Source organism: Bifidobacterium samirii, from assembly GCF_003952945.1.
In the GTDB taxonomy this organism is placed as follows: Bacteria; Actinomycetota; Actinomycetes; order Actinomycetales; family Bifidobacteriaceae; genus Bifidobacterium; species Bifidobacterium samirii.
Genome location: NZ_QXGK01000003.1, coordinates 115,343 through 173,013 on the forward strand (window position 1 = coordinate 115,343; position 57,671 = coordinate 173,013).

The window sequence follows — 57,671 nt, forward strand, 5'->3', positions numbered from 1 at the left end:
GGATTGCGGAGGCGACGCTCGACGAATGGGAACGTTCGGTCGGATGACGATGGGATCCGCGGGCACGGATGCCGGCGCTCGCGTCGCGTGCGGCCGGCGTCCTCTACACTGGTACGCATGACTTACGATGATGCGGCCTACCTTGGGGAGTACGACATCGCCGCCTACGATGATGCAGCCTACGATGCGTCGTACGACGCGGCCTACGATGACGCCTACGACGCGGCGTATGCCGTCGCGCCCGATCCGGCGACATACGGCCCGTTCGATCCGGCGCCGTCCGGCCCGTCCGGTCCGTCGATGACCGGTTCCTCGCCCGACGCCGCGTACGCGGAACCGTACGATGCCGCCTTCTCCGCACCATATGATGCGCCGTACGATGCGGCGCACGATGCGCCGCATGCCGAACCCCGTGCCGCCGCTCCGGCCGCATCCCGCCAACCCGCGCCGCACGTCCCGCCGGTCGGCGCCGACGAGCAGGCGGCGCTCGCCTCGCTCAAACGCTATTTCGGCTACGACGGGTTCCGTCCCGGCCAGTGGGGGCTGGTCGAGGCGATCATGGACGGCCGGGACGTGCTGGGCGTGATGCCCACCGGCGCCGGCAAATCCGTGTGCTACCAGATCCCCGCCACGCTGATGCCCGGCGTGACCGTGGTCGTCTCCCCGCTGATCTCGCTGATGCGCGACCAGGTGGACGCGCTCAACGACGCCGGCATCCCCGCCGCGTTCGTCAACACCACGCAGACGCCCGACGAGCAGGCGATGGTGTTCGCCCAGGCCGCCGACGGCGCGGTGAGGATGCTGTACGTGGCGCCCGAACGTCTGGAGACGGACCGGTTCCACTCGTTCGCCGCGCGCGTGCCGATCTCGCTGGTCGCCGTCGACGAGGCGCACTGCGTGTCCCAGTGGGGCCAGGACTTCCGTTCCTCGTATCTGGGCATCGGCGAGTTCATCGCGTCCCTGCCGGCGCGCCCGGTCGTCGCCGCGTTCACCGCGACCGCGACCGAACGCGTACGCCGCGACATCATCGGCCTGCTGGGATTGCACGACCCGCAGGTCACCGTCACCGGATTCGACCGCGAGAACCTGTATTTCGACGTGATCCGCATGGAGACGAAACGCAAGGCAGCATGGGTGGCCGACTACGTCGCGTCGCACCCGGACGAGTCGGGCATCGTGTACTGCGCGACCCGCAGGGAGACGGAGGCGCTGGCCGCGTCCATCAACCAGGCCGTGCCCGCGCGCCGGATGGCCGCCGGTGCGGCCGGCGGCTCGGACGCGCCGCTCGGACCGGTCGCCGTCGCCTATCACGGCGGCATGGCGGCCGACGTGCGCGAGCGCGCGCAGCGCGACTTCGTGACCGACCGCGTGCCGGTCGTCGTCGCCACCAACGCGTTCGGCATGGGCATCGACAAGTCGAACGTGCGCTACGTGATCCACCACAACATGCCCGAGTCGATCGAGGCGTACTATCAGGAGGCCGGGCGCGCGGGCCGCGACGGCGAGCCGAGCCGGTGCACGCTGCTGTGGAACGAGTCGGACATCGTCACGCGACGCCGCCTGCTCGACTCCGATTACGAGAACGAGCGGCTCACCGCCGAGGAGCAGGAGATCGTGCGCGCCGCCAAACGCCGTCTGCTCGACGCGATGGCCGGCTACTGCCGCACCGCCGACTGTCTGCACACGTACATCACCCGCTACTTCGGCGAGACCGCCGCCGAACCGTCCGCCGCGTCCGGCGCCGCGGATAAGTCCGGCGAGTCCGCCAAGCCCGGATCGCACGGCATGTGCAAGGGCGGCTGCACGAACTGCGGCGGCACGTTCGAGACGATCGACGTGACCGACATCGCCCGCGCGATCAGCCGCTGCGTGCACGACGTCATGTACGACCATGACGAGCAGGGCCGCCCGCTCACCGTCGCCCCCGTGCGCGGTGGCTTCGGCTCCGGCAAGATCGTGAAGATCCTGCGCGGCTCGCAGGCGCAGGACATCGCCTGGCTCAACCCGACGACGATGCCCAGCTTCGGTCTGCTGCGCGACGTGCCCGAGGCGCGCGTGCGCGACGTGCTCTCCCAGATGGCGACCGACGGCTACCTGTCGATCAGCGAAGGACGGATGCCGATCGTCGGCTTCGGCCCGCGCGCCGCGCTCACCGTCGCACCCGACTTCCGCTACGAGATCAAACGCATCGACCGCAGGTCGTCGCGCTCCGGTGCGGCTGGGGGTGCTGGCGACGGCATCCCGTCGTCCACCGTGTACGGGTCGGCCGGCACGCGCGGCGGAGCCGGCGGGACCGGCACCGGGTACGCCGGCGAGCCGTCCGACGCCGACGAGGCGCTGTTCCAGCGGCTGCGCGAACTGCGCCGCACGATCGCCCAGGAGATCGGCAAGCCGCCGTACATCGTGTTCTCCGACCGTACGCTGCGCGACATGGCGCGCGTGCGTCCCACCGACGACGAATCGTTCCTGTCGGTCAACGGCGTGGGCGACAGCAAGCTGCGCCTGTACGGCGAACGCTTCATGCAGGCGATCGCTGACTTCGACGCCGCGTAGGACGCGTGAGAGCCGGCCGTCCGGCTATGATGGTGGCGTCCCGCCGCCGTCATACGCCGGCGCGGCCGACCACCGCAGATACGAGCGAGGAAACGAGGAACCATGGCCGAACAGTCCGACAAGCCCGTCGTCGAAAGCTTCCAGCTGGACCACACCAAGGTGAAGGCGCCGTACGTGCGCTTCATCGACACCGAGACCGGACCGCACGGCGACGTGATCTCCAACTACGACCTGCGGCTCGTCCAGCCCAACGAGGGCGCCATCCCCACCGGCGGCCTGCACACGATCGAGCACACGATCGCCGTGCTGCTGCGCGAACGCATCCCCGGCTACATCGACTGCTCGCCGTTCGGCTGCCGCACCGGCTTCCACCTGCTGACCTGGGGCGAGCACTCCACCGAGGACGTGGCCCGCGCGCTCAAGGAGTCGCTCGAATTCATCGCGAACGAGGCCACGTGGGACGACGTGCCCGCCACCACCGTCGAAAGCTGCGGCAACTACCGCGACCACAGCCTGTTCACCGCACGCGAATGGTGCCGCGACATCCTCGCCAAGGGCATCAGCTCCGACGCGTTCGAACGCAAGGTCGTCTGACCCTCTTCCACGGCGTCGTCCGGCGGCCATTGCGCGCCCGTGTCCGCGATGCCGTCATGACGCGCCGCGGTGCCGCCGGGCCGTGCTATGGTATCGCCTCAGTCCATCGTTGAGAGATTCCCGCATGTACATCAGAGGTGACCGGTGACTTCAGAAGCATCCTCCCGGCGTTTCCGCCATGCCGTGATGTCCGATTTCCCGCGGATGCAGCAGATCTACGCGCACGCGCGCGAGATGATGGCCCGCAACGGCAACCCGACCCAGTGGGGGTCGACGTTCCCGCGCGAGGAGGTCGTCCTCGACGACATCGCATGCGGCCGCACGATGCTGCTGGTCGACGATGAGGGCGGCGAGCACGGCGGCGAGGAGCGCATCCTCGCCCAGTTCGCCCTGTGCACCGGCGCCGACCCGACGTACGCGACGATCGACGGCGCATGGCTCGACGACAGTCCGTACGTGACGATCCACCGCATCGCCGCATCCGGCGTGGCCCGTCACGCGGCGCGCGACTGCATCCGCTGGGCGCTCGAACAGTACGGCAACGTGCGCGCCGACACGCATCCGAACAACAAGGCGATGCAGCACGTCCTCGAAACGAGCGGTTTCGCCCGCTGCGGCCTCATCCAGCTCATCGACCGCCCCACCGACACCACCCGCATCGCCTACCAGCGTCACGAATGGTGACCTGCGGCCGCTCCGACGGCCCGTTTTCGCGTCGCAATTCGTAAGTAGTCGTTCGCCGATGAGCGGATTGCGACGCTGACGCTCCGTCTTGCGTCGCAATCTGTATATGATGAGACCTCTTTGAACGGATTGCGACGCTGGTGACCCGGCTTGCGTCGTGATTCGTACAAAAAGATTGGTTGATGAACGAGTTGCGACGCGGTCCCGTTTTGCGTCGCAATCTGCAAGATTCGGGCTTCCTGTACGAGTTCCGACTCCGATCGGTCCTTCTGCGTCGTAATTCGTATAGGGATGACAGTTGATGGGCAGATTGCGACGCTGGAGACCTGTTTCGTGTCGTGACTTGTATATGACCGACGTTCCCTGAACGGATTACGACCCTGCAGTCCCGTTTTGCGTCGCAAACTGTAAGTAGTCGTTCGCCGATGAACGGATTGCGACCCTGCAGTCCCGTTTCGCGTCGTGATCCGTATGATCCGGCCTCCGAATATGCGAATCCCGTCGCATCATGGCTTGATGCGACGGGATTCGCATGATCGGCGGCGGGGATGGGGCGACGGATGCCGCCCCATCCGTCAGGCGGCGGCGTTGAGCTTGGAACGCTTGCGGCTGTACGCGAAGTAGACGACCAGGCCGAGCGCGAACCAGATGGCGAAGCGCAGCCAGGTCTCCCAGTTCAGGCCGGCGATGAGGATCAGGCAGAACACGATCGCACAGATCGGGGTGAACGGCACGAGCGGCGCCTTGAATCCGCGGTGCGCGTCCGGCTGCGTCCTGCGCATCCACAGCACGCCGGCCGACACGATGATGAACGCGGACAGCGTGCCGATGTTCACCAGCTCGAACAGCACGTTGATGTTGATGAAGCCGCCGGCGAACGCGGTGAGCAGGCCGAAGAACCAGGTGCCCTTGAACGGGGTGCTGTACTTGGGGTGCACTTCGCCGAAGAACTTCGGGAACAGGCCGTCGCGGCTCATCGCATAGCACACGCGGCTCTGGCCGTACAGCTGTACGAGCATCACCGTGGTCATGCCCACGAGCGCGCCGAGGTTGACGATGAACGACAGCCAGTTCATGCCGGTCGCCAGGATCACGCCGGCCACCGGGGCGTCGATGAAGTTCGCGAACTCCTGATAGGGGACCACGCCGGTCATGATCAGCGTCATGATGATGTACAGCACGGTCGACACGGCCAGCGACAGCAGGATGCCGCGCGGCAGCGTCTTGTTCGGCTCGACGGTCTCCTCTGCGGACGAGGACACGGCGTCGAAGCCGATGAAGCTGAAGAACACGATCGACGCGGCCGGCACGATGCCGTACGGCTGGGTGGAGCCGGGCTGGAACGTGTAGATGCCGTACGGGGAGAACGGCTTCCAGTTGGACGGATCGACGTACCACACGGCGCAGATGATGAACAGCACGATGATGGCGAGCTTGATCATGACCATGATGTCGTTGGTCTTCTTCGTCTGGTTGATGCCGATCGACAGCACCCAGGTGATGAGCAGCACGATGAGGAAGCCTGGCAGGTTGAAGTACGTGGTGACGCCCGGCGTGGTGCCGTACGCGGCGGTCAGCTCGACCGGCAGATGCAGGCCGAATCCCGCGAGCAGCTTGTTGAAGTAGCCGGACCATCCGGCGGACACGGTGGCGGCCTGCAGCGCGTATTCGAGGATCAGGTCCCAGCCGATCACGAAGGCGATGACCTCGCCGAACGCCAGGTACGCGTAGGAGTAGGCGGAGCCGGAGACCGGGGCCATCGCGGCGAACTCCGCGTAGCACAGGCCGGCGAAGCCGCAGCAGACCGCGGCCAGGAGGAAGGAGACGGACAGTGCGGGACCGGCGGTCAGAGCCCCCTTGCCGGTCAGCACGAAGATGCCGGTGCCGATGATGGCGCCGATTCCCAGCATCGTCAGATCGAACGTGCGCATGGTGCGCTTGAGCGGGGTGGATTCAGCGACCAGCTGATCCACCGACTTCTTGCGAAAAAGATCCATGAGTCTTCTCTCGGATTCGGAATGGAATGGGCTGGACCGGACGGTTTTCCGGGACCCCGGCACGCCTCAACGCCGGGAATCAGAATGCGCGCCGCGCCGGAATGCCGGCGAAAGGGCGAACATGGTGAGTCAGTGTATGGCCGTGGCGTGACAAGCGGCGGCGTCCGCGGGTGAAGTGTCCTCATCGTGGACATCGGGGCGGAACGATGCGGAACGGTTGTGCAATGGATGTGGAGGTTCGGCCCATCGCGGCCCGTGGCGGCCGTTCCGGCGCGGCGTGTCGTCACCACGGCGCGCCACAATGGGGGCCATGACTTTGAGCGCAGTACCAGCATGGCAGTTCTCGTCCCCGCAGGGCGAGGAGCATTACCGGGCCGCACGCCGTCGTTACCCGGCGCAGGCGATCGTCGACCTCAAGGCGTTGCGCGACAACATGCGCCATCTGGTGAACGTGTGCGGCGGACCTGATTCGGGCACCGCGGTGATGGGCGTGGTCAAGGCCGACGCGTACGGCCACGGCCTGCTGCCGACCGCGCTGGCCGCGTTGGCCGGCGGCGCGACGTGGCTGGGCACCGCGCAGTCGCATGAGGCGCTGCTGCTGCGCCGCCTCGGCATCGGCCCCGACCGCTGCCATATCCTCACCTGGGTCTACAACGGCGCCGAAGTGCCGTTCGACGAGCTGATCGACAACGACATCGACGTGTCCGTCGGCTCGCTGCCCGGCATCGACGCGGTGGCCGCCGCCGCACGCCGGCTGGGCAAGACCGCGCGCGTGCACGTGAAGGTCGACTCCGGCTTCGGACGCAACGGATTCACCGAGGAGTCGTTCGACGAGGCGCTGGCGCGTCTGGCGCCGCTGGCGAGGGAGGGCGTGCTGCACATCGTGGGCCAGTGGAGCCATCTGGCCGTGGCCGACTCGCCCGACGTACCCGAGTTCGTCGCCTCCACCGACCGTCAGATCGAGAACTTCAAGGCGTTCACCGCGCGCATGGAGAAGGCCGGCATCGCCCCCGAGATCCGCCATCTGGCGAACACGGCGGCCACGCTCAACCGTCCCGAGATCCACTTCGAGCTCACCCGCCCCGGCATCGGCCTGTACGGCTACGAGCCGGATCCGGCGATGGGCACGCCGCGCGACTGGCATCTCAAATCCGCGATGACGCTGCAGGCGCAGCTGGGCACCGTCAAGGACGTGGCGGCCGGCCACGGCATCTCGTATGGCCGCACCTACCTGACGCCCGACGACACGTCGACCGCGATCGTGCCGCTCGGCTATGCGGACGGCATCCACCGTTCCGCGTCCGGATTCGACATGCAGGGCGCCAAGCATCTGGAGAAGCTCGGCGGCCCGGTGCGCGTGATGACCACGGAGGGCCCGCGCCTGTACCGCGTGTCGGGCCGCGTGTGCATGGACCAGTTCATGATCGACCTGCACGGTTCGGCCGAGCGTCTCGGCGTGCATGAGGGCGACACGGTCGAACTGTTCGGCCCCGGCCGCGGCGAGCTGTTCAGCGAGCCGACCGCCGACGACTGGGCGCGCGCCGCCGACACGATCAGCTACGAGGTGTTCACCTGCCTGCGCAACCGCATTCCGCGCCTCTACCTGAACGCCTCCGACGTGCTCGACTCCGCCGACCTCGCCATGCTCGACCCGGACACGATTCTCTAGCGGGCATCGCGACGCACGGACCGAAACCGCCATCCAGGCCGAATCGTACGCACCCAACGAGGGCTGCGGCGGCGCATGCGATGCGCGACCGTAGGCTTGGCCGAGCGGCCTGGAGCGTGTCGCGCGTCGCATGCGCCGCCGCAACCCGGTCACGGCAACCCCGATCCGGACTGCCCTGCCCCGGCCCGACGCGCGCGCCGCGCATTCCGCGTATGCCGGTACCCTAGAGGACTATGGTCGGGATGATTCTGAAGGAAGACGTGGAGCAGGTGCGCGCACGCGCGGACCTGTACGACATCGTATCCGCGAGCGTGTCGCTGCGCCCCTCCGGCGCCGGCACGTACGTGGGCCTGTGCCCGTTCCACGACGAGAAGACCGGCAGCTTCAACGTGAGGCCGGCGCTGGGCGTCTGGCACTGCTTCGGCTGCGGTCTGGGCGGCGACGTGTTCGCGTTCGTCGAACAGCAGGAGAACATCGACTTCCGCGAGGCGGTCGAACTGCTGGCCGACCGCTACCACATCGAACTGCACTACGAGGCCGGGTCGCGCAAGAGCGAGCACGCCGGATCGAAGCGCGCGCGCCTGATCGAGGCGAACGAGGCCGCGCAGCGCTTCTTCGTCTCCCAGATCATGACCTCCGAGGCGCTGCCCGCCCGCAAGCTCCTGGGCGGGCGCAACTTCAGCCAGGCCGACTGCGAACGCTTCGGCTGCGGCTACGCGCCGCAGGGCTGGGACAATCTGGTGCGCCACCTGGCCGGCAAGGGCTTCACCCAGCAGGAGATGCTCGACGCGGGTCTGGCGCGTCAGGGCCAGCGCGGCGTCTACGACTACTTCCGCGGCCGCGTCACCTGGCCGATCCGCGATTCGACGGGCCGGACGCTCGGATTCGGCGCGCGCAAGCTGTATGAGGACGATGCGATCGCGGCGAAGTACATCAACACGCCCGACACGCAGCTGTACCGCAAGAACCAGGTGCTGTACGGCATCGACCTGGCCAAGCCGTCGATCGTGAAGAAACGTCAGGTGGTGATCGTCGAGGGCTATACGGATGTGATGGCGATGCATCTGGCCGGCATCGACACGGCGGTGGCGACGTGCGGCACCGCGTTCGGCGCGGAGCATGCGAAGATCGTGCGCCGTCTGATCGCCGACGATTCGCTGGGCGCGGTGCAGCTGGTGGGGCCGCTCAAGGTCGAGGGGCAGGCGCTCAGCTCGCGCATCGTGTTCACGTTCGACGGCGATGCGGCCGGCCAGAAGGCGGCATTGCACGCGTTCGGCCTGGACGCGGCGTTCCTGTCGCAGACGTTCGTGGCGGTCGCCGACGACAATCTCGACCCGTGCGACCTGCGCATCGAACGCGGCAACGAGGCGGTGCGCTCGCTCATCGACCATGCGCGCCCGCTGTACGATTTCGTGATCGACGCGGCGATCAACCGTTTCGACACGTCGTACACGACGGGCCAGATCGGCGCGGTGAAGGCGGTGGCGCCGTTGATCGCGCAGATCCGCGACCGTTCGCAGCGCGACGTGTACGCGAGGAAGGCGATCCGTCGCATCGGCATCGATCTGGATGTGATGCAGCGCGAGGTGCGTGACGCGCATCGCCGGCTGGGCGTGCGCGACGAGGACGCGTATGCGCCGCGTCGCCGCTTCGGTACGGCCGACGGCGCCGATGCGGGAGCGGCGCCCGGCGCGGCCGCGGGAGCCGGCGCGGGTGCGGCGTCGCGCGGGGCGAACCCGTATGCGAATCCGGCGGAGCGCAAGGCGCTGGAGCGCCGGGGCGTGGCCGAGCAGACGTACTATCAGGTGGACGATGCGGTGTTCATCTGCGAGCAGCAGTTCATGGCGATGCTCATCCAGGTGCCGCGTTCGGTCGATCCGGGCATGTTCGCGTCGCTGTCGCTGTCGAATTTCATGACGCCGGTGTTCCGTTCGCTGTTCCAGGCGATTGCGGCGGCCGGTGGCCTGCCGTCGAACGACGTGCCCCAGGGCCTGTGGATGCACTCGCTGACGAAGGCGGGCGGTCCGATGCTCGAACCGGTGATCAACGAGCTGGCGGTGATGCCGCTGCCGCTGCCGCCCAGCGAGCAGGACGTGCGCGGGGCGGGGGAGTCGGCGCAGCTGCGCGAGGCGACGCCGGCAGAGAGCCGGTATGCGGCGGAGCTGCTGGCGAAGCTGCTCGACATCGGCCTGATGCGCCGCATCGGCTCGGCGAAGCGGCAGATGGCCGCGCTGCCGGACGGCGCGGAGAAGATCGCGATCCTGGGGCAGGTCACGCAGATGGAGGCCGCCCGCAAGGACCTGCAGGCGCAGATCTTCGGCAACACCATCGGCTGACAATCTGTTTATCGTTTGTCATAAAAAGTTTATTGACAAACGATAAATCCGGGTTGATAATGAGGGTATCGGCATGGGATGCCGGTCGACGCCGCGGCGGGAACGCAGCTGCGGCGCGCGGCGTCCCGCGATGACAAGGAGGTCATCATGGCGTACGCAACGATATTCGATCGATGGCATGCGGCGAAGCGGTCGGAGCGGCCCCCGTCCGCTGCCGCTCCCGCAACGCTCGCGCGGTATGCGCGCGTCGGCCGCGGCGTCGGCACGGTCCTGCTGGTCGTCGGATGGGTCGGCGTGGCGGCGGCCGCGCTGACCGCGGTACTGGTCTCGGCCGGACTGGCCGGTCTGCCGGTGCCGCTGACGTCGCTCGGCGACGATGCGGCCGTAACGTACGGTGTGTCGCTGGGAGGCCTCATCGTCGGCATCGGCCCCGACATGCACGGGTTCCGGTTCCTGTTCCACGACGCGCCCTCGCCGACGGTCGGACTGGCCCTGTTCGCGTTGGCGCAGACCGTCACCGCATGGTTGACGGTCGAAGCGATCGGCGGCGCGCGCGACCTGTGCGCGTCGATCGGCGCATGGGCGGCCAACCCCGACGGCGCGACGCCGTTCCGGTCCGGCGCGCAGGCCGCGCTGTCGCGCATCGGACGCAGCCTCGTGGCGATTCCCATTGTGGGTGCCGTGACGGCGATGGCGATGCTGCCGCTCGTCGCCGCAGGCGAGAGCGTGGCCGTCTCGTCGGATCCCGCGGCCCCGCTGATGCATCTGATGGCGGGCGCGCTGGCGTTGCTGCTGTCCCGCGTGTTCGGCTACGGCGCCTCGCTGCAGGGCGAGGTCGACGGGCTGCTATGACCGCATCGATGGAAAGGAGCGCATGATGGGCGGACGGATCGTGCTCCGGCTCGACCGGATGATGGCCGAGCGCGGCCGTTCGCTCAACTGGCTGGCCGACCGGGTGGGCATCACGAACGTGAACCTGTCGAAGATCAAGAACAACCGCGTCTCGGCGATCCGCTTCTCGACGCTCGCCGCGATCTGCGACGCGCTCGACTGCGTCCCCGGCGACATCCTCGACTACGAGGACGACGACGGGGACGCCGAGGATGCCGGATGACGGCGGAGCGGCCACGCTCGGTCAGAATTGACCCCGATCGGCCGACGGTCGGAAAACCAGCCCAAACGCCAGTAGGCGTGAGGGCCGGTTTTCGTTGCAAACGGTCGGAAAACGGCACTCCGAGAGCGCGTGCAACGCCATGATGTCGGTTAGGATGTCAGGTGATGTTTACCGAATATTCACGGAGGATTCGATGCGTGGCTTGGTGATCAAGCTCCTGAAAAACGAGACGATCCTCATCGTCGCTTCCATCCTTGCCCTGATCTCGTGCTTCATCGTCCCGCCGGACGCCGAGTACAAGGAATACGTCCACATGAGCACGATCTCGCAGCTCGTGTGCCTGATGCTCGTCGTCTGCGGCTTCCAGCGCATCGGCGTCTTCCGCATCATCGGCTCGCGACTGCTGCACCACGTGAGCACCGCCCGCGGACTGGTGATCACGCTGATCTCGCTCACCTTCTTCTCCGCGATGCTCATCACCAACGACGTGGCGCTCGTCACGTTCATCCCGTTCGCGATCTCCGTGCTCATCATGGCCGACATGGAGGAGCACGCCGTGCTCGTCGGCACGCTCATGACCCTCGGCGCGAACATGGGCAGCATGCTCACGCCGATCGGCAACGCGCACAACCTGTACCTGAAGGCCCTCACCGGCATGCCGACCACGGAGATGATCGGCATCATGGCCCCCTACTCGTTCACCGCCGCCGTGATGCTCGTCATCATCAGCTGCGTCGTGTTCGGCAAGAAGCCGGTGTCCGAATTCCACGCGCTCGACGGCGCCGGCATCGAACGCGGCGTCCTCGCCCCGTCCAGCAGCAAGCACCAGCCCGACGAGATCCGCATCACCGGCTACGGCGCCAGCTACGGCGGATGGCGCACGGTCGTCTACACGATCCTGTTCGTGGTCTGTCTGCTGGCCGTCAGCGACTTCCTGCCCCTGTGGGCGATGTGCGTGATCGTGTTCGCCACGTTCCTCGTGTGCGACCGCCGCGTGTTCCGCAACGTCGACTGGGGTCTGCCGCTCACGTTCACGATGTTCTTCATCTTCATCGGCAACATGAAGCGCGTCCCCGAGTTCTACGAGCTGGCCGCCTCCCTCGTCAACGCGCACCCGCTGGAGGTGTCGGTCGTCACCAGCCAGTTCATCAGCAACGTGCCGTCCACGCTGCTCCTGTCCGGCTTCTGCGACCAGTGGCGTCCGCTCATCATCGGCACCAACCTCGGCGGCATGGGCACGCTGATCGCGTCGATGGCGTCGCTGATCGGCTACAAGAACGTCGTACGCAAGTACCCGCATCAGAAGGGCCGCTATCTGGCCGTCTACTCGGCCGTCAACGTGCTGTTCCTCATCGTGCTCGTCGGCCTCAGCTGGATCATCGAACCCTGACGGCGCGACGGCGGACGTCCCCTTCCGGACCGTCCGCCCCGTCCGAACTGCGACCGCCGACCATACGGTCGACGACCCGCGATGCTACCGTATGACGCGGAATGCATCGCGGAGCATCCGAGCCCCGGTCCCCACGGATCGTGGCTCGTGCCGTGATGGCGCTCGCCGGACCATCATCGATGGACGACGAACGGAACGAGTGGTGACACCGGGTTCGGCGAGACGATCAGACAGCGTCCCCGTACGGATATGCCGGTGGCCAGATCGAACGCAACGAATCGAACGCACATCGATCGCAAGGGGAACATTATGCGTTATACGGTAATCGGCGCCGGTGCCATGGGCCTGCGCTACGGCATCCTCCTTCAGGAGCATACGGACGCGCACGTCGACTTCATCGACGCGTGGGCGCCGCACATCGACAAGATCCGCGAACAGGGCGGCGTGTACGTCAGCCGCGACCATGAGAACCGCCGACTGATCCCGATCAACCTGTACACGCCGGAGGAGTACGACGGCGATCCGGACGTGTGGATCGTCTTCATGAAGCAGATGCAGCTCGAGGACATGCTGGGGCGCTGCGCCCACCTGTTCAAGGACCATCAGGTCGTGTTCAGCGCGATGAACGGCTGGGGCCACTTCGAGAAGATCGCCCGGTACTTCCCCGAGGACCGCATCTACGGCGGCACCGCGCTCGTCGCCACCGTGCTCAACGGCCCGGGCGACGTGGACTTCATCGGCAAGTCCGGCGCCGGCACGATGCACATGTGCGCGATGACCAACGAGGTCACCGACATCGAGAAGGCCATCTTCGCCGACTTCCAGAAGGCCAACCTCAACCCGGAGATCTCCGACGACTTCAAGGGCATGTGCATGGCCAAGATCGTGTTCAACTCCGTCGTCAACACGCTGTGCACGATGTACCAGATCACGATGGGCCAGTTCATCAGCTACCCGGGAGCCCGCGACATGGCCATGCAGCTCATCAACGAGGCGTACGACGCGTGCGAGCGCGCCGGCATCAAGCTCATCAACACGCGCGACGAGGAGCTCGAGTCCGTGGACTACGTGAGCCGCACCGGCAACCCGCTGCACTACCCGTCGATGTATCAGGACATGAGCCGCGGCCGCAAGACCGAGGTCGACTACATCAACGGCTACATCGCCAGGCTCGGCCGCGAACACGACTACGTGTGCCGCACGCACGAGTTCCTCACCCACGGCGTGCATCTGGCCGAGCTCGCGTTCCAGTACCATCATCAGGACGAGGCGGCCAAGTAGGTCTGTCGTGGCGTAGCGTGGCGAGGTGACGGCACGCAGCGCCGCGCCGATCATGAATTGAGATGGCGGCATGACGAAAGCCCCCGCGGAGAGCATCCGCGGGGGCTTTCGTCATATCATCCGGACGTCTGGCCACTGTCCGGCGTCAGAGTTCGAGCGGTTTGCCGTCGGCGCCGATTGACGGCTTGACGGACGCGTTGCCGACCTTGGACGCGTCGATGCCGAGCGCCTTGAGGAAGCCGTCGGCGAACGACATACCGGCCTTGGACGGGGTGCCGGTCGCCCAGTACGTGCCATTGATCGTCAGCGTGGGGGAGGAGAAGCCGCTGCTGCCCGGCGCGTACAGTTCGGTGCGGCGGATCGTGTAGCTGTCGGCGGCCTTGAGCCACGTCTTGTACGGGGTGGTGCCGTCGAACGCCTTGCCGGCGACCTCCTCGCTCACGTCGGCGGCGATGGCCTGCTCGCGCAGCTGGTCGTCGCTGACCGACACGTAGTCGTCCAGCTCGCCCGGCTGGAAATCCTCGGCGTAGATGTTCGCCAGATAGCCGAGCAGATGGTCGGGGTCCGGGTCGTTCTCGAGAATCGTGACAGCGCCGTTGAACGCGCGCGTCGAATACAGGTCGCTGGTCTTCTCGCCGTCCTTGACGACGGTGCTCTTGTTGTCCTGGAACGTCATGAAATGCAGTTCGAGGTTGAGCTGGCCGGCGTCGACCATCTGCTTGAGCGTGTCGTCGAGCATGCGGTGGATCGACGCGCATCCCGGGCACAGCGGCTCCATGTAGAACGCGACGGTCGGCGCGCCGTCGACCTTCGTGCCGTAGCCGTCCTTCGACACGATGACGCCGCCTTGGTCGTCGGCGTTGGCGGGCCGGTTCTCGGCCTCGTTCATCGTCTTCCTCGCGTCGGCGACGGCCTCGCTGCTGGTCTGCTCCTGTCGCTGCCGCTCCTTGACCTGCTTGGCGTGGATCGACCCGTAGATCGAGAACGCGCCGATGGCGACGAGCACGACGAGGATGCATGCGACGACCGATCCGATGATGGTCGCCTGACGGCGTTCCTTCGCCTCGCGTTCGATCCTCGCCTGCTGTGCCGCCTGCCGTTCCTCCCGGCGCTTCGCCGCGCCGCCTTGTGCCGTCCCGTTGCGCTGACCGCTCATGATGCTTCCCGTCGTTCGTATGATGTGATGCTTGCGTCTGCTTCCGTCCCTGATTATAGGGGCGGGCCCGCCGGCGCCCGCCCGCGTCCGCGCGTGGCGCGAAGGCGGACGGGCGTCGGGATGATGCTATACTGTCATCTCGTTGCCGAGGCCCCGTAGCTCAGCTGGATAGAGCAACTGACTTCTAATCTGTAGGTCGCCGGTTCGAGCCCGGCCGGGGTCACCTCAAACCCCTTGGAAACATTAGCTTCCAAGGGGTTTCCTTATTTCCGGACATTCTGTTTCATCCCTGATTCGTCCCTGAAAAACGAGGATTGAAGTGCACGTGGGGTGCACGTGGGGTGCACGGAGGATGTATGGAGGGCGGCCGCGAATCATCCGTCGGAAGGATTGCGGCGGGACGTATGATGCCGCAAGGTGGATTCCGGGTCGAGGCGATGTATGATGGGTCCGGCCCGAACCATCGACGAGAAGGGGACAGACAGTGCCGTCACCAGGGATACAGGCGCCCATCATGGCGTCCACCACGGCGCCCATGCGGCCGATGATCGAAGTGCGCGGACTGCGCAAGGAATACCCGGTCGTCGACGAGACCGTCGTGGCACTCGACAACGTGAACCTCGTCATCCCGCAGGGGCAGATCTGCTGCATCTACGGCGAATCCGGCTCCGGCAAGTCGACGCTCCTCAACCAGCTCGCCGGCATGGAGAAGCCGACCCGCGGCGGCGTGCGCATCGGCGGCACCGTCATCTCCCGCCTCGACGAACGCGAACTCGCCGCATTCCGCCAACGCCACCTCGGCTTCGTGTTCCAGTCATACAACCTGCTGCCCAACCTGACCGCATTGGAGAACGTCGCCACCCCGCTCATGTTCCGCGGCATGCCCAAGGCGCGCCGCGAGAGGATCGCACGCGGCATGCTCGCCCGCGTCGGCCTCGCCAAGCGCATCAACCACTATCCGACGCAGATGTCGGGCGGCCAGCAGCAGCGCGTCGGCATCGCGCGCGCGTTCGCCGCCCGCCCGCAGGTCGTGTTCGCCGACGAACCGACCGGCAACCTCGACTCGCGCACGAAGATCGACGTGATGGAGATGATCGTCGCGTTCGCCCGCGACTTCAACCAGACGATCGTGCTCGTCACGCACGACGACAACATGGCGCAGTACGCCGACCGCATCGTCACCCTGCTCGACGGGCGGATCATCGGCGACCAGCTGCTTCGCGCGCCCGCCGCCGGCATCGCGGCCGGCGACGCGCGCACCGCAACCCTCGACCACACCGACAGGAAGGCGAACCGATGACCAACGGGGAGAAGAAGACGACCAAGGGAAGGCTGCGCGCCGCCGCGGCCGCGTGCATCGCGGTGCCGGCGCTGCTCATCGCATGCGCCGCGCCGGCCGCATACGCGATGGCCGGCGGCACGACCGGCACCGTCACCGACGAAGACGGCACGACGACCAGCGCGCAGACGGCAGGCGCGGCGGCGGGCACGACCGACGATGCGCAGACCGCCGCGGCAGGCGGCGGCGCGCTTGCGGACCGGAACCTCGACGTCGACGCCGGCAACGGCAACGCCGCCCGCCCGGCGGTCGACGGCGACGATCCAGACACGCCCGATCCGGTCGCCGGACCAGTGCCGAACATCATCATCACGAACTTCACGTACGGCGACGGCTCCGTGGCCGCCGGCAGCGACTTCACGCTCTCGTTCACGTTCCAGAACATGGGCAAGGTCGCCGTCGACAACTTGGTCGTCACCGTCGACGGCGGCGAAAGCTTCGCGATCGCCGGCGGCACCAACACGTTCTACTTCGACTCGCTCGGCGCCGGCTGGGCCATGACCCAAAGCGTGCCGATGCAGGCGCTCTCTACCGCGACCAGCGGCGCGCAGGGCGTGACCGTGAGCTTCAAATACGAGTACGTGGACGCCGGGTCGCGCAGCTCCAGCTCGTCCGACATCAAGATCTCCGTGCCCGTCTCCCAGCCGGACCGCTTCGAACTCAAGGACCCCGTCCAGCCCGACATGCCGATGGTGGGTCAGGAGACGACCGTCACGATGGAGTACGTGAACAAGGGCAAGGGCGGCATCTCGAACGTGGAGGCGAGCATCGAGGGCGACGGCGTCGACACGACGATGCGCACCCAGTACGTCGGCAACGTCGCCTCCGGCGCGACCGGGGCGATCGGCTTCGCGTTCACGCCGCTGTCGACCGACCCGACGGACGTGACGCTGCGCATCACCTACGAGGATTCCGACGGCAAGACGCAGACCAAGGAGTTCCCGATCACGATCCAGGCGCAGGAGGCGTCCGTCGATCCCGGATTCGACGACAACATCGTCGTGCCCGACGACACCGAGCAGACCGGCGTGGCCTGGTGGGTGTGGGCGATCGTCGCCGTCGTCGCGATCGCGGCGGTCGTACTGATCGTGACGCTGGTGCGCCGCCGCAGGAAGGCGAAGCAGGCCAAGGAGGACGACGAGGACTGGGCCGACTGGGCGGTGCCGACCGCCGGTACCGCCGCGGCTGCGGGTGCGGCCGGTCCAGCCGCCGCCGACGTGCCGTCCGGCGCGGGCGAGACGACGCAGCCGATCGTCGGCCTGCCGTCCGCGGGCGATGAGGGACGCGCATGAGATTCCCCGACATCCTGCATCTGAGCGGCCAGAACCTGCTGCGACGCAAGTCGCGCACGGCGCTGACCGTGCTGGGCGTGATCGTCGGCTGCTGCTCGATCGTGCTCATGGTGTCGATCGGCGCCGGACTCAACGAGCAGAACGAACGGTTCCTCAAGCAGATGGGCGATCTGAGCATCATCACCGTGTATCCGGGCAACGGCGGCATGACCGGCGGAACCGGCACGTCGGGCGGCAGCGGCTCCGGCGGCGAATCGACGAAACTCGACGACAAGGCCGTCTCCACGATGCGTTCGATCGCCGACGTCGCCGGCGTCACGCCGCTGATGGAATACCAGTACACGGCCGACATGACCGCCGTGTCGGGCCGCTACGTGAGCAAATACGTGTCGATCATGGGCATCGACACGTCGCAGCTCGACGAGATGGGCTACACGATGCTCGACGACGGGCGCCTGCCCACCAAGAAGGGCGAGGTGCTGCTCGGCGAGTACACGGCCTACGGCTTCATGGACAAGTACCGTCCCGACGGCTCCAACACGCGCACACCGGCCGCATGGGGCGGCGGCTACGTGTGCGACGCGAACGGCAACTGCCAGGAGCAGGAGGCCGAGGACGAGGACCCGTTCTTCAACCCGCTGACCACCGAACTGACGCTCATCACCGGAGCCGAATACAACGGTTCGGACTCCCCGTCCGACCAGCAGGGCGACGTGCAGACGCTCACGCTGCGCGCCGTCGGACTGCTCAAGGAGGATTTCAACAAGGGGTACGCCACGAACGACGGCGTCATCATGGACCTGACGCAGCTCAAGGAACTGATCGCCAAGGTCGATCCGACGAGCGCGAAGAAGGACACCGAATACCAGCAGGTGCTCGTCAAGGCCGGCGACATCAAGGCCGTGTCCGACGTGGAGGAGCAGATCAAGGCGATGGGCTTCAACACGTCCTCGTACGAGCAGATGCGCGAAAGCCTCGCCGAACAGTCGCGCGGCCTGCAGCTCGCATTGGGCGGCATCGGCGGCGTCGCGTTCCTTGTGGCCGCGATCGGCATCGCCAACACGATGATCATGTCCGTGTCGGAGCGCACGCGCGAGATCGGCATCATGAAGGCGCTCGGCTGCTACGTGCGCGACATCCGCATGATGTTCCTGGGCGAAGCGGCCGCGATCGGCCTGTTCGGCGGGCTCATCGGCTGTCTGATCTCCGGATTGGGCTCATGGCTGATCAACGTGTTCTCGATGGGCGGGTTCACCGGCGACAACTGGCTCAAGGCGATCACCGGCGGCGACGACGTGACCCGCATCTCCGTGATCCCCTGGTGGCTGTTCCTCTCCGGCGTGCTCCTGTCCACCGCCGTGGGCCTGATCGCCGGCTTCGGCCCCGCGAACAAGGCCGTGCGCATCCCCGCGCTCGACGCGATCAAGAACAACCAGTAGCTGCGGTCCGCAAGAACCGTACGAACGACGACGGCCGGCCGCGGCGCACTCCGCGGCCGGCCGTTCGCATGATCCGGGATGACGCGCGATGCCGGAGACGGCTGCCGTCAGCCGCGCAGCGAGTCGCGCACGAGCGCGACGACCTGTTCGACGGTCAGGCCGTAGCGTTCGTTCAGGTCGGTGAGGGGGACGCGGTCGGTGAACTCGGTGTCGCCGCCGACGGTGCGCACGCGCACGTCGGGACGATGGTTCTGATACCAGGCGGCGACCTTCTGCCCCCAGCCGCCGTCGAGCTGCCCGTCCTCCAACGTGACGACCAGACGATGCGAATCGGCCAGCCGCTCCAGCGTCGCCTCGTCGAGCGTGGAGAAGCACAGCGGCGTGACCAGCGTCGCGTCGACGGCGGCATCGGCGGACGCACCGGCCGCATCGCCATCGGCGATGGCGGTCATGCCGCGACGCAGTGCGTCGACGACCTGCAATCCCAGCGGATACGTGTTGCCCAACGCGAGGATCGCGACGTCGGCGCCGGCATGGACGGTCCGATAGCGCGACCACGGCATGGGATCATCGTCGGAACGGCCGTCGTCGTCACCGACGCCGATGGCCGGCAGCAGGCCGGAGCGTTCGGCGGCGAGGATCGGGTCGCCGGGCACGCGGATCACGACGGGACGCTCGTTCGCGGGGCCCGTCGCCCACGCGAGCATGTCGAGGAACATGCGCTCGCCGGTGGGCGCCAGACAGGTCAGACCGGGGATGTTGGCGAACATGACGATGTCGAACGCGCCCGAATGCGTGTCGTCCGCACCCGACAGGCCGCCGCCGAAATCGAGCAGCGTCGCCGGATTCGCGTTGAGCGACAGCTCCTGCTGCAACTGGTCGAACGTGCGCTGGAAGAACGTGGCCGACGTGGCCAGCACGGGACGCCCGCCCGCCTTCGCCAGCGCGGACGCGAACGCGACCGCATGCTCCTCGGCGATGCCCGTGTCGACGTAGTGCGCGCCCGCCCGAGCACGGAACGCGCGCGTGATGCCGTTCGACCCGGGCGTGGCGGGGGAGACGACGACCAGTCCCGGCTCGTCGGCGAAACGACGCTCGAGCGCCGCCATCGCCAGCTGGCCGTAATGCTTGCGCGCGCCCAGCGGACGGCCCGCAGCCGAATCCGGATCCTGCCAATGGTTCGCCTCGCAGCGGCCCTCGCGGATGTCCATGTCCTCGGCGACGACGGCCGCATCGCCGTCGAGCCGTGCCTCGCCTCCAGTCGCGGCGGCCGTCATCGGTGACACGGCCGGCAATCCCAGCCCCTTATGCGTGTGGATGTGCACGACGACCGGATGATCGCAGTCGCGCACCTCCTCGAACGCGGCGACCAGCGCGGCCACGTCGTTGCCGTCCGCGACATACCGGTAGTCGAGGCCGAACGCGCGGAACAGATTGTCGCCGGCCGCGCCGTCCGACTCGCGCAGTCGGGCGAGCGTCGCGTACATGCCGCCGGAATCCTCGGCGATCGACATCTCGTTGTCGTTGACGACGATGATCATGTTGCCGCCCTGCTCGGCGGCGTTGTTGAGCCCCTCGAACGCGATCGCCGAACTGAGCGCCCCGTCGCCGATGACCGCGACCACGCGCTCGTCGCCGCCGCGCATGTCGCGCATCTTCGCCAGACCGCACGCCAGCGAGATCGACGTGCCCGTATGACCCAGCACGAACTGGTCATGCACGCTCTCACGCGGATTCGTGAACCCCGTCACCGCATCATGCAGCGCCGGATCGAGATACGCCTGCGCACGGCCGGTGAGCATCTTATGCGTGTAGCACTGGTGCGACACGTCGAACACGATACGGTCGCGCGGCGAATCGAACACACGATGCAGGGCCACCGTCGCCTCGACCATCCCCAGATTCGAACCGATATGACCGCCATGCGCATGGCCGAACGCGACCAGCACGCGCCGGATCTCGGCGCACAGTTCGGGAAGACGGGCGGCATCGAGCGCCTGCACGTCGGCAGGTCCGTGAATCGTAGCCAACAGTCCGCCCATAAGGTCGCCGCCTTTCATCCCGTCTTCCGATTCCAAAAGCGCAATACTAGCCCAGAGGGGAGCATCCTGCGAGGATTGGGGGAAATGCCCCCAAGTTCTCCGTATCCTCACCATACACGCCGCGGCCGCGAGCGGGGAAGCCGCCGGAGAAGTGGTTGAATGGGAGCGGAACCGCCGCATGCGCCGGCATCACCCAAGCCATCACCCAAGCAAAGGAGCATCCATGAAGGCCGTATACGCCGCAGGCATCGACCCCGCCCAACCCCTCGGCAAGCTCGCCGTCGGCGACATGCCCGAACCCGAACCCCGCCCCTACTGGTCCACCGTCACCGTCAGCGCGGCCAGCGTCAACCACCACGACATCTGGAGCCTCAAAGGCGTGGGCCTGCCCGCATCGCTCACCCCGATGATCCTCGGCACCGACGCCGCCGGCATCCTCGACGAGGACATCCCCGGCCGCGGCGGACTCAAGGCCGGCAGCGAAGTCGTCCTCTACACGTTCATCGGCACCGACGGCGCCGGAGTCCTCCCCGGCGAGCGCCGCACGATCCTGTCCGAACGCTACCCGGGCACGATGGCCGAACGCGTCGCCGTGCCCAGCGCCAACGTGTACGCCAAACCCGCCAACCTCGACATGGCCGAGGCGGCGGCGCTCGGCACCAGCTGGACCACCGCCTACTCGCTGCTGTTCACCGCAGCCAATGTCAAACCCGGCGACACGATCCTCATCCAGGGTGCCGGCGGCGGCGTGTCCACCGCGGCCATCGCGATGGCCCACGCGGCCGGACTCGAAGTGTTCGTCACATCGCGCGACGAGGGCAAGCGCGCCAGGGCGCTCGCCCTCGGCGCGGACGCCGCGTTCGAGCCGGGCGCGCGTCTGCCGCGCAAGGTGGATGCGGTCATCGAATCGGTGGGCGCGGCCACATGGGACCATTCGGTCAAGTCGGTGCGGCCGGGCGGCACAATCGCGATCTGCGGCGCGACGACGGGTGACCAGCCGGGTGCGCAACTGACGCGCGTTTTCTTCCAGGACATCCGCATCCAGGGCAACACGATGGGGTCACGCGAGGACTTCGCGCGCATGCTGCGCTTCGTGGAGCACACCGACCTGCATCCGACGATCGACTCGCGTTTCGCGCTCGCGGATGCGCCGGCCGCGTTCGCCAAGGTGCTGTCGGGCGACGTGTTCGGCAAGGTGGTACTTGAGGTCTGAGCGCGGACGGTCGCGCCTCCGGCACCGCCGGCACCGCTTTTAGGAGGCTCCGATTACACTGGGGAGGGCATTCTTTTCCCTTCCCTTCGGAGGTTCCAATGGCAGACAACAAGCCCGAAGTGGCCGTCATCATGGGTTCGGCCAGCGACTGGGAGACCATGAAGCACGCGTGCGACATGCTCGACCAGTTCGGCGTCCCGTACATCAAGCAGGTGATCTCGGCGCACCGCACGCCCGAGCTGATGGGCGAGTTCGCCCACGCGGCGCGCGCCAACGGCCTCAAGGTCATCATCGCGGGTGCGGGCGGCGCCGCCCATCTGCCGGGCATGGTCGCCGCGCAGACCACGCTGCCGGTCATCGGCGTGCCGGTGCGCTCCCACGCGCTCTCCGGCTGGGATTCGCTGCTGTCGATCGTGCAGATGCCGGGCGGCATCCCGGTGGCGACGACCGCGGTCGGCAATTCGGGCGCGACCAACGCCGGCCTGCTGGCCGTGCAGATCCTGTCCACGACCGACGAGCACCTCGCCGAGGCGCTGCAGGAATACCGCGACGGTCTCAAGGAGAAGGTGGCCCAGTCCAATGCCGAGCTTGTCTGAGGAAACGCAGGGCCGCGTCGCCCGTCTGATGCCGGGTGCGACGATCGGCATCGTCGGCGGCGGCCAGCTGGGCCGCATGATGGCCCTGTCGGCCAAGTACATGGGCTTCCGCGTCGGCGTGCTCGACCCGACGCCGGACTGCCCGACCGCGCAGGTGGGTGACTTCCAGATCGTCGCCGCCTACGACGACAAGGCCGCGATCCGCGAACTGGCGGAACGCAGCGACGTGCTCACCTACGAGTTCGAGAACGTGGACGCCGACGCGCTCGACGAGGTGCGCGGCGAGACCGCGGTGCCGCAGGGCACCGACCTGCTGCGCGTCACCCAGAACCGCATCGCGGAGAAGACGTTCATCAACGAGCATGGGATCGAGACCGCGCCGTGGCGTGCGGTGAACGACCGCGCTTCGCTGGATACGGCGCTCGAGGAGATCGGCTATCCGGCCGTGCTCAAGACGTGTGAGGGCGGCTACGACGGCCACGGCCAGATCGTGCTGCACGGTCCGGCCGACCTGGAGCGCGTGTGGGCGGACGACGGCTTCCCGCCGGCCATCCTCGAAGGGTTCGTCGACTTCGCGTTCGAGGCGTCGATCCTCGTGTCCGGAGACGGCGAGCGTTACGTGACGTTCCCGATCGTGCGCAACGTGCACCGCAACAACATCCTGCATCTGACGATCGCGCCGGCCGAAGTGCCGCAGGCGGTCGCCGACCGTGCGCACGAACTGGCCATGACGCTGGCCGCCGGCTTCCGTCTCGCCGGCACGCTCGCGATCGAACTGTTCGTGACGGACGAAGGCCGCGTCATCGTCAACGAGCTGGCGCCCCGCCCGCACAATTCCGGCCATTACACGATCGAGGCATGCTCGATCGACCAGTTCGACGCGCACATCCGCGGCATCGCCGGCTTGCCGATCGCCGAACCGAAGCTGCTCAGCCCGGCCGTCATGGCCAACGTGCTCGGCCAGCATGTCGAACCGACGCGCGCGCTCGTGGGGGAGCATCCCGAGTGGAACGTGCACGACTACGGCAAGGCCGCGGTCAAGCACGACCGCAAGATGGGCCACATCACCGTCCTGACCGACGACACGGCCGCCACGGTCGCCGCCCTGGAGGCGACCGGCTGCTGGGACGACCTCAAGTAAGGTCGCTCCGACCCGTCCGATCCGCCGGAGTCCGACGCCGTCGTCCCGTACGGCCGTTCGACCGGCATCCCAAGGTCCGCTCCGCGTATGATCGCGGGGCGGACCTTGTCGTATCCGATGACGTGCGGCGGCGCCCTCCTTGTGATGGATTCGCCCGCTGTTCGCCGTTGCCGCTCGTCGGCTACAATGGCGACGATCGCGGCCGCCGATGCGTCATCGGCGGCGGGCGCGTGCGTAAGGCCGTCGGATATCACGGGGAGGGAATCGGCGTGACATGGATTGACCGGCTGTTCTGGCTGTTCGGCGAGGACCAGGACCAGCCGTCGCCGTCGGAACGCCGGGCCGCCGAACGGCGGAAGCAGACATCTGGGGGTATGAAACGGACGCCGGGTCGCGGCGGGGAGAGGACGGCGGACCGTTCGCCGGGCCTTTCCTCCGGTCGTGGAACGGACCGTCCGTCAGCGCGTCGGTCGGACGATGCGACGGGACATGCCGGTCATCACGCGGACCGCGCCGGGAATCGTGCCGAAAACCGTACCGGGAAACAGGGCAAGGCCGAGGCCGCGGATTCCGGCGCGTCGCCCCGCCGCCAGCCGGTGTCGGCGTGCACGCCGGCCGAGGCCGCCGGCGGCGAGGCGGCGCTGGCGCGTGCGCGCGACATCATCGGACCGGTCGAAGGCCATGAACTGAGCGACGAGCAGCTCGCCGCGATCGTGGGCGCCGGGCACAACACGCTCGTCCTCGCCGGCGCCGGCACCGGCAAGACCACGACGATCAACGGGTACGTGGCGTGGCTGCTGGCCACCTGGCGCGCCCGCCCCGACGAGATCCTCGTCCTGTCGTTCACGCGCGCGTCCGCCGAGGAGATGGGCGAACGCATCCGCAACCAGACCGGCCAGCGCGTGCGCGCGACCACGTTCCACGCGCTCGGCCTCGACATCTGCCGCCGTTCCGGCGCAGCCCGGCGCGACGTCGTCGACGAGACGACGATGGGGCGCGTCATCCGCGACGCGTTCGACGGGCGCCGCCGGACGGACCCGCGTTATCGTGCGCTCGTCGTTTCGATGATGCCGTCGGGCGTACGCGACGCGTGCGCCGACACGGCGACGGGCGCCGGCGCGCCAACGGACGGGGGAGTCGAATCGTCATCCGCCGCGTCGCCCGCGATGCCGTCCGCCGCATCCCGCACCGCCGAAGCGTACGCGGGACGGCTGCTGGAGAGCGCCCGGACCGTCATCGCGCACATGCGCGCCCGCGATCTGGACGTCGCCGCCCTGCGTGCGCTCAACGAGGAGCGCGGCGGCATGGATAAGGGACGCAACCGGGACATGATCGCGCTCATCGAACCGCTGTACGACGCGTACATGCGGCACCTGCGCGACGTCGGCGGCATCGACTTCGCCGGCATGATCGGCGAGGCGGCGGCCGCGGTGCGCGCCGGCCGCTTCGACCACGGCTGGAAATACGTGCTCATCGACGAATACCAGGACATGTCGCGCCCCCGCTGCGCGCTGATCCGCGCCCTGCGCGAACGCCGCGGATTCGCCCTGTTCGCCGTGGGCGACGACTGGCAGTCGATCTACCGGTTCGCCGGCAGCGACATCCGGCTCATCCTCGACTTCGACCATGTGTGGGGCGCATGGGGGCCGACGCGCACGTTCCTCCTGACCGTCACCCGGCGTTTCGGCCAAGCGCTCATCGACGCGAGCGGATCGTTCGTGATGGCCGACCCGTCGCTCAACGTCAAGCATCTGCAGGCGGCCGCCGTGACCCGCGGACCCGCGGTCGGCGTCATAGCCGGCGACGATGCGCGCGCACGCTGCGAGGCGGTCCTCGACCGGCTGCGCAGGCTGCCGCGCCGGTCGAGCGTGATGATGCTCGGCCGCTACCGCGCCGACCTCGACCAGCTGACCCGTCATGCGCCCGCCGGCGCGTTCGTGACCGACGGGGACCGGCTGACGTTCGCCGAACGGCCCGACCTCGCGATCTCGTTCATGACGATCCACCGGTCCAAGGGTCTGCAATGCGATGTCGCGTTCCTGCTATCCTGTGCGGGCGGCGTGCGCGGATTCCCCGGCGCGGTGCGCGAGGAGCCGCTTGTGGGACTGCTGCTGCCGCAGGCCGAAGCGTATCCGTACGCCGAGGAGCGCCGGCTGTGCTATGTGGCGATGACGCGCTGCCGACGCCGGGTGTTCCTCGTGGTCGACCCGGCGCGCCCGTCGCGGTTCGTGTACGAGCTGCGCGAACGCGTCTGCCCGACGGCGTTCCGCGGCGTGAAGCTGGCCGACCGGTGTCCGTCGTGCGGCGAGGCGCTGGCCGAACGCGCCGGCTCGGGCGGCCGGCGGTTCGTCGGCTGCACCGCGTGGCCGGCATGCACGTTCACCCGCGACGCGGGGGAGTGAGATTCCGGTGTGCAGGCGCCGTCTCGTGTTCTTGGGCGGGGGTGTCGTCGGTCGCCGGTCGAATCCGTATGAATTTCCGATCCGAGGGGAAGAATTGCGGTCTTGCATGCTCCTTTCAGCCAACTGAGGGGAAGGATTTCCCTGTGCCTGAGACTGAAAGTCAAGGGTTTTCGGGTGAGAATGTTCAATGAGACCAAGATTCTGCGCTCAGACCGTCCCCTCAGATCGGCGAAAGAAGCATGCAGGCCCCTCATTCTTCCCCTCACTCGTCCGATTGCCTCGTGGTCCGTCCTTTGGGCGGCCGTGCATTGCCGCTGCGACGGCAGATGGGCATCGCTTGCCGTCGTGTCGGCGCGGCGATTATCATTAAGGGCGGCGAAATGATAATGAGTCGGGGTTTCGCCGGCCCTGCGGAAGGTGAGGATATATGGCCACGGATGCGCCGGCCCGGCATACCAGGCAGAAGGATGCGGTGATGCGGCAGCTGCGCGCCTGCGACGACTTCGTGTCGGCGCAGGACCTGCACCGCCGTCTCGAGGATGAGGGCGTGCGCGTCGGCCTGGCGACCGTGTATCGTCAGCTCAACGCGCTCGCCGACGCCGGCGCGGCCGACACGATCCGTCTGGAGGGCCAGCAGCTGTACCGCCTGTGCGGCGACGACGGCCATCATCATCACCTCGTGTGCCGCGAATGCGGCCGCACGGTCGAGATCGACCCGCCGAGCGAATCGTGGCTGCGCCGCATCGCCGACGGCCATGGCTTCACCGTCGAATCGCACACGCTGGAGGTCTTCGGCCTGTGCCCCGACTGCCGGTAGGCGGCGGCTGCGACGTATTCCTCCGCATGTGGGATGAATGTCCGACACGCACTTATTGATAATTGTTCTCATTAACGTTATGATGGTCGCAACGACGTTGCATCACCGAACCGACCCCTGAGAAAGAGGACCATCATGCGTTCCCGCACCCTGCCCCGTCTCGCCGCCGCTGCGCTCGCCGCGCTGGCGGCCGTCTCCCTGTCCGCCTGCACCTCCGGCTCCGGCACGGCCGGCGGGGACGCCGTCGACCTGACCGTCGTCGCCTCGCTCAACCAGTGGGGCTCCGTCGCCGCCGACCTGGGCGGCGATCATGTCGCCGTCACGTCGATCCTCGACAAGGCGTCCGTCGACGCGCACGACTACGAGCCGACCACGCGCGACGTCGCCGGCCTCGCCGTCGCCGACGTGGCCGTCGTCAACGGCGCCGGCTACGACGCGTGGGCCGCCAAGGCCGCGCAGGGCGGTTCCGCGACGCTCGTCGACGCCGCCGACGCGGCCGGCATCGCCGACGGCGAGAATCCGCACGTATGGTTCTCCTCCGCCGCCCGCACCGCGGCCGCCGACGCGATCACCGCCGCCTACGCCGCCGCCGACCCCGACCATGCCGCCGACTACGAGAGCCTCAACAAGGCCTGGCACGAACGCGAGGACGCGCTGGAATCGCGCATCGCCGAGGCGCGCGACTCCGCCGGCGGCAGCCCCTACGCGGCCGTCGAATCGGTCGCCGCCTACCTGGCCGACGATCTGGGTCTGGAGGACGTCACCCCCACCGGCTACGCGCAGGCGGCCGCCAACGAAGGCGAGCCCACGCCCGCCGACATCAAGGACTTCCGCACGCTGCTGACCGACGGCGAGGCCGACCTGCTCGTCGTCAACACGCAGGAATCGTCCTCCATCGCCGACCAGCTCGTCGCCGCGGCCAAGACCGGCGAAGTGCCGACCGTCGAACTCACCGAACAGATGCCCGACGGCCAGACCGACCTGCTCGACTGGATCGGCACGCTCGTCGACGACTTCATCGCCGCCCTGAGCCGCTAACCATGGTGGCTCCCGGCGATTCTTCTCGCTAAGAGGTCACGAGCGAGCGGATTCGCCGGTTTGGCCGGTGGTTCTTCTCGCTGAGAGGCTGCGAGCGAGAAGAACCGCGGGGGAGACCGGTGAATCTTCTCACTGAGAGGCTGCAAGCGAGAAGAATCACGGAGCAGGTCGTGGATCATCCTCGCTGAAGAGCTTTGAGTGAGAGGATTCGCTGGTTGAACCGGTGATTCTTCTCACTGAGAAGTCGTGAGCGAGGGGATTCGCTGGTCGAACCGCCGATTCTCCTTGCTGAGGAGTTGTGAACGAGAAGAATCGCGGGGGTGGCCGGTGGTTCTTCTCGCTGGGGAGACTCCACCGAGAGGTTTTGCCGATTGGCTCGGGACTCATGCTCTCTGAGCGGTCGTCAGTGAGAACAAAACGCGGCTTGACCGGTGGTTCTTCTCGCTGGGAAGCTGCGAGCGAGAGCATCCGCCGGTTTTGCCGGTGAATCCTCTCGCTCTCAGACCGTTGTCGTCAGCGCTGGAGTGTGCGCAGCAGCGCGAGCGCCTGGCCGGCGGTCAGCGACGGCACGTAGGCGCGCGTCACCGCCAACCCGAGCTGCGGCAGCGCGGCCGCATCCGGGTAGCACACGTACACCGGCTCCTCGCTCGGCTGGAACTTGCGTTTGAAGTTGAACAGGGAACGGAAGCCGTACGCCGGCTCCATCCAGTCGGCCATGAGCTGCATCGCATGCTGGAGCATCGCCGTGCCCGCATCCATCGTGCCGTCCGGCGCCGTGTTGTCGCGCTGCGGGTTCATGCCGGCCAGGGGAGCGGCCGACAGGCTCATGAACTCGGCCGCCACGTCCGGATGCTCCAGGCCCTCGTCGCGCAGCCGTTCGGCCATGCGCGCGATCAGGAACTCCATGATCCCGTTCGGCGCGTCGGTGCGATGGCGCATGAAATCCAGCGTCCAGCCCACGATCCGCCCGTCGCGCCACGTCGGCAGCCAGCTCGTCACGCCCAGCACGCGGCCCGACGCATCCTGCGCGATCAGGATGCGCACGCGCGGATCGCGCAGCTCCTCGACGCCGCCGAGCGTGAACTTCATCTCCGGCAGCGCCTTGTCGCCCGCCCACTGCTCCGAGATCTCCTCGATCTGGTCGCGCACGTCCGCATCCGCCTTGTCAAACGTGACGAGCACGTCCTCGATGCCTTCGCGGCGCGCCTTGTTGATCGCCGTGCGGATGTCCTGCCACTTCCTGCCGGTCGTCTTCCACGCGCGTGGGTCGACGACCATCTCGCCGCCCACCTCCAGCGCATTCCAGCCGTCGGCCACCAGCGCGTCGCGCTGGGCGCGATGCACCGCATAGAACACCGGCGTCCACGAATGCGCGGCGCAGAAGCGCGAGAACTCGCGCAGATCCGTCATCCACTCGCCCGGATCGCCGAACGGACCCGTGCAGGTGAGCGCCACCCCGTTGATCACCCGGTACGCGACCGCCGAACGTCCGCTGGGGGAGCGCCAATACCGGTTGCCCTCCCACGTGGCCATGAAGCTCATCGACTCGCCGCCATGCTCCACCAGACGGCCCGCCTCGGCACGATCGCGGTCGTCGCCGGCCGTCACGTCACGCATCCACCGCACGCACACGACCAGCACCGCCGCCCAGAACACCAGACCCACACCCTGATACACGGCCGACGCCAACGGCGTGACCGGCACGAACCGCAGCCGCGTATGGCTCAGGAACCCGATCGGCACGAACCGGCCCGGCAGCTCGGCCACCAGATCACGCCACGACGCGGCCGGATGGAAATCCGACGCGCGCAGCAGGCCGAACGCTAGGTAGCCCGCCGCGCACGCCAGCCACACCGCGCCCAGGCCGATCAGACCGCGCATCAGACGCGCCCGGTCGGTCCGCATCGGAAAATGACGCAACGACATCAGCAGCGCCACGGCGAACACGGCCGGCGGCAGCGCGTTCACCACGCACGACGCCAACGCGCCATGACGCACCAGCGCCGCGAACCCGTCCGGCACGAACCCCGCCGGAACCACCAGATAGTAGACCACCGCCAACGCGGACGCCGCCGCCTGACAGACGACCGTCACCCACGCCGCAAGACGACGTCCGCGATACAATCCCCACGCCATGATCGCCATCACCGCCGTCGGCAGCAGCGACCGCAGCACCGCGCCCGGCATCGACGAACGCACCAGATCGAACTGGAAGAAACACCCCGCATGCGACGGTTCCGCCAGGCAGCGCGCCAACACGCCCTCATCCGGCGCACCCGGTCCCAGCAGCAGGGCCAGCGGGCTCAACGGACCCGCATGCGTCGGCGACACGGACGCCAGCAGCGGGCCCAACGCCAACACCAGCGCGACCGCAGCGAACACGCGCCGCGCCTCGAACGACGTGCCCAGCCGCCAATGCAGCGGATCGTCCGCCGTCTTCGCACGGCCCCGACCGTCGGCGGCGGCCAGCAGCACGCCGAAGCACTGGCCGGCCAACGCCCCCGCCAGCAGACAGTACGCGCCCGGCGACCCGCCGAACAGCAGCACCGACGCGACCGCCGCATACCCCACCAGACGGATGCGCCGACGCCACAACGGACGATGGAAGGCGCTCGCCGCCATCAGAGGCCCCACACCCCACATGAGCGGGCTGAGCGCGAAGCGGATGCGCGCCACCGCCTGCGTGCCGTGCAGCAGCACCGCGACGCCGCCGCACGCGGCCAGGCCCACGCCCACGCCGAGCACGACCGACAGGATCGCCGCGGCGACCGTGCGCCGGATGCCGAGCCTCGGTTCGGCCAGCGTGAGCATGAGCAGCAGCAGAACCTCATCGACCAGCAGCTGGACCGGGCCTCGCGCCAGCAGCAGCGACGCGGCCATCGACGGCGCATCCGGCGCGCCGAGCGTCGTGGCCAGGCCGGTCAGCGGGAACGGCATGCCGCGGCCGATCGCCGCCAGCCATGCGACGACGGTCAGCGCGGCGAACACGCCCGTCGCGCCCACGGCCAGCGGATGCGCGTCGTTCCAGCGGCGCGCGTCGGCGAGCAGGTCGGCCCACGCCTGCGACCGCGGGCCGCCGGTGTGGCCGGGATACACGTCCGCAGCAGGTTTCACGGATTGTTTCACACTGTCGGTCATGATGGCTCCCTTCATATCGTTCGTCGATGCGGATGTCGGTGTCGGTGTCGGTGCCGGCTGATTCGCGCTCGCCGGCGCATGGTCCATGTCCGTATGCGGCGTGCTCACCCGAGCACCTCCAGATCCTCGTTGCCGGCCCAGGGCGAGTCGGAGGAGCCGTCGGCGGATCCGCCCGCATCGCCGGCGAGACCGACGCGATCGCACCACCACGGCAGCGCCGTCTCCAGCGTCTCGTTGACCGCATGCCAGTCGTGGCCGGCATGGCGCACCGCAAGCTCCGTCACGTCCATGCCCGCCTTGCGCGCCGCCTTGCCGATGATGCGCACGTTGGCGACCGACGTCCTGTCGTCGGCGCCGGCGGACAGCACGGCCGTCTGATCCGACGGCGCGTGCGCGGTGATCGCGTCGGCCGGCACGATCGCCCGGTACGCCGCCTCGTCGCCGCCGAAATATTCGTCGATCGTCTGTTGCCGCGACCCGGCGACGGGCTCCTCCTCGCCGTCGACCGCGATGAACGTGCCGAACAGGTCGGGATGACGCGGCCCCAGCTGGGTCGCGCACGTGCCGCCCTGCGAGAAGCCGGCGATCGCCCACTGCGCGCCGGACGGCGCCGCCGGCAGCGTGTCGCGGATCCAATCGGGCACGTCGACGATCAGATACGTCTCCGCGCGCCCCACCTTCGCCGTGTCGGCGCACAGGCTGTTGACGGTGCTCGCCCCGTTCTGGTCGGGCACCACGACGATCGGCGCCAGCCCGTCATGCTCCGCCGCGTAGGCGTCGAGCATCGCCTCGATGCCGCTGGCCGCGAACACGCGGTTCGGGCTGCCCGGCTGGCCGGCGAGCATGACGAGCACCGGCAGCGCCGGCGGCTCGTCGCTCAACGCCGCCGGCGGCAGGTAGACGAGCGCGGTGCGCGCCCTGAACCCGGACGAGGTCGCCGGAATGTCGGCGGACACGATGCCGCCGGACGACGGCATCGACGGCAGCCGATGCCGGGCCGCCAGATCGCGCCACCGGGTGACGTCCATCGCCGCGCGGCGCACGTCGACCCCGTCGGCGCCGCCGATGCGCCGGTACGGCGAGTAGCCGACGAGCGAACCGACCGTACGGAACTCGCCGTACGCGGCGTTGACGCCCATCGCGCACGCGACGACCGTCAACGGCACGAGCAGTACCGCGAGCGCGCGGGCGAAGCGGCGCGTGCGGCGGATCGCGCCGGCCAGGAAGCCGAGCGCGGCGAACCCGGCGGCGACCGTGCCGATCACCGTCCATCCGAGCGAGACGCCGAACACCATGATCACGTCGGAGACGAGCCAGGCGGCCAGCAGGCCGACCGCGCCGGCGACCGCCGCGGCGGCGACGTGGACGCCCAGCGCGCGCACGTCGCGTCGGGCCAGGCGGTCGACGGCCAGCACGACCAGTCCGACGCCCACGACCGCCATCACGCCCCAATACAGCGGTCCCGACGTGATCGACCATCCCATCGCATGCTGCAGCCACAACGGCAGATGATGCATTGCTACCTCCCCGAAATCGACGCGCGTCCCTACGCCGCGCGGCCGGCCGGGCGGCGGCCGGATCCTCACCTCCGGCCGGCGCCTGCGGGCCGACGGATTCGCCATCGTAGGGGCGTGCGCCGCCTCCCGGCATCCACCGCGGGGATGATATCCGACTCATCCTTTCAGGGGTCCGTCAGGGGAAGTTCAGGGAAGCGCAAGGCGGGCCGGGGCCGTTGTCCGGTTAGGGTGGGTGACGGATCGGAATCCGCAGGGAATCCGCGAGGAATCCGCGAGGAATCCGCGAGGAATCCGCGAGGAATCCGCAGGGAATCCGAAAGGAACGGAAAGGAACCGTGAACATACCGGCCCGCCGGCCGTCTTTGTCAGGAACGACGGGGACAATGTGGGACGGTATGCCCGATGAACGACTCAATCGCGAAGTGCAGGTTATGACCAACGACAACAATGCAACGACAATGACGGCCGGCCCGGCCGGAGCCGTCGGAACAGCCGGAGCCGCGGGAGGCGCGGGATGCGCCGCGGCGGCCGGCACGTCGCCGGACATGGACGGCGACATCGAGATCCTCGAGATCGCGCGCAAGGACCCCTCCGGCGGCGATGACGAGGGGCGGCGCTGGTTCAAGTTCCGCTCCCGCCGCTTCCCCGGATGGCTGTACGCCGTGTTCTTCCTCCTGTTCGACGTGGCCGCCGTGGCCGTGATGCAGTGGGGCGTATCCCAGAAGAGCACGCGCGTCAAGCTTTCCAGCCCGACCGTGGGCTGGGGCTTCGTCACCAAGATGTGGACCGACGGCAACTTCGTGCTGGTGCTCAACCTGCTGCTGTGGGGTCTGATCTACCTGATGGTGTGCATGGCGGTCAACCGGTTCTGGATCGCCACGCCGCTGTTCATGGCCGTGGTGATCGTCGTCGCCGTGATCGAGCATTTCAAGGTGCAGATCCGCTACGAGGCGATCCTGCCGTCCGACCTGGGCTTCCTGAAGTCGGACACCGGCAACCTCATGAGCTTCATGCCGCCGGGCGCGCATTGGACGATCATCGGCGCGGCGCTCGTGTTCGCGTGCATCCTCGTCCTGTGCATCCTGTGCCATCGGGTCGACGGGCGTTCCGGACGCCTGTTCGACGGGCGCAACAGGGCGCTGGGCGCGTGCGTGCGCCTGCTGCTCATCGTCGCCCCGCCCCTGTTCCTCGGCCTGTATTCGATGCAGGTGAGCACCGTCGGATCGTGGGCGAAGACGTTCGCCACCGTGATGGGCGACAAGCCGTCGATGTGGGATTCCGTGTACGACGCGCAGCGCAACGGCCCGCTCGTCTCGTTCACCCGCCAGCTGCACCCGAAGGTGATGGACAAGCCGTCGGACTACAGCGAGGAGACGATGGCGAAGCTCGCGAAGAAGTACGCGGCCGCCGCCGACGAGATCAACGCGGACCGCTCCGCCGACATGACCGATTCGACCGTCGTGTACGTGCTGTCCGAATCGTTCTCCGACCCCGAGCGCGTGCCGGGGCTGACGGTCAACAAGGATTCGATGCCCAACATCCGCGAGATCAAGGAGAACACCACGTCCGGCCTGATGCTGTCGTCCGGCTACGGCGGCGGCACCGCGAACCTCGAATACATGGGCCTGACCGGCCTGAGCATGGCGAACTTCGACGCTTCGCTCACCAGCCCCTACCAGCAGCTCGTGCCAGGCGAGCACTGGACGCCCACCATCAACCAGATGTGGGGGTCGACCGAGTTCTCGCAGGCGTTCCACCCGTACGAGTCGTCGATGTACTCGCGTGCGATCAACTACGAGAAGTTCGGCTTCTCGCACTTCTACACGCTCACGGGCAAGGAGGACGGCAGCGACGTCATCAAATACCAGGACCGGATCGACGATTCGCCGTACGTGTCCGACGAGGCGACGTACCGGTCCGCCCTGGAGGAGATCTCCGGCACCGACGACAACCAGTTCATCCAGATCATCACGATGCAGAACCACATGCCGTACAACGACTGGTACGAGGACAACGACTTCACGGCCGAATCCTCCGACCCGTCGCAGCCGCTGGACGAGGACGAGCGCAAGTCGATCGAGACGTACCAGAAGGGTGCGAGTCTGACCGACGAGGCGACGCAGGACTTCCTCGACGCGCTCGACGAACTCGACAAGCCGGTCACCGTCGTCTTCTACGGCGACCATCTGCCCGGCATCTACGAGACGGCCAGCGCCGACACGGACAATTCGCTCGCCCTGCACCTGACCGACTACTTCATCTGGTCGAACAAGGCGTCCGGCCGTCAGGGCACGGACATCGACGACGACGCGTACTCGTCGCCGAACTTCTTCGTCGCGCAGGCCGCCGAGCACATGGATGCGAAGGTGTCGCCCTACCTGGCGTTCCTGACGCTCATGCACTCGAAGATCGCTGCGATGGAACCGCCGGTCGTCAACTCGATCCAGGGATGGGACCGCATCCCGGAGGGCCAGGACATCTACCTGGACGAGGACGGCACGATGCTGGCCGAAAGCGACTTCGACGAGGAGACGAAGGAGCTGCTGGCCGACTACCGTCTCATCCAGTACGACATCACCACCGGCTCCAACTATCTCAAGGACTCCGGCTTCATGGACCTCCCGTAGGCCCGATTCCGGCCCGTGGGGGGCGGTCCGATCCGGCCCCACCGGTTCCGGCCTTTCCGACGGCCCGCCCGCGTCGCAATCCGCATGCGTTTTCCTGTTCGTATGCGGATTGCGACGCTGGCGGGCCGTGTTGCGTCGCAATCCGTGCATGCTCCCGACTTTCCCTGCAGATTGCGACGCTGAGGGGCCATGTTGCGTCGCAATCCGTAAGGGATTCCCGCCCCGTTGACGAACAACGACTCTGACGGGCCCTGTCACCCGGCCCGAAACGCAGGAAGGGGGTTCCTCCGCGGAGGAACCCCCTTCTTCACATTCATCGGACTACGGAATCCGATTCATCGCCAGTTCGGACTGAATGTGTGACGATGCGTGCGTCGGCAAGGCGCACCGAGGGAAGGCGTACGAAGTACGTCGACCGAGGAGCAACGAAGCCGACGCTCCATCGTCACGCATTCAGGGCCTTGGAGCCGATGTCGTGGCGGTAGAACATGCCCGTCGTGGACACGTTGTCGAGGATCTCGTAGACCTTGTCCTGGGCGGCCTGGATGGTGTCGGCGGTGGTCTGGACGAGCAGGACGCGGCCGGAGGAGGCGACGAGGACGTGCTCCTCGGCGTCGCGGGCGACGCCGGCGTAGTAGACGTGCGAGTCGTCGTCGGTGTCGATGGCGGGGATGGCCGCGCCCTTGATGACGTTGCCCGGGTAGCCTTCGGAGGCGACGACGACGCCGAGGGTGGCGCCGTCGGCCTTCCACTGGAAGTCCGGGGTCTCGCCGTCGAGGATGGCGCTGATGCCGGCGCCGAGGTCGGAGACGAGGCGGGGGAGCACGACTTCGGTCTCGGGGTCGCCGAAGCGGGCGTTGAACTCGATGACCTTGGGGCCGTCGGCGGTGGCGATGAGGCCCGCGTAGAGGATGCCGGTGAAGGGGGTGCCTTCGGCGGCCATCGCTTCGACGGTGGGATGCACGATCGTCTCGATGGCGGTGTCGACGATGTCCTGGCCGATCTGCGGGACGGGGCTGTAGGCGCCCATGCCGCCCGTGTTGGGGCCTTCGTCGTTGTCGTAGGCGCGCTTGTGGTCCTGCGAGATGGGCATGGGCCAGAAGTCGGTGCCGCTGACGAAGCTCATGAGGGAGAACTCCTGGCCTTCGAGATAGTCCTCGATGACGACCTTGGCGCCGGCGTTGCCGAAGCGGTGGTCGACGAAGATGTCCTCGAGGGCGGCCAGGGCGGTGTCCTGGTCCATGGCGACGGTGACGCCCTTGCCGGCGGCGAGGCCGTCGGCCTTGATGACGATGGGCGCGCCGTGCTCGCGCACGTACGCGATGGCCGGGTCGAGCTCCTCGAACGTGGCGTAGCCGGCGGTGGGGATGCCGTGGCGGGCCATGAGGCGCTTGGCGAAGTCCTTGGAGCCTTCGATCTGGGCGGCGGCCTTGGACGGGCCGAACGCCTTGATGCCGGCGTCGGCGAACGCGTCGACGATGCCTTCGATGAGCGGCACTTCGGGGCCGACGAAGACCCAGTCGTAGCCGTTGTCCTTGACGAAGTCGATGAGCGCGGCCTGATTGGACGAGCCGAGCGAGACGACGCGGATGCCGTCGGCCTCCATGCCCGGGTTGCCCGGGGCGACCGCCACCTCGTCGACGCTGCCGCCGCGCAGCAGCGCGTGGGCGATGGCGTGCTCGCGCGCGCCGGAACCGATGACGAGAACCTTCTGTCCCATATGTCCAGTCCTTTCCTGTCCTGTTTCTCCGATTGCGCGGATGCGTTACTTGAGGGTGATCTGCGTGCCGTCGGCGTCGGCGACGATGCGGCCGACCTGGTAGCCGGTCTCGCCGTTGGCCTCGAGCAGGGCGAGGGTCTCGTCGGAGCGCTCGGCCGGGACGGCGAGCACCATGCCCAGACCCATGTTGAAGATGTTGTACATCTCCATGTGGTCGATCTCGCCGGCCTTCTCGAGCACGTCGAAGATCGGCAGGACGGGCCAGGTGCCCAGTTCGATCTCGGCGGCGAGGCCGTCGGGGATCATGCGCGGCACGTTCTCGATGAAGCCGCCGCCGGTGATGTGCGCGACGCCCTTGACGACGCCCGCCTGGAACAGGGGCTTGAGCGCCTTGACGTAGATCTTGGTGGGGGTGAGCAGCACGTCGCCCAGCTTGGCGCCGTCCAGCTCGTCGAGCGTGGTGTCCACGTCGTAGCCGGCCTGCTCGAACAGGGCCTTGCGCACGAGGGAGAAGCCGTTGGAGTGGACGCCGGAGGACGGCAGGCCGATGAGCACGTCGCCTTCGGCGATCGTCGAGCCGTCGACGATCGCGCTCTTCTCGGCGACGCCGACGGCGAAGCCGGCCAGATCGTACTCGTCCTCGTCGTACATGCCGGGCATCTCGGCGGTCTCGCCGCCGATGAGGCCCGCGCCGGCCTCGACGCAGCCGTCGGCCACGCCGGCGACGACCTGCTCGAGCAGGGCCGGGTCGTTCTTACCGCAGGCGATGTAGTCGAGGAAGAACAGCGGTTCGGCGCCCTGGGCGGCGATGTCGTTGACGCACATGGCGACGCAGTCGACGCCGATGGTGTCGTGGCGGTCGGCCATCTTGGCGACGACGAGCTTGGTGCCCACGCCGTCGGTGCCGGAGATGAGGACCGGCTCCTTGTAGCCGAGGGAGGCGAGGTCGAACAGGCCGCCGAAGCCGCCGATGCCGCCGACGACGCCCGGACGGTCGGTGCGGGCGACGTGCGACTTGATGCGCTTGACGACTTCGTATCCGGCTTCGACGCTCACGCCGGCGTTCTCATATGCTTTGGGCATGTCTGCCTTTCTGGACGCCGTGTGCGGCGGCGTCCGTCGATTGGTGTTGTGGTGGATGGATGCGTTGCGTTCGCGGGGGAGGCGCCTCGCCGCTCAGGCGGCGTACGCGTCGTCCTCGGGCTGGACGGTGTTGTACTCGTTGCCGATGTACTTGCTCTTGTAGAGCGCGAATTCGGGCAGGCGCACGCGGTCGTCGGGGGTGAGGGACTTGATGAAGCCCTCCTCGTAGTCGTCGAGCGCGGTCGGGTAGTCGCCGTTGAAGTAGGCGACGCACAGGCCGCCGTACGGGGCGTCGGCGTTCAGGCCGATCGATTCGACCAGGCCGTCGAGCGACAGGTAGGCGAGGGAGTCGGCGCCGATGAACTCGCGGATCTCCTCGACGTTCTTCTCGGCGGCGATGAGCTCCTTGGTGGTGGAGATGTCGATGCCGTAGAAGCACGGGTACTTCAGCGGCGGGGAGCTGATGCGCATGTGCACCTCGGCCGCGCCCGCCTCCTTGAGCAGCTGCACGATGCGGCGAGACGTGGTGCCGCGCACGATCGAATCGTCGATGACGACGACGCGCTTGCCCTGGACGACGCCGCGCACGGCGGACAGCTTCATGCGCACGCCCTGCTCGCGCAGCTCCTGCGTGGGCTGGATGAACGTGCGGGCCACGTACTGGTTCTTGATCAGGCCCATCTCGTTGGGCAGGCCGGACGCCTCGGAGTAGCCGGACGCGGCGGACAGCGACGAGTTGGGCACGCCGATGACCATGTCGGCCTCGACGGGCGATTCGGCGGCCAGACGCGCGCCCATGCGCTTGCGGGCGGAGTGCACGTTGACGCCGTAGATGTCGGAGTCGGGGCGGGCGAAGTAGATGAACTCCATCGAGCAGATCGCCAGCTGCGTGTTGTTCGTGTACTGGATGATGCGGTAGCCGCGGTCGTCGATGACGACCATCTCGCCGGGGCGGATGTCGCGTACGCGTTCGGCGCCCACCACGTCGAGCGCGCACGTCTCGGAGGCGAGCACGTAGGCGCCGTTCTTCATCTTGCCGAGCGACAGCGGGCGGAAGCCGTTGGGGTCGAGCGCGCCGATCATCGCGTCCTGGGTCATGAGCAGGTAGGCGAAGCCGCCGTGGACGGTGTTGAGCGCCTCCTTGAGCTTGTCCATGAAGGTGCGCTGCATGGAGCGGCGGATGAGGTGCATGAGCACCTCGGTGTCGGAGTTGGAGTGGAAGATCGCGCCCTCGTCCTCGAGCTTGCGGCGCAGCGAGGGGCAGTTGGTGAGGTTGCCGTTGTGGCAGAGGGCCACGTCGCCGTCGTGGAAGCGGAAGATGAACGGCTGGATGTTGTCCGTGGAGCCCGATCCGGCGGTCGCGTAGCGCACGTGGCCGATGGCCTTGTCGCCCTTGAGGCGCTCGATCTCGCGCTCGTCGCCGAACACCTGGGTGAGCAGTCCGAGTCCGCGGTGCCCGATGAGACGGCCGTGGTCGTTCGAGACGATGCCGGCGCCTTCCTGGCCGCGGTGCTGCAGTGCGTGGAGTCCGAAATAGGTCAGGCGGGAGGCGTCGGGATGTCCCCACACGCCGAAAATACCGCATTCTTCGTGGATGTCTTCGAGTTCAGCCGACAAGCCAAAGCTCCTTCCAAAACCGTTGAAACGGGGGATGCGCTTACCCGTCAACCCTACCAATCGCCGGATACATCGACCGTCGTCGCGTGTGACGTCAATCGTTGCGCACATGCCGTCGCGCGCGTCCGTTCCGTTCCGCCATGCGCGCATTGTCGAACATATGTTCGATGATGGGATCATGCCGGACCGCACGTACCTCGCCATCGACCTCAAGTCGTTCTACGCGTCGGCCGAGTGCGCGGCGCGCGGACTCGACCCGCTGACGACGAACCTCGTCGTCGCGGACGTGTCGCGCACCGAGAAGACGATCTGCCTGGCCGTCTCGCCGTCGCTCAAGGCGTACGGCCTGCCCGGCCGCGCCCGCCTGTTCGAGGTGACGGAGACGATGGCCCGCGTCAACGAGGAGCGCCGGCTGCGCGCCCCCGGCCGCCGGCTGCGCGGCGAATCGTGCGACGCGTGCGATCTGGCGCGCGATCCGTCGCTCAAGGCCGGGTTCATCGCCGCCAAGCCGCACATGGCCCGCTACCTCGACCTGAGCGCGCGCATCTACGGCATCTATCTGGACTACGCGTCCGCCGACGACATCCACGTCTACTCGATCGACGAGGTCTTCATCGACGTCACCCGCTACCTGGGCATGTACGGGACCGGCGCGCACGAGCTCGCCCGCCGCATCGTGCGCGACATCCTCGCCGCCACCGGCGTGACCGCGACCGCCGGCATCGGCACCAACCTGTACCTCGCGAAGGTCGCGATGGACATCGTCGCCAAGCACATGCCCGCCGACCGCGACGGCGTGCGCGTCGCCGAACTCGACGAGACGTCCTACCGGCGGCTGCTGTGGGACCACCGCCCGCTGACCGACTTCTGGCGCGTCGGCCGTGGCTACGCGCGACGCCTCGAATCGGCCGGCCTGCTCACCATGGGCGACATCGCCCGCTGCTCAATCGGCCGCGCCTCCGACTACTACAACGAGGAGCTCCTGTACCGCATGTTCGGCGTCAACGCCGAACTGCTCATCGACCACGCGTGGGGATGGGAGCCGTGCACGATCGCCGACATCAAACGCTACCGGCCCGCCGACCATTCCATCAGCCAGGGTCAGGTGCTCCACTGCCCCTACCCGCACGCGTCGGCGCGGCTCGTCGTACGCGAGATGGCCGACGCGCTCTCGCTCCAGCTCGTCGACCAGGGCCTCGCCGCCGCGCAGGTCGGCCTGTTCGTCGGATACGAGGGTGCAGGCGGATTCGAAGGGTCGTTCCCCGTCGCCACCGACCGCCGCGGCCGACGCATGCCCAAACCCGCCAACGGCAGCACGGCGCTCGCGCCGTACGCGGGGGAGCGGTACACGTCGTCCACGCAGGCCATCGTCACCGCGATGGGCGACCTGTTCGACCGCATCGCCGACCCGCGGCTCATGGTGCGGCGCATCACCGTCGTCGCCACGCAGCTGCGCCCCTACGTGCCGACGGTCGACGGACGCCACGGCACGGTGCCGTCGGATGGCGGCATCGGGGCGGCGGGGCCGTACGATCCGTCGGCGCCGTCCGGATGTCCGGACGGTCCGGCGGCACGACGGATCGCCGATGGTCGTGCAGCCGTCGCCTCCCATGGCGAGGCGTCCGTCCTGTTCCGTCCTCCGGAACCCCGGTACGAACAGCCCGACCTGTTCTCCGACTTCGTCGATTCCGCCGGGTCCTCCGATGTGCCCGGTGCGGCCGCCCCGCCCGATTCCGCCGAATCCCCGGGCCTGACAGGTTCCGCACCCGGTGCGGCCGGAGCCAGCGGGCCGGTCGCACCGATGCGGCATCGCCGCGAACACGACATGCAGGAGACGCTGCTCGCCGTCAAACGACGCTTCGGACGCAACGCGGTCATCAAAGGCATGAACCTCGAACCCGACGCCACCGGCCGCGACCGCAACAACCAGATCGGAGGCCACGCCGCATGAACTCGGCACACGCAACCATGTACGCGCCGGAAGCGGGACGGGCGGGCGCCGGCCCCGATGCGGACGCCATCGGGCGCACGGCCCATCCGGCCGATGCGGATGGGATGGCCGGCGCGGATCGCCCGACCGGCGAAGGCTCGCCGGGCGATGCGCCCAAGGCGACGGCCGGCATCGGCGACGCGGCCGGCCGCCCGCCGGAACCGGCCGGACTGCACGCCACCCACCGCTACGACGACATCATTGACCTGCCCCACCCCGACCCCAAGCGCCGCCCGCGCATGCCGATCGCCAACCGCGCCGCCCAGTTCATGCCGTTCGCGGCGCTCGCCGGCTACGACGACGTGCTGCGCCGCGCCGCCGGCGAGCACGACGAGGCCGTCGCCGCGGCCGAGGCGGCCGGTGACGCCGACTGGGGTGCCTGACCGGCCGTCAACGGAAGTCGACCGGTCAGCCGACGTGCCGCTCGAAGCGGGTGAAACCGAGGATGTCCTCGATGCGCGCCATCGCGTCGGCGGGGATCTCGAAACCGGCGGCGGCGAGATTCGACTCCAGCTGGGACGGGCGGCTCGCGCCGACGATCACGCAGCTGATCTCGCGATGCTGCAGGATCCACGCGAGCGCCAGGACGGCCATGCTCACGCCGAGCTCGTCGGCGATGGCGGACAGGCGTTCGACCTTGTCGAGGTTGTCGTCGGTCAGGAGGGCGTTGATCTGGCGGTCGGCCTGCCAGGTGGCGCGCGATCCGGCGGGCAGCGGCTCGCCCTTGCGGTATTTGCCGGTGAGCAGGCCCTGGGCGAGCGGGGAGAACGTGGTGATGCCGATGCCGTACTTGCGGCACACGCCCATGATCTCGTGTTCGATGTAGCGGTCGACCATGTTGTACTGGGGCTGGATGACGGTCATCGGATGCAGGCCGTAGCGTTCGATGATGCGCTGCGACTCCTCGAGCCGGGCGCCGCCCCATTCCTCGGAGACGCCGTAGTAGAGGATCTTGCCTTGGGTGACGAGGTCGCTGAGCGCTCGCAGCGTCTCGGTCAGGTCGCAGGTCTCGTCGAAGCGGTGGCAGTAGTACAGGTCGATGTAGTCGGTGCGCATGTTCCGCAGCGTGCGGTCGATGCTTTCGACGATGTGCTTGCGCGACAGGCCGCGGTCGTTGGCGCCGGGACCGGTGGGGAAGTAGACCTTGCTGGACAGGACGAGCTCGTGGCGCGGGTACTGGGCGAGCGTGTCGCCGAGGAACCGTTCGGCGGCGCCGCCGGAGTAGGCGTCCGCGCAGTCGAAGAAGTTGACGCCGTGCTCGTAGGCGGTGCGGACGGTCTGCCGGGCGACGTCCTCCTGTTCGGTGCCGGTGAGGTCGGTCATCCAGCTGCCGAGTGCGATCTCGCTGACCTTGAGCCCGGATTTGCCCACGTTGCGGTACTGCATGTGCTTCGTTGCCTTTCTGTTGCCGTCGTTGGATTGTTATCGCTCACAATACCGTCTGCGCCGCCGTCGCGCACCCGTGTGCGCGTGGCGCGGCCCGCGTGGCATGACGGCGGTATGCAGATTGCGACGCTGTCGGCCCGTCTTGCGTCGCAAACGGTACATGATGTACCGTGCGCGTACGGATTGCGACGCTGCCGGCCCGTGTTGCGTCGCCGTTCGTATGCGATGAGGGTCCGACATGCAGGTAGCGACTCCGTCGGCCCGTTCCGCGTCGTTGTTCGTATGGGAGGATCGACGATTGCGCGGATTGCGACTCCGACTGACGTGTCACTCGCCGGATGCGGCCGACCGGAACGCCGGACGGTAGGCGTCGAGCAGCCGGTCGAAGGACATCGCGGCGTTCGCCGGACTGGTGGACGGCAGCTGCGTCATCGGCACCGTGATGCCGGCCTCCGTCAGCCGCGGTTCGATCAGACGCCGATACAATTGCGCCGCCTTCGCTCCGGTCGTGACGATGCGGACGATCGGCGCATGCCGGAGCAGCGGCTCCGGATCGTTCGCTTCGACGTTGCGGATGCTCGCGTCGCTTGCGCCGACGATGTCGCACGATGCGACGACATCCCACAACGCCACATGATGGCGTAGCGCGAACGCGCAGCGCGACTGCGGCGTCTCGCCCGGATCGTCCTCGAATATCGCGGCCATCAACGGCCAGAACCGGTTGCGCGGATGCATGTAGTAGAACGCCACGTCGCGTGACTTCGGACTCGGCATCGACCCCAGCACCAGAATCCGGGATTCGCCATCCCACACCGGTCCGAACCCGTGCTCCACATGCGTCATGCCGTCGCCTCCGATCCTGTCCGCGTTCCGCTTCGCCCGAACGTCACCATCCTAGGCCGGCCATCCTGGGACGATGCAACCGGCGTATCGTTTCGGTCGACGGCCGCCGGGTCCCGTCGCCGTCACGTCGGGGCCATGCCGAAGGCGATGTGACGTAGAGGGATGAAGACACAGGCGTTTGCGACCGGAGGCTGGAATCCCGCCGTCGAAGAGGCGTCGGTTCCCGTCGCGGACGTGACGGGCGACGATGCCGCCGATGCGGGACCGACGGCGCCGGCCGAATCGGGAGCACCGCAGCCGGAATCCACGCCGGAACGACTCCAGGCCCCGCAGGGCGTCGCCGCGGGCCGGACGATGACGGGAAGCACGCCCCGATTGGAGACGGAACGGCTCATCCTGCGCCGCCGCGACGCCGAGCCCGCCCGGCCGCTGACGGCGCGCACGGTCGCATCGCGGACTCCGTCGCATCGCCGTCCTCATATGGGCGGAGGACGGCCGCGGCGCGGTATCGTAGGACGGAACGCAATACCGCACCATGGCGAGGAGGCCATATGGAACTGACATTCGAACGGGACGGACTGACCCTGCGCGGCCGCATCGACCTGCCGGAGACGCCGCATGCCGACGCCGGCCGGGCACCCGACGCCGCGGCGGCCGGAACCGCGCCCGACCGCCATCCCGTGGTCATCCTGATGCACGGATTCACCGGCGACATGGGCGCCGGCCCCGACACCCCCTACACACAGCTGACCCGCAGCCTCACCGAATCCGGCGTCGCCGTCGTCCGATTCGACTTCAACGGACACGGCTCCAGCGACGGCGACTTCACCGCCATGAACGTCCTCAACGAACTCAACGACGCCATCCAAGTCCTCGAAACCATCCGGGAACGACCGGAATTCACATCCATCGGACTCGTCGGCCACTCCCAGGGCGGCGTCGTCGCCGGCATGCTCGCCGGACTCTACCCGGACATCGTGGACGCGCTCGTCCTGCTCGCCCCCGCAGCCACCCTCAAGGACGACGCGGTCGCCGGAACCTGCATGGGCGTCGCCTACGACCCGCGCCACATCCCGCCGCGCGTCGACGTCGACGGCCACGTCGTCGGCGGCCACTACTTCCGCATCGCCCAGGCCCTGCCCATCTACGAGACGACGGCACGATTCGACCATCCGGCGCTCGCCATCCACGGCGCGTACGATGCCGTGGTCGATGCGGCCGCGTCGCTGCGATACGCGGATGCGATGCCGGATTGCACGGCGGTGCTCTACGACGGGCTCGATCATGGCCTGTACGGCACCGACCGTGAGGCCGCATTGTCCCGCGCGGCCGATTTCCTGACTCGTCACCTGTCGTGAACCGGGCCGCCGGCGCCCGGCTTCGCGTCGCTGTCCGTACATGATGGACCATTTGTTCACGGAAAGCGACGCTGCAGGTCCGGTTTGCGTCGCAATCCGTCCATGGCGGACCGTCTGTATGCGGAAAGCGACGCTGCCGGTCCGGTTTGCGTCGTTATCGGTAGGGGATGAGTGCGGTCGGCGACGCTCGGAGCGAACGGATGTGAGGGAACGGGGGAGGCGGGCGAGTGGCCGTGGCGGCTCCGATAGGATGGGGCGTATTCGTCCGTCTAGGAAAGGAATGCGCATGGGCAGGGCAGGCCAAGGCAGTGGGGGAGGCGGCCGTTCGTCCAGCGGACATGGCGGCGGACGGTCCTCCAGCGGTCACCGCGTGGTCGGCGGTCGTGCGGGAGGCGGCGGACATCGGGCAGGTTCCGGTGGCGGATTCAACGGCGGATTCGGTGGATCCGGCGGTTTCGGCGGCTTTGGCGGCGGATTCGCCGGCGGCGGTCCGTCCCGTAGCCGACGCGGCGGCCCGGCCGGTCCGGGAGGCCCGGGCGGTCATGGCGGGCCCGGACCGTTCGGCGGTCCGCCCGCGCCCGGTGGCCCGTTCGGACCGCCGCCTCCGCGTAGACGGCGACCGTCGTCATCGGACATCCTCACCAACATCCTGATCTGGAAGGCGCTGAGCCGATCGTCCGGCGGCAATCCGGGATTCGCGCCGCCGCCGGCCGAACCGCCGCGACGGCAGTCCGCGCCGGCCGCGCCGCGTGCGCCGCGCCGGACGAACTACGTCGCCTGGGCGGTCGCGGTCGCCGTCGTCACGATGCTCGTCGCCCTGATGACGTTCGCGATCGCATCCCCGTCCGGCACGTCCGGCGCCCCGGCCAACGACGTCAACCGGGAGAAGGCGACCACCGGCGTCGCGTTCCGCAACGACTGCATCGAGGACGAGCTCGGCTGGTTCGACAACGTTACGAAGACGGAACGGCGATTGAAATCGTTCTACGATGCGACCGGCGTGCAGCCGTACGTCGTCCTGCGCGCCTACGACGCGACGCTGACCGACGACGACGCGAAACGCGAATACGCCGAGCAATGGTACGACGACAACATCGACGACGAAGGCACGCTGCTGTTCATGTACTTCGCGGAGGAGGACACGGACAACGACGTCGGCTACATGGCGCTGGTCAACGGCAAGCAGATCGGCGGCGTCATGGATTCGCAGGCCGTTGAGGTCTTCTGGGCGTACGTGGACGAGTACTGGTACTCTGACCTGTCCACCGACGACATGATGGTCACGATCTTCGACAAGACCGCCGACCGCATCATGCAGCGCTCCACGACCGGCGCCGACGTGGCGATGGTCGGCGTCGTCGCCGTGCTGGTCATCGGCACGGGCGTCGTCGTGGTGCTGCTCGTCAAGGAGAAGCACCGGCGCGACCGGGAGAAGGCCGCCGAAACCGAACGCATCCTCAACACGCCGCTCGACGCGGCCGATCCGACGCTGGCGAAATACGAGGACGCGTCGGCGGCGAAGCGCACCTAGCAGGCCTCGCCGGTCGGCCGCGATGCCCCATTCCGTCGGTGCGGCCGATTCGGACGCCACCCGAGCATCCGCAACCCAATCATCGGCAACCAATCATCGGCAACCCAACCACCAACGAAAGAAAGCAGGCAATCATGGGCATCCTCCAACGATTCGGCGACATTATGCGCAGCAACATCAACGCGATCCTCGACCGGTGCGAGGACCCGGCGAAGATGGTCGATCAGATGCTGCTCGACCTGCGCGAGGACCTGGCCGAGGTCAAGACCGAAACCGCCGGCGTCATGGCCGACGCGCGCGGCGCGAAGCGGCGTCTCGACGAATGCGACGAGACGATCGCCCGCTATGGCAAGGCGGCGCGCGCCGCGCTGACCGCCGGCAACGAGACGGACGCGCGCGAACTGCTCGCCAAGAAGCAGCAGTACGAGCAGACGCGCGAAAGCCTGGCGACCGCCTACGAGCTGGCCGAGGCGAACGCGACGAAGATGCGTCAGCTGCACGACAAGCTGGTGAGCGACATCGGTGGGCTGGAGGCGCGCCGCAGCGCCATCAAGGCGAAGGTCGCCGCCGCCAAGGCGCAGGAGCACGTCAACGCGGTCACGTCCGGCGGCGACCGCGCCCGCTCGTCGATGGAGGCGTTCGACCGCATGGAGGCCAAGGCCGACCGCATGCTCGACGCAGCCGAGGCGAAGGCGACGCTCAACGAGGCCGCGTCCAGCGCCGACGAACTGGCCGACAAGTACCTCAAGGGCGCCGATTCGCCGTCCGTGGACGACGAGCTCGCCCGACTCAAGGCCGAAATGGGCCTGTAAGCGGGCGTGCTGCCCAAAGCGAGATGAAGGAAGACCGCGCATCCACGGTGGATGCGCGGTCTTCCTTGTGTTCAGTGCGTCTCGTGGTAGCACAGGATGTCGTCGTAGGAGACGAGTTCCACGTTGCCCATGCGGGCGGCTTTCTCGACGCATCCCGTGGTGAATCCGCTGCGCGAGAACAGATACAGTCGCGTATGGGTGTACCGGAACAGGCGGCTGCGATGGTCGAGCAGATCCAGTACGCCGACATCGACCGGCTCGGATGTCCATTTGCATTCGCCGAACAGCGCGGTGTCGGCGTCCTGCTCTCCCATGATGTCGATTTCGGTTTGGGAACGTAGCGTCTGATCGTTGCCCCACCAGCGGCCTAGGTCTTTGAAATCCACTGGGCAGTCGCCGTTGAGCAGCATGCTCCACAGGTATTGGATGCAGATGTCCTCGAACACGTGTCCCATGTATTCGTTCAGCTGCGGTTCGATGCGCCGCCATGCGAGGTCCTGCGCGCCGCGCGCGATGACGGAGCTGTTGCGCGGTATGAAGCGGTACCAGAACCGGAACAGATTGTCGTCGATGGCGTACAGCGACTTGCGCGACTGCTTCTCGCCGTAGGGGGATTCCCTGCGGATCAGCCCCAGTTCCAGCAGGTTCTTGAGATATCCGGAGCAGACGCTGGTCGGTTCGCCGATCTTCACGGCGATCTCCGAAAGCCGCGACGCCCCCGTGGCGATGGCTGTGATGATCGCATTGTAGATCGCCGGTTCGCGCACCTCCTGTTTGAGCAGACTCTCGGGCTCTTCGAACAGTGCCGACGCGGGGTTGAGGAGCGTCCGTTTGAGATTGGCCTCGATGCCGAGCCGGTCGTCGAACTGCAGCAGATATTGCGGCGTGCCACCGACGATGCCATAGGCCACCGCCTTGTCCTCGTCGGAGAAACGGCTGAAATACCGGCAGGTCGTGGCGAAATCGAACGGTTCGATGCGCATCTGCGCCGTACGACGGCCGTACAACGGGGATTTGTAGGCCAGCACCTCGTCCTCCATATAGGACATGGACGAGCCGCACAGGATGAGCATGAGCTTCGACTCATCCTTGTACCGATCGATGAGCATCTGCAGCGTGGACGCCAGACTCGCCGAGGTGCGTGCGACGTACGGGTATTCATCGATGGCGAGCACGATCCGCTCGTCTCTGGACCGTTGGAAGACATGCTCCAATGCGGTCTGGAAGGAATCGAACGTGGCGTTCGCGGTCGGGCCGTCGCCCGAGGAATCGAGGCCTTCCAGAATGCTCTGGCTCAGGTTCTCCAGATTTTGCTTGGCGTTGCTTTCCACGCCCATGAAGTAGATGGCCTTGCGGCCTTCGATGAACCGGTTGATGAGCGCGGTCTTGCCGACCCGTCGCCGCCCGTAGATGACGGCGAACTCGAACCGGTCCGATTCGTGCATCGTCTCGAGCGCCTTGAGCTCGCGATCTCGCCCGATGAACATGATTGCCGCCTTCCATCCTGGTGCTTTTACTCGGATGTGATTTAGTCAAGTACGATTTACTCAATCATACTTGACTAAATCGTATCTGAGCAAATGCTATCCGGTACTGATGGGTGACCTGGAGATCGGAGGGGAAGGCAAGGCGTTGTGTTCGTTTGGGTTTCGGTCGCCTTGCGGTCAGTGGGCGTCGCCGGCCGGATATGCCTCGCGGACGAGGTGTGAGAACGATTCGCTGGCCATGCCGTAGAAGGCTCCGGTGATGAGTTCGAACGTGAACCGTGACGACAGGTTTCCTGATGGTCTTCTCTGCCGACGGCCGGCGGTTTCATCCGGATGGTACGATACGGCGGTGGATGCCGGTTTGGATGGGTGTGTTTTCCCGGGCGGCATCGCGGAGAAGACGTCAAGGAGAAGATGAGAGGAGAGCCATCGTGGGTATGTTCGATGGTCTCGGAGCGCTTGCGAAGCAGGCCTCCAATGGGATGAACCAAGCTGCGAAGGGAGCCGCCGCGGCACTGGAGGGCGCGGGCAAGGCCGCGGTCGATGGCCTCGGTGAGGCGGGTCGCGCCGTCGGCAAGGCGGGCGGCGACGCAATCGGCTCGGTCAAGGGCGCCGCCGAGAACTTCGATACGGCGATGGTGGTCCGCCAGACCATGCGCCTGCCGATGGTCCAGGTGGACCGCGGTGGATTCCTGCGCAAGGAATTGCGCAAATACTACAAGGACGATGTCATCGACGCCGCCATCAAGGGCAACCCCGCCAAGGCGGGCATCGGACGCGACCGGATCGACGCCATCGCCCAGCAGATCATCGACTACGAGACCAACAAGGTGTCGATGATTTCGTTCGCGGCCGGCATGCCCGGCGGAATAGCCATGGCCGCGACGGTTCCGGCGGACATCGCCCAGTACTTCGGCGCGATGCTGAGAGTGATGCAGAAGCTCGCCTATCTCTACGGCTTCGATGATTTTGAACTCAATGAGGACGAGATCGACGATGCGACGATGAACGAGATCATGGTGTTCCTCGGCGTGATGTTCGGCGTGCAAAGTGCAGTCGCGACGGTGGGTGCGATCGCCAAGGCGGCCGAGCAGCATGCCGCCAAGGCGTTGATGAGGAAGGCCCTCACCAAGGGAACCATCTACCCGATCGTCAAGAAGGTGGCTCAGGTGGTCGGCGTGCGCATGACCAAGGAGATCTTCGCCAAGGGCGTGTCCAAGGCGGTGCCCGTCGTCGGCGGCGTCGTCTCGGGCGGCATGACCTACGCGTCGTTCAAACCGTGCGCGCTCAGCCTGCAGAAGAGCTTCCAGGGGCTGAATCTGTCCGATCCGGAGTTCTACAAGAAGTGACGGACGGAGGGCCTCCATCCGGACCTGATACGAAACGGGGTCGTCGTCTTCCGGAACCCATTGCGGTCGGGAAGACGACGACCCCGCATCATATCGCTGGTCCTAGGTTCCGCCCGGATGACGAATCACCGGCGTCTCGACGCCGGACAGATGATGCGTATGACGAAGGCGCCCGTTCCCTGCCGGATCGATGATCCCAGCGGGGAACGGGCGCCTTTGCGCTCCGATGTGACGGCTACTGGCCTACTCGGTCAAGGTCAGGCGGCGAAGTACTCGACGCCGGCCTCGAAGAGCGGCTGGTACTTGTCGCCGGGGACGTTCACGTACAGGCCGTTGCCGGAACGCTCCGAATGGCCCATCTTGCCGAACACGCGGCCGTCGGGGCTGGTGATGCCCTCGATGGCGAGCAGCGAGCCGTTCGGGTTGACGTCCAGATCCATGCCGGGCACGCCCGCCTCGTCCACGTACTGCGTGGCGATCTGGCCGTTGGCCTTGAGCTGGGCGAGCACGTCGTCGGAGGCGACGAAGCGGCCCTCGCCGTGGCTGATGGCCACGGTGTGCACGTCGCCCACGGTGGTGCGCGACAGCCACGGGGACAGGTTCGACGCGACGCGCGTGCGCACCAGACGGCTCTGGTGGCGGCCGATCGTGTTGAACGTCAGCGTCGGGCATTCGGCGGTCATCGGCACGATGTCGCCGTACGGCACCAGACCCAGCTTGATGAGCGCCTGGAAGCCGTTGCAGATGCCCAGCATCAGACCGTCGCGGTTGTTGAGCAGGTCGCGCACCGCGTCGGTGACGGCGGGGGAGCGGAAGAACGCGGTGATGAACTTCGCGGAACCGTCCGGCTCGTCGCCGCCGGAGAAGCCGCCCGGGATCATGACGATCTGGCTGCGGCGGATCTCGTCGGCCAGCGCCTGCGTTGACTCGGCGACCGCGGCCGGCGTCAGGTTGTTGACGATCAGCGTGGTCACGTCCGCGCCGGCGCGCTCGAACGCGGCGGCCGAATCATACTCGCAGTTGTTGCCGGGGAACACCGGGATGACGACGTGCGGCTTGGCGACGCCGGCGCCCGTGTACACGGTCTTCTTCGGAGCCTCGAAGGACACGGTCTCGACGGTCGCGTGCTTTTCGGCGCCCTTGGAGCGGTACGGGAACACGGATTCGATGCCGGACTCCCACGCCTCCTGCACGGCGTCCAGGTCGAGCGTTTCGCCGGCGGCCGCGAACGCGTATTCGTCGGTCGTCACACCGATCTCGCCCACCTCGACGAGGTTGGACACGGCCGGGATCTTCGCGTCATCCGCCAGCTCCACGATGAACGAGCCGTACGCGGGCGCGAACAGGTCGTCCACGGCGATGGACTCGTCGAGCTTCACGCCGATGCGGTTGCCCAGCGTCATCTTGAACAGGGATTCGGCGGTCGCACCGTAGCCCGGCGTGGACACGGCCAGCGCGTCATGGAATTCGGTGAGCGCCTCGACGACGGAGAACGCCTCGAGCAGCGCATCCTTGTCCGGGGTGAGGCCGTCGGCCAGATAGCGCGGCGCGATGCGCACGATGCGATGGCCGGCGCCCTTGAACTCGGGGGAGGTGGCGCGGCGCATGTCGCCCACGGCCACGGCGAAGGAGATCAGCGTCGGCGGCACGTCGAGGTCCTCGAACGAGCCGGACATGGAGTCCTTGCCGCCGATCGCGCCGGCGCCCAGGTCGACCTGCGCCATGAGCGCGCCGAGCACAGCGGCCAGCGGCTTGCCCCAGCGGGTCGGCTCGTCGCGCAGCTTCTCGAAGTACTCCTGGAAGCTCAGATACGCCTTCTCGTGCTCGAAGCCGGAGGCGACGAGCTTGGCGAGCGACTCCACGACCGACAGGTACGCGCCGGTGAACTGGTTCGCGCTCATGATGTACGGGTTGAAGCCCCACGCCATCGCGGAGGCGGTCCGGGTCTCGCCGAACACCGGCAGCTTGGCCACCATCGCGAGGTTGGGGGTGAGCTGGCGGCGGCCGCCGAACGGCATGAGCACGGTGCCCGCGCCGATGGTCGAGTCGAAGCGCTCCGACAGGCCCTTGTTCGAGGCGACGTTGATGTCGGTGACCATCGCGTTCATGCGCTCGGCCAGCGTGCCCTCGTTCCACGGCGTCGTGTACGCGCCCTGCGCTTCGACGTGCGCGACCTGATGCTTGGCGGCGCCGTTGGACGACAGGAACTCGCGGGACAGGTCGACGATGCGGTCGCCGTTCCACGTCATCACCATGCGCGGATCCTCGGTCACCTCGGCGATGACGACCGCCTCGAGGTTCTCCTCGCGCGCGTAGCCCAGGAACTCGTCCACGTCCTCGGCGGCCACGTCCACGGCCATGCGCTCCTGCGATTCGGAGATCGCCAGCTCGGTGCCGTCCAGACCCTCGTACTTCTTCGGCACGGCATTGAGGTCCACGAACAGGCCGTCGGCCAGCTCGCCGACTGCCACGGACACGCCGCCCGCGCCGAAGTCGTTGCAGCGCTTGATCAGACGGCACGCGTCGCCGCGGCGGAAGAGGCGCTGCAGCTTGCGCTCGACGGGCGCGTTGCCCTTCTGCACCTCGGCGCCGTCCAGTTCGAGCGATTCGACGTTGTGCGCCTTGGACGAGCCGGTCGCGCCGCCGATGCCGTCACGGCCGGTACGGCCGCCCAGCAGGATGATGCGGTCGCCCGGGGCCGGCGTCTCGCGGCGCACATGGTCGGCCGGGGTGGCGGCCACGACCGCGCCCACCTCCATGCGCTTGGCGACGTAGCCCGGATGGTAGATCTCGTCGACCTGGCCGGTGGCCAGACCGATCTGGTTGCCGTACGACGAATAGCCGGCCGCGGCGGTGGTGACGAGCTTGCGCTGCGGCAGCTTGCCCTCCATCGTCTGCGACACCGGGACGGTCGGATCGGCCGCGCCGGTCACGCGCATCGCCTGATACACGTAGGAACGGCCCGACAGGGGGTCGCGGATGCAGCCGCCGATGCAGGTGGCGGCGCCGCCGAACGGCTCGATCTCGGTCGGATGGTTGTGGGTCTCGTTCTTGAACAGGAACAGCCAGTCCTGGTCCTCGCCGTTCACGTCGACCTTCACCTTGACGGTGCAGGCGTTGATCTCCTCGGATTCGTCGAGGTTCTTCAGGATGCCGTTCTTCTTGAGCCACTTGGCGCCGATCGTGCCCATGTCCATGAGGCACACGGGCTTGGCGTCGCGGCCCAGCTCGTGGCGCATCTCGAGGTAGCGTTCGAACGCGGCCTTCACGGTCGCGTCGTCGATGGCGATCTCGTCGAGCTGCGTGCCGAACGTGGTGTGGCGGCAGTGGTCCGACCAGTAGGTGTCGATCACCTTGATCTCGGTGATCGTGGGCTGGCGGCCCTCCTGCTCGAAGTAGCGCTGGCAGAACTCCAGGTCGGCCAGATCCATCGCGAGGCCACGCTCGGCGATGAAGGCGCGTCCCGCCTCGGCGTCCATGCCGGTGAAGCCGTCGATGACCTCGACCTTGCCGGGCGTGGGCACCTGCGCCTTGAGCGTGTCCTTGGCCTCCAGACCCGCCTCGCGGGCTTCGACCGGGTTGATGACGTACTTGCGGATGGCGGCCACGTCCTCGGCGGACAGGGCGCCCTCGAGCGCGTACACCTTCGCGGAGCGCACGGTGGGACGCTCGCCCTGGGAGATCAGCTGGATGCATTCGCTGGCCGAATCGGCGCGCTGGTCGAACTGGCCGGGCAGGAACTCGGTGGCGAACACGGTCGCCTCGCCGAAGTCGGGCATGTCGTAGGCGACGTCGTCGACCTGCGGCTCGCTGAACACGGTCGGCACGGCCTGGGCGAACAGCTCCTCGCCGATGCCCTCCACGTCATAGCGGTTGACGACGCGCACGCCGGTCAGCGCGTCGACGCCCAGGATGGTCCTGAGCTCGGCGCACAGCTGCTGCGCCTCGACGTCGAATCCGGGCTTCTTCTCCACATACACGCGAAAAACCATGGGGATCCTTTTCTGTTGCTGTTGAAGTAGTTGAAGTCTGAGTGGTCCTGCGCGGGTGGCGCGCAAAGACGAATACGGCTCCCTTTCGGTAAAAGGGAGCCGTGGCGTTCGCTACTCGGCGCGCTCGACGCCCTCGGCCTCGGCCAGGGCGGTCAGACGGGCGTAGATCTCCTCGTAGGCGGGGATGATGTCGCCCAGGTCGCGGCGGAACAGGTCCTTGTCGAGATGCTCGATTTTGCCGCTCTTGTCCTTGAGGTCCCACAGGCGGCAGGTGTCCGGCGTGATCTCGTCGGCGAGCAGGATGCGGCCGTCGGAGGTCTTGCCCTCCTCGATCTTGAAGTCGACGAGCTTGACGTCGATCTTGGAGAAGATGTCGACGAGCGCGGCGTTGACGGCGCGGGCCTGACGGGAGATCTCCGCCAGCTCCTCCTCGGTGGCGAGGCCGAGGGCCACGATGCCGTCGTCGTTGATGAACGGGTCGCCCAGATCGTCCGACTTGTAGCAGAACTCGAGGATCGGCTTCTTCAGGTCGGTGCCCTCCTCGACGCCGTAGCGCTTCGCGAAGGAGCCGGCGGCGGTGTTGCGCATGATGATCTCCAGCGGGAACATGTCCATCTTGCGCACCAGCTGCTCGGTGTCGGACAGGCGCTTGACGAAGTGGCTGTCCACGCCGCGCGCCTTGAGCAGGTCGAAGATCACGGAGGTGATGTGGTTGTTCAGATTGCCCTTGCCCTCGATCTGGGCCTTCTTGGCGCCGTTGCCGGCGGTGGCCTGATTCATGTAGTCGACCCACAGGATGTCGGAGTCGTCGGTTGCGTACAGTTTCTTGGCCTTGCCCTCGTAGAGCTTTTCCAGTTTCTCCATTATCGCCTTCCAGATTTAGGGGGAGAATTGAGCTGAACTAACCCTCAAAGAGTAGCAATCCGGGGCTACAACCATGCCGCCGGCCCCGTCGGACGGCAACGGGGCGTCGTACGCCGCGATCGGCGCACGACGCCCCCGTTAACGGACGACGGCGAAACGTCAGCCGGACGCCGGTCGGACGTCAACCGACGGCATCCGGACGTCAGTCGGCGTCAGCGCACGACGATATCGAGCGCATCGGCCACACGGCCGGCCCTCGCGCGCGCATCCGCCTCGCTGTCGCCGACCGCCAACGCGACCGCCATACGACGATGGCCATGCACCTGCGGCTTGGCGAAGATGCGCAGATCCGCATCCGGATCGGCCAGCGCGCGGCCCACACCCGAGAACACCGCCTCGCCGTCGCCCGCCACGACGATCGCATGGCTCGCCGCCACACGGCCCGCCGGCAGCTCCGACGCCACATGACCCTCCGCAACCGGCAGACCCAGGATCGCGCGCGCATGCAGCGCGAACTCGCTCAGACGCTGCGACGCCATCGTCACCATGCCCGTATCATGCGGACGCGGCGACACCTCGTTGAACAGCACCGAACCGTCCGTCAGCACGAACAATTCCACGCCGAACACGCCCCAGCCGCGCTCGCCGGCCGCACTCGCCTTCGCGACCAGACCCTCGACCGCCGCACGCGCGATGCGACCGGCCTCCGCCAGCACGCCGTCGCTCGCCGCCGCCGGCTGCCACGACTCACGGTAGTCGCCCGACTCCTGACGCTGCCCGATCGGAGCGCACGTCACGATGCCGGCGCTCGACGAGACCGTCAGCACCGTCAGCTCATAATCCAACGGCGCCAGCGCCTCCACGATCACGCGCGACACGTCGCCCTCGCCGGCCGCACGACGACCCGTCTGCGCCTCCGTCCACGCCGCATCGATCGCATCCGCGGAACGCACCACCGACTGGCCATGACCGGACGAGCTCATCACCGGCTTGACCACACACGGATACCCCACCTCGGCAGCGCCCGCACGCAGCTCCTCCAACGAACCCGCGAACCGGTACGGCGTGGTCGGCAGGCCCAGCTCCTCATGCGCGATGACGCGCAGGCGCTCGCGGTCCATGCAGATCGCCGCGATGCCGGCGCTGGGCACGACCTGCGCGCCGGACGCGGCCGCCGCGGCCAGTTCGGACGTGGCGATCGCCTCGACCTCCGGCACGATGATGTCGGGACGGACCTCATCGAACAGGGCGCGCAGCGCGACCGGGTCGGCCATGTCGAGGACGCGCGCCTCATGCGCGACCTGCTGGGCGGGCGCGCCCGCATACGAGTCGGCGGCGCACACCCACGCGCCCAGACGCATGAGCTCGATCGCGACCTCCTTGCCCAGTTCGCCCGCGCCGAGGAACAGCACGCGGACCGGAGCCGCACCCAGCGGCGTGCCCAGCGCGCGCTCGGAGAAGGCGTGCGGGGCGGACTGCTCGGAGTCGACGGGGACGGTGGAGTCGGTGGAGATGGTGGACTGCGTTTCGCTGATGGCGCTCATTTCACTCATGCGCCTTATTGTGCCATCGAGGGGATACCGTGCGTCGGGCGGCCGCGGCGGCCTCATGGCACGTTACACTGATTTCAGTAACAGAATTTACCATCCGCTTGAGGGGACGTCATGGTCACGATTCGTGAGATAGCCCAGAAATCGGGATATTCGCAGGCCACGGTGTCGAGGCTGCTCAACGGCGACCCGACGCTGTCGGTCCGGGAAGCCACGCGCCGCCGCATCATCGAGGCGAGCGAGGAACTGGGATATGCGGCGGGTGCGCGCCGGCTCGCGCTGCCGCGTAAGGTGGCGGTGCTCGACGACTTCACGCCGGTCGAGGAACTTCAGGACGCGTACTTCGACCAACTGCGCGAGACGCTCGAACGCCACGCCAAGGCGCAGAACATGGAACTGGTCGCCTGCTCCGGAGTCGACGACATGATCGCCGAGGCGGGGGAGTACGACGGGTTCATCGCCACCGGACCCGAAGCGCCCTCATTTGATGATCTGAAGCGTCTGCACGAGCTGCTGCCCAACGGCGTGTTCGTCGACATCAACCCGGCCCCGAACCTGTTCGACTCGGTTCGTCCGGATCTGTCGCAGACGATTCTGGACGCGCTCGACTCGCTGACGGCGGCCGGCATGCGCCGCATCGGATTCATCGGCGGCACCGGGGAGACGATGGGACAGTACCGCCGGCAGGAGGATCCGCGTCTGCTCGCGTTCCGT

The 57,671-nt window shown here is 67.6% G+C and carries 40 protein-coding genes and 1 tRNA gene (1 of these 41 cut by a window edge); 27 read left to right on the top strand and 14 right to left on the bottom strand.

The features are described from left to right. Nucleotides 1-117: 117 nt before the first annotated feature. The 3 genes from D2E24_RS02505 to D2E24_RS02515 all read left to right on the top strand — a co-directional run bounded on the left by D2E24_RS02505 (nucleotide 118) and on the right by D2E24_RS02515 (nucleotide 3,831). On the top strand, nucleotides 118-2,553 hold the full coding sequence (locus D2E24_RS02505; RefSeq protein WP_241222816.1) for a RecQ family ATP-dependent DNA helicase: 2,436 nt from the start codon (nucleotides 118-120) through the stop codon (nucleotides 2,551-2,553). 102 nt (nucleotides 2,554-2,655) lie between these two features. Further along, the gene (locus D2E24_RS02510) at nucleotides 2,656-3,147 is read left to right on the top strand and encodes an S-ribosylhomocysteine lyase (protein WP_125967759.1); all 492 of its coding nucleotides are present in this window, start codon (nucleotides 2,656-2,658) and stop codon (nucleotides 3,145-3,147) included. Nucleotides 3,148-3,333: 186 nt separating this feature from the next. Continuing rightward, nucleotides 3,334-3,831 (top strand): GNAT family N-acetyltransferase, encoded by a 498-nt coding sequence (locus D2E24_RS02515; RefSeq protein WP_164520973.1) that lies wholly within the window; start codon nucleotides 3,334-3,336, stop codon nucleotides 3,829-3,831. A 575-nt stretch (nucleotides 3,832-4,406) separates the two neighbouring features. Here D2E24_RS02515 and D2E24_RS02520 read toward each other — a convergent pair. Beyond that, entirely contained in the window at nucleotides 4,407-5,828 is a 1,422-nt protein-coding gene (locus tag D2E24_RS02520) for an amino acid permease (RefSeq protein ID WP_125967761.1), read from the bottom strand. 310 nt (nucleotides 5,829-6,138) lie between these two features. On the opposite strand from D2E24_RS02520, the gene alr reads away from it, so the two are divergent. The 6 genes from alr (at nucleotide 6,139) to D2E24_RS02550 (ending at nucleotide 13,618) form a co-directional block, all read left to right on the top strand. After that, a complete protein-coding gene (alr, locus tag D2E24_RS02525) occupies nucleotides 6,139-7,497 on the top strand; it encodes an alanine racemase (protein ID WP_125967762.1) in 1,359 nt (452 codons plus the stop codon). Between the two features lie 233 nt (nucleotides 7,498-7,730). Continuing rightward, the gene (gene dnaG / locus D2E24_RS02530) at nucleotides 7,731-9,833 is read left to right on the top strand and encodes a DNA primase (RefSeq protein ID WP_125967763.1); all 2,103 of its coding nucleotides are present in this window, start codon (nucleotides 7,731-7,733) and stop codon (nucleotides 9,831-9,833) included. Between the two features lie 147 nt (nucleotides 9,834-9,980). After that, nucleotides 9,981-10,685 carry a hypothetical protein gene (locus D2E24_RS02535; RefSeq protein WP_125967764.1) on the top strand — a complete coding sequence of 235 codons (705 nt, stop codon included), beginning with the start codon at nucleotides 9,981-9,983 and terminating at the stop codon, nucleotides 10,683-10,685. A gap of 22 nt (nucleotides 10,686-10,707) precedes the next feature. Continuing rightward, complete coding sequence (locus tag D2E24_RS02540) at nucleotides 10,708-10,947, top strand: helix-turn-helix domain-containing protein (RefSeq protein ID WP_125967765.1); 240 nt, start codon at nucleotides 10,708-10,710, stop codon at nucleotides 10,945-10,947. Between the two features lie 193 nt (nucleotides 10,948-11,140). Then, a complete protein-coding gene (locus tag D2E24_RS02545) occupies nucleotides 11,141-12,337 on the top strand; it encodes an SLC13 family permease (RefSeq protein ID WP_125967766.1) in 1,197 nt (398 codons plus the stop codon). A gap of 309 nt (nucleotides 12,338-12,646) precedes the next feature. Next, nucleotides 12,647-13,618, top strand: a complete 972-nt coding sequence (locus tag D2E24_RS02550) for a ketopantoate reductase family protein (RefSeq protein ID WP_125967767.1) — start codon at nucleotides 12,647-12,649, stop codon at nucleotides 13,616-13,618. 145 nt (nucleotides 13,619-13,763) lie between these two features. On the opposite strand, the gene D2E24_RS02555 is transcribed toward D2E24_RS02550, so the two are convergent. After that, the gene (locus D2E24_RS02555) at nucleotides 13,764-14,774 is read right to left on the bottom strand and encodes a DsbA family protein (RefSeq protein WP_125967768.1); all 1,011 of its coding nucleotides are present in this window, start codon (nucleotides 14,772-14,774) and stop codon (nucleotides 13,764-13,766) included. 149 nt (nucleotides 14,775-14,923) lie between these two features. Here D2E24_RS02555 and D2E24_RS02560 point away from each other — a divergent pair. From D2E24_RS02560 to D2E24_RS02575, 4 genes are all read left to right on the top strand, one after another. Beyond that, nucleotides 14,924-14,997: transfer RNA gene (locus D2E24_RS02560), tRNA-Arg, on the top strand. 291 nt (nucleotides 14,998-15,288) lie between these two features. After that, nucleotides 15,289-16,074 (top strand): ABC transporter ATP-binding protein, encoded by a 786-nt coding sequence (locus D2E24_RS02565; protein ID WP_241222817.1) that lies wholly within the window; start codon nucleotides 15,289-15,291, stop codon nucleotides 16,072-16,074. Next, a complete protein-coding gene (locus D2E24_RS02570) occupies nucleotides 16,071-17,405 on the top strand; it encodes a COG1361 family protein (RefSeq protein WP_125967769.1) in 1,335 nt (444 codons plus the stop codon). The genes D2E24_RS02565 and D2E24_RS02570 overlap by 4 nt, the downstream gene beginning before the upstream one ends. Then, entirely contained in the window at nucleotides 17,402-18,844 is a 1,443-nt protein-coding gene (locus tag D2E24_RS02575) for an ABC transporter permease (protein WP_125967770.1), read from the top strand. The genes D2E24_RS02570 and D2E24_RS02575 overlap by 4 nt, the downstream gene beginning before the upstream one ends. A gap of 107 nt (nucleotides 18,845-18,951) precedes the next feature. On the opposite strand, the gene D2E24_RS02580 is transcribed toward D2E24_RS02575, so the two are convergent. Beyond that, the gene (locus tag D2E24_RS02580) at nucleotides 18,952-20,904 is read right to left on the bottom strand and encodes a 1-deoxy-D-xylulose-5-phosphate synthase (RefSeq protein WP_125967821.1); all 1,953 of its coding nucleotides are present in this window, start codon (nucleotides 20,902-20,904) and stop codon (nucleotides 18,952-18,954) included. Nucleotides 20,905-21,109: 205 nt separating this feature from the next. On the opposite strand from D2E24_RS02580, the gene D2E24_RS02585 reads away from it, so the two are divergent. From D2E24_RS02585 to D2E24_RS02610, 6 genes are all read left to right on the top strand, one after another. Beyond that, nucleotides 21,110-22,099 carry a zinc-binding dehydrogenase gene (locus D2E24_RS02585; protein WP_125967771.1) on the top strand — a complete coding sequence of 330 codons (990 nt, stop codon included), beginning with the start codon at nucleotides 21,110-21,112 and terminating at the stop codon, nucleotides 22,097-22,099. A 98-nt stretch (nucleotides 22,100-22,197) separates the two neighbouring features. Beyond that, nucleotides 22,198-22,695, top strand: a complete 498-nt coding sequence (gene purE, locus D2E24_RS02590) for a 5-(carboxyamino)imidazole ribonucleotide mutase (protein ID WP_125967772.1) — start codon at nucleotides 22,198-22,200, stop codon at nucleotides 22,693-22,695. Further along, nucleotides 22,679-23,836 carry a 5-(carboxyamino)imidazole ribonucleotide synthase gene (gene purK, locus D2E24_RS02595; protein WP_125967773.1) on the top strand — a complete coding sequence of 386 codons (1,158 nt, stop codon included), beginning with the start codon at nucleotides 22,679-22,681 and terminating at the stop codon, nucleotides 23,834-23,836. Before purE ends, purK begins: the two co-directional genes overlap by 17 nt. 596 nt (nucleotides 23,837-24,432) lie before the next feature. Continuing rightward, the gene (locus D2E24_RS02600) at nucleotides 24,433-26,238 is read left to right on the top strand and encodes a UvrD-helicase domain-containing protein (protein WP_241222818.1); all 1,806 of its coding nucleotides are present in this window, start codon (nucleotides 24,433-24,435) and stop codon (nucleotides 26,236-26,238) included. A gap of 427 nt (nucleotides 26,239-26,665) precedes the next feature. Next, nucleotides 26,666-27,055, top strand: a complete 390-nt coding sequence (locus D2E24_RS02605) for a Fur family transcriptional regulator (RefSeq protein ID WP_125967774.1) — start codon at nucleotides 26,666-26,668, stop codon at nucleotides 27,053-27,055. 135 nt (nucleotides 27,056-27,190) lie between these two features. Next, nucleotides 27,191-28,093 carry a metal ABC transporter solute-binding protein, Zn/Mn family gene (locus tag D2E24_RS02610; protein WP_125967775.1) on the top strand — a complete coding sequence of 301 codons (903 nt, stop codon included), beginning with the start codon at nucleotides 27,191-27,193 and terminating at the stop codon, nucleotides 28,091-28,093. 513 nt (nucleotides 28,094-28,606) lie between these two features. Here D2E24_RS02610 and D2E24_RS02615 read toward each other — a convergent pair. Then, entirely contained in the window at nucleotides 28,607-31,231 is a 2,625-nt protein-coding gene (locus tag D2E24_RS02615; RefSeq protein WP_125967776.1) for a bifunctional lysylphosphatidylglycerol flippase/synthetase MprF, read from the bottom strand. A 104-nt stretch (nucleotides 31,232-31,335) separates the two neighbouring features. Next, entirely contained in the window at nucleotides 31,336-32,748 is a 1,413-nt protein-coding gene (locus D2E24_RS02620) for an alpha/beta hydrolase (RefSeq protein ID WP_125967777.1), read from the bottom strand. A 545-nt stretch (nucleotides 32,749-33,293) separates the two neighbouring features. Here D2E24_RS02620 and D2E24_RS02625 point away from each other — a divergent pair. Next, nucleotides 33,294-35,375, top strand: a complete 2,082-nt coding sequence (locus tag D2E24_RS02625; protein ID WP_125967778.1) for an LTA synthase family protein — start codon at nucleotides 33,294-33,296, stop codon at nucleotides 35,373-35,375. Between the two features lie 445 nt (nucleotides 35,376-35,820). On the opposite strand, the gene purD is transcribed toward D2E24_RS02625, so the two are convergent. The 3 genes from purD to purF form a co-directional block, all read right to left on the bottom strand. Next, entirely contained in the window at nucleotides 35,821-37,095 is a 1,275-nt protein-coding gene (gene purD, locus D2E24_RS02630) for a phosphoribosylamine--glycine ligase (protein WP_125967779.1), read from the bottom strand. Nucleotides 37,096-37,140: 45 nt separating this feature from the next. Continuing rightward, on the bottom strand, nucleotides 37,141-38,178 hold the full coding sequence (gene purM, locus D2E24_RS02635) for a phosphoribosylformylglycinamidine cyclo-ligase (RefSeq protein WP_125967780.1): 1,038 nt from the start codon (nucleotides 38,176-38,178) through the stop codon (nucleotides 37,141-37,143). Nucleotides 38,179-38,271: 93 nt separating this feature from the next. Beyond that, a complete protein-coding gene (purF, locus tag D2E24_RS02640) occupies nucleotides 38,272-39,795 on the bottom strand; it encodes an amidophosphoribosyltransferase (RefSeq protein ID WP_125967781.1) in 1,524 nt (507 codons plus the stop codon). Between the two features lie 178 nt (nucleotides 39,796-39,973). Here purF and D2E24_RS02645 point away from each other — a divergent pair, with 178 nt between their 5' ends. Both D2E24_RS02645 and D2E24_RS02650 read left to right on the top strand, forming a co-directional pair. Then, entirely contained in the window at nucleotides 39,974-41,746 is a 1,773-nt protein-coding gene (locus tag D2E24_RS02645; protein WP_241222819.1) for a Y-family DNA polymerase, read from the top strand. A gap of 209 nt (nucleotides 41,747-41,955) precedes the next feature. Then, nucleotides 41,956-42,168 (top strand): hypothetical protein, encoded by a 213-nt coding sequence (locus D2E24_RS02650; RefSeq protein ID WP_125967823.1) that lies wholly within the window; start codon nucleotides 41,956-41,958, stop codon nucleotides 42,166-42,168. A 25-nt stretch (nucleotides 42,169-42,193) separates the two neighbouring features. On the opposite strand, the gene D2E24_RS02655 is transcribed toward D2E24_RS02650, so the two are convergent. Next, nucleotides 42,194-43,171, bottom strand: a complete 978-nt coding sequence (locus D2E24_RS02655) for an aldo/keto reductase family protein (protein WP_125967782.1) — start codon at nucleotides 43,169-43,171, stop codon at nucleotides 42,194-42,196. Nucleotides 43,172-43,498: 327 nt separating this feature from the next. Continuing rightward, nucleotides 43,499-44,014: a DNA-deoxyinosine glycosylase gene (locus tag D2E24_RS02660; RefSeq protein WP_125967783.1), complete on the bottom strand. Its 516-nt coding sequence runs from the start codon at nucleotides 44,012-44,014 to the stop codon at nucleotides 43,499-43,501. A 449-nt stretch (nucleotides 44,015-44,463) separates the two neighbouring features. Between D2E24_RS02660 and D2E24_RS02665 the strand changes: the two genes are divergently transcribed. The 3 genes from D2E24_RS02665 to D2E24_RS02675 all read left to right on the top strand — a co-directional run bounded on the left by D2E24_RS02665 (nucleotide 44,464) and on the right by D2E24_RS02675 (nucleotide 47,715). Then, nucleotides 44,464-45,372 carry an alpha/beta hydrolase family protein gene (locus D2E24_RS02665; RefSeq protein WP_338142200.1) on the top strand — a complete coding sequence of 303 codons (909 nt, stop codon included), beginning with the start codon at nucleotides 44,464-44,466 and terminating at the stop codon, nucleotides 45,370-45,372. Between the two features lie 820 nt (nucleotides 45,373-46,192). Next, nucleotides 46,193-46,903 (top strand): hypothetical protein, encoded by a 711-nt coding sequence (locus D2E24_RS02670; RefSeq protein ID WP_125967785.1) that lies wholly within the window; start codon nucleotides 46,193-46,195, stop codon nucleotides 46,901-46,903. Nucleotides 46,904-47,037: 134 nt separating this feature from the next. Beyond that, the gene (locus tag D2E24_RS02675; RefSeq protein WP_125967786.1) at nucleotides 47,038-47,715 is read left to right on the top strand and encodes a PspA/IM30 family protein; all 678 of its coding nucleotides are present in this window, start codon (nucleotides 47,038-47,040) and stop codon (nucleotides 47,713-47,715) included. Between the two features lie 71 nt (nucleotides 47,716-47,786). Here the strand turns inward: D2E24_RS02675 and D2E24_RS02680 are convergent, their stop codons facing one another. Then, on the bottom strand, nucleotides 47,787-49,202 hold the full coding sequence (locus D2E24_RS02680; RefSeq protein ID WP_125967787.1) for an ATP-binding protein: 1,416 nt from the start codon (nucleotides 49,200-49,202) through the stop codon (nucleotides 47,787-47,789). Between the two features lie 278 nt (nucleotides 49,203-49,480). Between D2E24_RS02680 and D2E24_RS02690 the strand changes: the two genes are divergently transcribed. Next, nucleotides 49,481-50,551, top strand: coding sequence for an EcsC family protein (locus D2E24_RS02690; protein ID WP_206430910.1), 1,071 nt, complete (start codon nucleotides 49,481-49,483; stop codon nucleotides 50,549-50,551). Between the two features lie 257 nt (nucleotides 50,552-50,808). Here D2E24_RS02690 and D2E24_RS02695 read toward each other — a convergent pair whose 3' ends face one another. The 3 genes from D2E24_RS02695 to purT all read right to left on the bottom strand — a co-directional run bounded on the left by D2E24_RS02695 (nucleotide 50,809) and on the right by purT (nucleotide 56,960). Further along, the gene (locus D2E24_RS02695; RefSeq protein WP_125967790.1) at nucleotides 50,809-54,543 is read right to left on the bottom strand and encodes a phosphoribosylformylglycinamidine synthase; all 3,735 of its coding nucleotides are present in this window, start codon (nucleotides 54,541-54,543) and stop codon (nucleotides 50,809-50,811) included. A 111-nt stretch (nucleotides 54,544-54,654) separates the two neighbouring features. Beyond that, nucleotides 54,655-55,407 (bottom strand): phosphoribosylaminoimidazolesuccinocarboxamide synthase, encoded by a 753-nt coding sequence (purC, locus tag D2E24_RS02700; protein ID WP_125967791.1) that lies wholly within the window; start codon nucleotides 55,405-55,407, stop codon nucleotides 54,655-54,657. 212 nt (nucleotides 55,408-55,619) lie between these two features. Continuing rightward, a complete protein-coding gene (gene purT, locus D2E24_RS02705; protein ID WP_241222820.1) occupies nucleotides 55,620-56,960 on the bottom strand; it encodes a formate-dependent phosphoribosylglycinamide formyltransferase in 1,341 nt (446 codons plus the stop codon). Nucleotides 56,961-57,071: 111 nt separating this feature from the next. Between purT and D2E24_RS02710 the strand changes: the two genes are divergently transcribed. After that, nucleotides 57,072-57,671, top strand: the 5' portion of a protein-coding gene (locus D2E24_RS02710) for a LacI family DNA-binding transcriptional regulator (RefSeq protein WP_125967792.1). Its footprint extends 411 nt past the window's final position; only the first 600 of its 1,011 coding nucleotides appear in the window; it begins with the start codon at nucleotides 57,072-57,074; the stop codon falls past the right edge of the window.

Bases quoted from the DNA above. Each gene is read 5' to 3' on its own strand.
- D2E24_RS02680 (WP_125967787.1), bottom strand. From the start codon at position 49,202: ATGTTCATCGGGCGAGATCGCGAGCTCAAGGCGCTCGAGACGATGCAC.
- D2E24_RS02670 (WP_125967785.1), top strand. From the start codon at position 46,193: ATGACGTTCGCGATCGCATCCCCGTCCGGCACGTCCGGCGCCCCGGCC.
- D2E24_RS02610 (WP_125967775.1), top strand. From the start codon at position 27,191: ATGCGTTCCCGCACCCTGCCCCGTCTCGCCGCCGCTGCGCTCGCCGCG.
- D2E24_RS02535 (WP_125967764.1), top strand. From the start codon at position 9,981: ATGGCGTACGCAACGATATTCGATCGATGGCATGCGGCGAAGCGGTCG.
- D2E24_RS02675 (WP_125967786.1), top strand. From the start codon at position 47,038: ATGGGCATCCTCCAACGATTCGGCGACATTATGCGCAGCAACATCAAC.
- D2E24_RS02580 (WP_125967821.1), bottom strand. From the start codon at position 20,904: ATGAAAGGCGGCGACCTTATGGGCGGACTGTTGGCTACGATTCACGGA.
- D2E24_RS02625 (WP_125967778.1), top strand. From the start codon at position 33,294: ATGGACGGCGACATCGAGATCCTCGAGATCGCGCGCAAGGACCCCTCC.
- D2E24_RS02520 (WP_125967761.1), bottom strand. From the start codon at position 5,828: ATGGATCTTTTTCGCAAGAAGTCGGTGGATCAGCTGGTCGCTGAATCC.
- D2E24_RS02565 (WP_241222817.1), top strand. From the start codon at position 15,289: ATGGCGTCCACCACGGCGCCCATGCGGCCGATGATCGAAGTGCGCGGA.
- purT (WP_241222820.1), bottom strand. From the start codon at position 56,960: ATGAGTGAAATGAGCGCCATCAGCGAAACGCAGTCCACCATCTCCACC.
- purE (WP_125967772.1), top strand. From the start codon at position 22,198: ATGGCAGACAACAAGCCCGAAGTGGCCGTCATCATGGGTTCGGCCAGC.
- D2E24_RS02570 (WP_125967769.1), top strand. From the start codon at position 16,071: ATGACCAACGGGGAGAAGAAGACGACCAAGGGAAGGCTGCGCGCCGCC.
- purD (WP_125967779.1), bottom strand. From the start codon at position 37,095: ATGGGACAGAAGGTTCTCGTCATCGGTTCCGGCGCGCGCGAGCACGCC.
- D2E24_RS02615 (WP_125967776.1), bottom strand. From the start codon at position 31,231: ATGACCGACAGTGTGAAACAATCCGTGAAACCTGCTGCGGACGTGTAT.
- D2E24_RS02510 (WP_125967759.1), top strand. From the start codon at position 2,656: ATGGCCGAACAGTCCGACAAGCCCGTCGTCGAAAGCTTCCAGCTGGAC.
- D2E24_RS02620 (WP_125967777.1), bottom strand. From the start codon at position 32,748: ATGCATCATCTGCCGTTGTGGCTGCAGCATGCGATGGGATGGTCGATC.
- D2E24_RS02585 (WP_125967771.1), top strand. From the start codon at position 21,110: ATGAAGGCCGTATACGCCGCAGGCATCGACCCCGCCCAACCCCTCGGC.
- purM (WP_125967780.1), bottom strand. From the start codon at position 38,178: ATGCCCAAAGCATATGAGAACGCCGGCGTGAGCGTCGAAGCCGGATAC.
- D2E24_RS02505 (WP_241222816.1), top strand. From the start codon at position 118: ATGACTTACGATGATGCGGCCTACCTTGGGGAGTACGACATCGCCGCC.
- D2E24_RS02575 (WP_125967770.1), top strand. From the start codon at position 17,402: ATGAGATTCCCCGACATCCTGCATCTGAGCGGCCAGAACCTGCTGCGA.
- D2E24_RS02555 (WP_125967768.1), bottom strand. From the start codon at position 14,774: ATGAGCGGTCAGCGCAACGGGACGGCACAAGGCGGCGCGGCGAAGCGC.
- D2E24_RS02655 (WP_125967782.1), bottom strand. From the start codon at position 43,171: ATGCAGTACCGCAACGTGGGCAAATCCGGGCTCAAGGTCAGCGAGATC.
- D2E24_RS02660 (WP_125967783.1), bottom strand. From the start codon at position 44,014: ATGACGCATGTGGAGCACGGGTTCGGACCGGTGTGGGATGGCGAATCC.
- D2E24_RS02645 (WP_241222819.1), top strand. From the start codon at position 39,974: ATGCCGGACCGCACGTACCTCGCCATCGACCTCAAGTCGTTCTACGCG.
- D2E24_RS02695 (WP_125967790.1), bottom strand. From the start codon at position 54,543: ATGGTTTTTCGCGTGTATGTGGAGAAGAAGCCCGGATTCGACGTCGAG.
- alr (WP_125967762.1), top strand. From the start codon at position 6,139: ATGACTTTGAGCGCAGTACCAGCATGGCAGTTCTCGTCCCCGCAGGGC.
- D2E24_RS02605 (WP_125967774.1), top strand. From the start codon at position 26,666: ATGGCCACGGATGCGCCGGCCCGGCATACCAGGCAGAAGGATGCGGTG.
- purC (WP_125967791.1), bottom strand. From the start codon at position 55,407: ATGGAGAAACTGGAAAAGCTCTACGAGGGCAAGGCCAAGAAACTGTAC.
- D2E24_RS02550 (WP_125967767.1), top strand. From the start codon at position 12,647: ATGCGTTATACGGTAATCGGCGCCGGTGCCATGGGCCTGCGCTACGGC.
- D2E24_RS02540 (WP_125967765.1), top strand. From the start codon at position 10,708: ATGATGGGCGGACGGATCGTGCTCCGGCTCGACCGGATGATGGCCGAG.
- D2E24_RS02545 (WP_125967766.1), top strand. From the start codon at position 11,141: ATGCGTGGCTTGGTGATCAAGCTCCTGAAAAACGAGACGATCCTCATC.
- D2E24_RS02515 (WP_164520973.1), top strand. From the start codon at position 3,334: ATGTCCGATTTCCCGCGGATGCAGCAGATCTACGCGCACGCGCGCGAG.
- purK (WP_125967773.1), top strand. From the start codon at position 22,679: ATGCCGAGCTTGTCTGAGGAAACGCAGGGCCGCGTCGCCCGTCTGATG.
- dnaG (WP_125967763.1), top strand. From the start codon at position 7,731: ATGGTCGGGATGATTCTGAAGGAAGACGTGGAGCAGGTGCGCGCACGC.